This window comes from Elusimicrobiota bacterium, assembly GCA_026388155.1.
In the GTDB taxonomy this organism is placed as follows: domain Bacteria; phylum Elusimicrobiota; class Elusimicrobia; order Elusimicrobiales; family UBA9959; genus UBA9634.
The window spans coordinates 1-57,182 of sequence record JAPLKI010000016.1 but is presented as its reverse complement, the minus strand read 5'-3'; the positions used below and the strand labels follow the sequence as shown (position 1 = coordinate 57,182).

Here is a 57,182-nt window from a genome sequence, read left to right as displayed (position 1 = left end):
ACGATGTGGTCACAGACGGCGAAAGCCTGCTTCTGATATACCGCAACCAGCACACGGGCATAATAAAGGACAAGGGCTTTCCGGAGCTTGTCAGGCTGATGGAGAAGAAGCTCAATGCGAACTAACACGATTCTGCTGGCCGCGCTGTTCGCCGGCGCCCTGCCTGCGGGCGCGGCGCAGCTCTACACGCTGGACCAATGCGCGGACTATGCGGAGGCCAACAGCCACGAGGTGCTCGAGACCGCGTTAGGCGCCGCCGGCTACCGCGCCAACGCGGACGAGGCCAGGGCCGCGCGCAATCCCAAATTCAGTCTGCTCACCTATGCCGCGCCGGCCTACAAGGTTACCGGCAACGCGCTCACCTATGACAACGACTACGGCGTCTGGGGCCCCTATTATCACGCCAAACTTGAAGTACAGATGCCCCTTTACACCTGGGGCAAGATAGACAGCTACATCGGCGCGGCCGAGCACGGAGAGAAAGTGGCGTATAGCGAGGCCGCCCAAAAAAGGGACGAGGTGCTCTACGAAGTGAAGAAGTATTACAACGGCCTGCTGCTGGCGCGCAGGTTGAAGCGTACCGTAGAGGACGCCATGAAGACCCTCAACGAGGCCATAGAAAAGGCCGACAAGCTTTACCAGGAAGGCACCGGCGAAGTGAAGAAGAGCGACCTGGAAAACCTGAAGGTCTACCTGGCCGAAGCAGAGAAGAACCAGCATCTGGCGGATAAATCCGAGACGATGGCCCGCCTGGCGCTGATGCAGAAGATGGGCATGGCGGAAAGCCCCGATTTCGACATAGCCGATACGCAGCTCAAGCCGGACCCCGGCGAGCTGGCCCCGGCGGAGACCTATGTTCAGAAAGCTTTCGCCAACAGGCCGGAGTGGCGCATGGTCCACGACGGCATACAGGCGCGCCAGCTGCTGGTGGACGCCGAACGGGCCGACCGCTATCCCATGATCTTCCTTGCCGGCGAGGCCGTCTACGACAACTCCCCGGTGCGCAGGGACCAGAAGAACCCCTGGCTTTACGACCCCTATAACGGTTTCACCGGCGGCGTGGCCGTGGGCGCCAAGTTCGACTTCGCCCCGCGCACGCTCAGCGCGAAGACGATCGCGCTGCGGGCCGAGGTGGACAAACTGAAGGAAAAAGAAAAATTCGCGCGCGAAGGCATAGAATTGCAGGTGAAGAACGCCTGGCAGAACGCCAAAGAGGCGAAAGATAATATAGACAGCGCGAAACGCGGCCTCGACGCCGCGCAGCGCTGGGTGATGGCGGCCGGGCTGGTCTATGTCATAGGCACCGGCGAAGCCAAAGACGCTCTGGAGGCCCTGGCGGCCAAAGCCAAGTCGGAAAAAGACTATTATCAGGCCATTTACGATTACAATATGGCGCGGGCCGACCTCGCCAAGTCCTGCGGTGTGAAGAAAGTGGACTAATGATGCACGATTTAGTGAACAAGGCGCTTAAATTCCTGGCCCGGCGCTATCTTCTGGTCATAGCGGTCTACGCCGTGATAACGGCGGCCGCGGCCTATTTCTCCTCCAACCTCAGGTTCGAGTCCAGCTTCGAGGACCTGCTGCCCCGCTCTTTCGCCAGCGTGCAGGCGCTGGACGACATAACCAAAGAATTCGGCGGCACCGGCTACCTGGTGCTGGATGTGGAGTCCGACAACCTCGAGAAGTCCAAACAATTCTCCGCCGACCTGGTCCGCGAGATAGAAAAACTGCCGGAAGTAAAATACGTCAACTGGCGCCAGCCAAAACAGTACTTCGATGACCGCCGCCTGCTCTACATGGATCTGGACGATCTGCAGACGGTGCGGACCAGGATAGAGAAGAAGATAGACTTCGAAAAGCAGAAGGCCAACCCTCTTTTCATAGACCTGATGGACAGCGACTACAAGCTGGACCTGTCCGACATAGAGAAGAAATACGAGGGGGAAGACGTTTTCAGGGATTACTACGTCAGCAAGGACGGACGCGAGCTGGTGCTGCTGGTAAAGCCCAACGGCCTGGCCGCGAACCTGGCCTTCTCGCGCAAGCTGGTGGGCGAAGTACAGGGCCTTGTGGACAAAGTGAACCCCGCCGGATACCACCCGTCCATAAAGGTCTCCCTCACCGGCAGATACAAAAAACAGGTAGACCTTAATAACCAGCTTATACGCGACCTTACATACACCGGCATCGGCGCCACGCTGCTGGTTCTCGTGCTGCTGGTCCTCTATTTCAAGCAGAAAAGGCCGCTGCTGCTGATAGTCCTGCCGATGGCGTCGGGCCTGTTTATCACCTTTGGCGTGACCTACCTGGTGATCGGCTATGTCAACATCATAAGCGCTTTCCTCGTCTCCATACTCATGGGCATCTCCGCCGATTACGGCATAGTCCTTTACAGCCGCTATACCGAGGAGATGCTGAAAGGGCGGGCTTCGCGGGAAGCCGTCATCGAGGCGATAGGCAACACCTGGCAACCGATAGTTCTCAGCGGCCTCACCACAGGCCTGGTATTCCTCAGCCTGCTGCTGGCCCAGTTCAAGGGCTTCTCGCAGTTCGGCTTCATAGCGGGCATAGGCGTATTCCTGAACATGTTCGTGTTCTTCACGCTGTTCCCTGCGCTGATACTGCTGCTGGAGAAGCTAAAGCCCGCCCGCTACAGCGAGATAACCCGGCTGAAGGCTTCGCACATCAACAAGTATTTCTACATACCGGTGCTGATCTTCACCGTGTTCTTTACCGCCTATTCCGTCTACAGAATGAAGGATATGAAGTTCGAGTACAACTTCAGCAAGATACAGGGCTCCAACATCCCGTCGTTCATCCTGGACGAGCGCATAAACGGGATAATAGGCACCTCGCTTACCCCGGACCTTGTTATGGTCAACAGCCTGGCCGAGGCGCGGGCCGTCTCGAAAGTGCTGGAGCAGAAGGAAAAGAACCCGGACACCACGATAGACAGCCACGCGTCACTGCTTTCCTTCCTTCCGAAGGACCAGGACAAGAAGCTGAAAGTCCTCAGGGAGATACGCGCCCTGCTGGACGACACCGCGGTCAACGTCGTGAAAGGCGCGCAGAAGAAGAAGATAAAAGACGTAAAGAAGCTGCTGGAAGTGAAAGAGATACGTCAGGGCGAACTGCCCCCGGAGATACTGCGCATGTTCTGCGGCTCGAGCCCGGACCGCTCCGCCGTGTTCATATTCCCGAAGATAAACCTGAGCGATGCGGCGCTGGTGAAGAAGTCCTCCGACGAGATACGGGACCTGCGCATACCCGGCAGGACCGCGCATCCCTGCAGCGAGTCCATAATCTTCTCCGACATAATCAACATGGTGGTGCGTGACGGGCGTATTATACTGCCGCTGGCGTTCCTGCTTACGGCCATCCCGGTCATACTGGCTTACCGCAATGTAAGGAACGTCACGCTGGTGCTGCTGCCTCTCTCGCTCGGCTTTGTGTGGATATTCGGGATACTCGCCATATTCCACATAAAGTTCAATTTTTTCAACGTGCTGATGCTGCCGCTGATATTCGGCATGGGCGACGACTACGGCGAATACGTGCACAGCCGCTACGCGGAGGAAGGCCCCGGCTCCATACACTTCGTGATGTCGCATACTGGGCCGGCGGTCTTCATGTCCGCCACCACCACTTTCATCGGCTTCGGCTCCATGCTGTTCGCAAGCCACTACGGCCTGCGCAGCATAGCCGTAATGGCGGCCATAGGCATTTCCTGCGTCTTTTTCGCGGCCATGCTGCTTCAGACCTCGATGATAATTTTGCTGGAAAAATTGGATAAACATAAAAATGATAAGAGAAAAAACTGATCCGTTTATGGCCGGCGCCGCGCGGCCGCTGGTAGTCGTATTGAACAAGGCCGGAGTGCGTCCCAACCATATTACGCTGCTGGGAGGTCTCCTCTCGTGCGCCGGGGCCTGCTTTATCGCCGCTGGCAGACTGCGGACCGGAATGCTGGTGCTTATCTTCACCTGGCTGTTCGACGTACTGGATGGCTTACTGGCCAAATACGCGGGACAGGTGAGCAAGTTTGGCGGCTTCTTTGATTCCGTGGTGGACCGCTACACCGAGGGTATGGTTTTCGCCGCGCTGGTCTACCATTACGCCAAAACCGGAGATTCGCTGATGGCAGGCGTCACGGCCGCAGCCCTTATAGGCGCGGCGGCCGTTTCGTACGCGCGCGCCCGGGCGGAGAAGGAAATAGACTCCTGCGCGGTGGGTGTGGGCGACAGGCTGGTGCGTCTGGTGACGCTGGCCTTTTTCACGCTGATCGGAGATTCACGCATAGGAGTGATAATAGTGCTGCTGCTCGCGCACTACACCGTACTGCAGCGCGTGCTTTATACGCGTAAAACGCTCTCCGCCGGACAAAAATCTGACGCCGGCGTAAAATAATTTCGGACGAACAAGGAGAAAAGTAAAATGAAAAAAACAAAGATCGCGCCGGTCGGAGGAAAACTGGGGGTGCTGATACCCGGCGTATGCGGAGCTATCTCCACCACGCTGATAGGCGGCATAGAGGCGGTTAAATCCGGTCAGGGCCGGCCCATAGGCTCGCTTACACAGATGGGCAGAATACGCCTGGGCAAGCGCACCGAAAAGAAAAACCCGCTGATAAAGGATTTTGTCCCGCTCGCGGACCTGGACAGCCTGGTGTTCGGCGGCTGGGACATTTTCGACGAGAATCTTTACGAGTCGGCGCTGAAAGCCGAAGTGCTGGAGCGCCCGCAGATAGAAACTTTGAAAGACAAACTTTCGGCCATACGTCCGATGAAGGCCGCCTTCGACCGCAAATACGTCAAGAACCTGACCGGCCCCAACGTGAAGAAAGCAAATAACAAATTTGAACTGGCCCGGCAGCTTATGGACGATATAAAGGAGTTCAAGAAAAAGAACTCGCTGGACCGAGCGGTAATGATCTGGTGCGCCTCCACCGAAACCTACATCCCGCCGAACGATGTGCACTCAACGCCGGCCAAGTTCGAACGGGCAATGAAGGCCAACCATCCGGCCATCTCGCCTTCCACGCTTTACGCCTACGCGGCCATCAAATGCGGCGTCCCTTTCATAAACGGCGCGCCCAACCTCAGCTGCAACATACCGGCGCTGGTGGAACTGGCCCGCGCCAACAAAGTGCCGGTGGCCGGCAGCGACTACAAGACCGGACAGACGCTGATGAAAACCATAATAGCTCCCGGCCTGAAGGCGAGAGCCCTCGGCATAAACGGCTGGTTCTCCACCAATATCCTTGGCAACAGGGACGGCGAGGTGCTGGACGACCCGGAGTCTTTCAAAACGAAAGAGGTGAGCAAATTGTCGGTACTTGAGAGCATACTGACACCCGGCGTATATCCGGAGCTGTACAAGAACCTGTATCACAAGGTGACTATCAATTACTATCCGCCGCGCGGAGACAACAAGGAAGGCTGGGACAACATAGACATTTTCGGCTGGCTGGGCTACCCCATGCAGCTCAAGATAGACTTTCTCTGCCGCGACTCCATACTGGCCGCGCCGCTGGCTCTGGACCTAATACTGTTCATGGATCTGGCCAAACGCGCGGGCCTCGGCGGCATACAGGAGTGGCTGTCTTTCTACTTCAAGAGCCCGATGCACGCGAAGGAAGTATATCCGGAGAACGACCTGTTCGTGCAGTTGGAAAAGTTCGAGAACAACCTGCGCCACCTGATGGGCGAGACGCTTATAACCCACCTGGGAGTGGAATATTACAAATAAAAGCGACCGCACGGGTCGCAAAATTTCAGGAGATCCATCTCAGGGGCAGGAACAACATCAGGCCGCGCATGACCAGGTTGGCCGCTATCCCGGCGAGTACGTCATCGAGAACCACGCCGAAACCGCCGCCCACGGATTCATCCGCCTGGCGTATGGGCCAGGGCTTCAGGCCGTCGAAGGCCCTGAAAAGCGCGAAAGCGCAGACCAGCGTAAAGAACCCGCGCGGCAGCCAGGCGATAGCCGCCCAGTAGCCGATGGTCTCGTCTATTATAACCCTCTGGTCGTCCTCCACGCCGGAGTCCGCGCAGAACTTATGCGACACCAGCACGGCGAAGGCCGCGGCGGCCAGCAGGAAAACCGCGTAGGCGGTCCTGCCTTCCGGCAGCAGGGGGATTAACAGCAGGCCGAGCAGAGTGCCCAGCGTGCCGCCGCCGCTGCCCCGGGACCGGCCGGTTATTTTAGCCGGAAGGAAGCCGAGATAAAAGTCGGTGGCGAACAATTCAGCGAACTTTGACCAGATCTTCATGAGGGTTAAATTGTAACAGATATACCGGCTGTATAAAAGGCGATGAAGAAAAAACTCTGCATAATCGCGGGACTCGCGATAAGCGCGGTCCTGCTCTGGCTGGCCTGCAGGCGGGTGGATTTTTACTCGCTGGCTGTCATAATGCGCGGTGTCAGGCCGCTGCCGCTGATACTGGTCCTTTTTACCGTTCTTTCCGAGCTGATAATCCGGGGGGTTAAGTGGAGCCTTCTGCTTGCCCCGTCCGGTCCGGCGCGGCCCTGGGACGCCTTGCGTCTTGAAGCCGCGGGCCTTGCGCTCAATAATGTGCTGCCCCTGCGGCTGGGGGACATATCGCGCGGCGCTTTCGGCGCGGAGTTTTTTCGCACGAACATATTCACGGTTTTTTCCACAATACTCGCCGAGAAGGCGCTGGACCTGGCGGCGCTTTTCGTTCTGTCGGCCGCGGCGGCCGAAATAAGCGGCGTAATGGTAATTATCCCGGGGCACGGTCTTTTTTGGGCGCTGGCCATAGCGGTACTTGCGGCGGCCGCCGTGTTGTTTTCCACGAATACCGGTCATGGCCGGTTTTCCGCTTCCCTTAAAAGATTTCCCGGCCTTGAGAAAACGCTGAACAGCCTGACCCTCGGTCTGAAGGCCCTGAAATCGCCGGCCTCCGCGGCCGCCATATTTTCACTGGCCCTGCTGCAGTGGTTTATGAACGCGCTGAACTATTACTGGCTGGCGCGGGCTTTTGAGATAGAAAAAACGGTTACCGTTTCAAAAAGCGTCCTGCTTTCCTTTACCGGAGCGGCCGCGTCATCCGCACCCGGTATGCCCGGTTATTTCGGCAGCTTTGAACTGGCGGTCAGCGCGGTACTCGCGGCCTGGGGAATAAGCAAAGAAACGGCTTTAGCATATGCCGCAGCCTCACATATTTTGAGTTATCTGATAATAACGGCTGCAGGCTTATTTTTTCTTTACCAGATGGAACAGTCCCTTAGTGAGATATGGTTGAAATTTTCAGACAGCAAGTGAGCGGAACCGCAGTTCAGCCAATTTTATGCCGCGCAAAAAATTCAATTTCATACGGCGGCGATGGCTCCCTCTCCGGCTGTCGGCCATATGCCTGTGCGTATGCGCCCAAGCTTCCGTGAACGCGCCGGCGCCAGGGTCGCGGGAGATTTCAATAAATGTTTCCAAGTTAAAGGTGTTCAAGCGGAATTCCGGTCCCGTCAACTACTACAAGGTAATTAACAACCCGGATGGCGCTTACATCCACAGCGCCTACAAGTGGCCTTTAAAGACCGCCGTGCTCTACTACTCCATCCCGAAGAACCTGCGCGGAAAGGTGTCGAAGATACGCTGGAAGTGGCGGGCTGTGACGCTGCCCAACGGCGGCGACGAATGCGCCGCCGGCAGGACCGATTCGGCGGCAGTGGTATATCTGGTTTGGAGGCGGGGAGCATACTCGTACTCACTCAAGTACGTGTGGAGCGCGGCAGGCATCCCGGGGAAGGTGTGCGATTACAAGCACGGCATCTTTCACGCCCAGAAGACCATCATCGTAGAAAGCGGGCAGGGGACCGGGGATTGGCACACTATGGAGCTGGATCCGGCCTTCGAATTCCGTAAATATTTAGCGGGCGGAAACGCCAAGGCTGACGTTCCCGATATTGACGGTTTCGGGATCATGAGCGACGGCGATCAGACAAAAAGCCCGAGCGAAGCGGATTTCGGCGGGTTCAGTCTTACATACCGCTGAGCCGCCGTCTGTTTTACTTTTCGCCGGAAGAAGGCTTTGCGCCGCAAAATAGGCCTTTATTTTATCCGCACAATATCTTCCGTCATTGCAGCTGCGACAGATCGGCCACATCCTCAAAAAGCGAAACAAGGGATTTTATCAGGTTCAGGCGGTTATCGCGGATCTTCGGGTCCTCGGCCATTACCATAACTTTTTCAAAAAAACTGTCCAGGCTGCCTTTGATGGAGAGCAGTTCCATCAGGCTTTTCGAGTAATTCCGGTCAGCCAGATGCTCTTTAAGTCTGGCGGAAATGCCCGCGATATCCCGGTAAAGGATCTTTTCCTCTTCTTTTTCAAACGCTCCCTCGTCGGGAGAACCGGTAAGAGCGGTTTTGCTCTGCCGCAGAATGTTTTTTGCCCGCTTGAAAGCCATGGCTACGGCGGCAAAGTCGGAATTTGAGCGGAAGGCGTTTATATCTTTCAGGCGGGCGCGGCAATCGGGCAAATCCCCAGCCCTCATGAAAAATTCCCTTACGGCTTTAACTTCGTCGAACTTAAAATCCTCCTCCTCAAAAATGCTTTGGGCTCTCTGCCAGGTAAAATCAAGCAGTTTCGCCTTTAACGCGGCGGCGTCGAACGAAGCGGGCGGCATCGGTAAATATTCCAAAGCCCGTTCGAAAGCGGCGGCGAGGTTGATCTTAAAGCCTTTTTCAAGCGCGATCCGGGCTATGCCATGGGCGAGTCTCTTAAGGGCGTGCGGGTCTTCGCTGCCCGTGGGGATCATTTCAAGCGCGAAGTCGGCTGCAAGGGTGTCCAGCTTTCCGGCCATGGACACCAGCGCGCCCTCGGCCGACGACGGGAGGGGGGATTTGGCTGAAAGCGGCCAGTAAAATTCGCCCACGGCGCGGGAAGCGGTTTCGCTAAGACCCGAGTTTTTTGCGTAGTAATAGCCCATGGCGCCCTGCAGCTCGGTAAATTCCCTGACCACGTCGCTCACGAGATCGATGTAAACATAGCCCGAAGCTTTTATGGCCTCTTCCTTATTAACAGGGAAACCGCAATTATCGCAAAGCCATACGGCGAGTTTTTTAACCCGCTCCGTTTTGTCATGCATCGAGCCGAGTTTTTTCTGGAAAGTAACGCTTTTCAGTTTCTCATTGAAACTTTCCAGCGGCACGGCCAGGTCGCGCGAGAAGAAGAACACGGCGTCCCGGAACCGCGCCTCAAGCACATTTTTAAACCCGGCTTCAACATTGTGCTGCCCCTTTGACACACCGTCGCGTATACCGACAAAATGCGGCTCAAGCCCCGCCCTTTTGGGCCAGGAAGCGTGGCCTGCCGCCGCACCCGTATCTCCCGGACCGGCAGATTGCTCCAAAAGGGCGGGGCAAGCCCGCCCTTTTAAGCCCGAGACTGTAAAAAATTTAAGCTGTTTTTTCATCACCAGGTGCACCAGCTCAGCGGGCAGTTTCAGAAAATCCTGCGAGTATTCGCCCACCACGCACACAGGGTATTCGATCAGATAGAGATTCTCGTGAAGCAGTTCCTCGTCCACATCCACCTCAAGCTTCATCCTTTGAGAAACCCGCTCCAGCTCGGCGCGCAGCGTCTTAAGGCGCACCTCATCCTTAACTATAACATTGGCGTTTTCAAGCAGTTTGAAATATTTTTCGGCTGAGAGCACGCTAAGACGGCGCGACCCCTTTGCGCTTAAGCCCACGCTAAGGCGGCCCGACTTCACGCCGGCGATCTTAAAAGCCACTGGTCTGTCTCCGTAAAGAGCGAGCAGGCCGCGTATCGGACGGGCGAAACGAAAGCGTTCGGCTTCCCAAACCATGTTTTTCGGGAACTGAAGTTTGGAAATAATTTTCGGAAATATTCCGGAAAGCGCTTTCCCGGCGGAGCGGCCCGGAATTTTCTCCTCAAAAACCAGCACCTCGCCCTTGTTCGGCACGGTTTCAACGGCAAGCTTATCGGGGGTGGTGCCGCGCGAGCGCGCGAAACCGGCGGCCTGCGGGGTAAAATCGCCTTTTTCGTCTTTAAGCAGGCGGGCGGCCGGGCCGTAGGCCTTGTGTATTTTTTCCCCGGTCTGCGAGGGCACTCCCGTGATGTAAAGCGTCAGGCGCTTATAAGTGCCGAAGGCCTCAATGCCGTCGCAGGGCAGGCCGGCTTCGGCCATCAGCTCGGCAGCGTATTTTCTCATCTGTTCCTCTGCGGAAGTCACGAACCGGGCCGGAATATTTTCAATAAGGATTTCAAGCAGGGCGTCTCTTTTAGTCATTTCGTTCTCCAGAAAAATCTATTCGTAATCCGATCAGGCTACAGGTGACAGGTCTCCGGCTGTTCATTGTCTTTCATATAGGCCGCGGCGCAAACGCGCGCTATATCGCGCACCCTTTTAATAAGGCCCACCCGCTCGGACACCGAAATGGCGCCGCGCGCATCCAGCAGGTTGAAATTATGCGAACACTTCATTACAAGCTCGAAGGCCGGAAGATAGTAATTCATTTTCGCCAGGCGGAAAACTTCCTTTTCCCAGCGATCGAAGTCGGAACGGAGATTTTCCACGTCGGCCTCTTCAAAATTGTAGTGCGAGAACTGCTCCTCCTGCGCCTTGAACATTTGGCCGTAGGTAAGATGGTCGTTCCACTTAATGTCAAAGATATTTTTCTTTTTCTGCGAGAACATGGCCAGGCGCTCAAGGCCGTAGGTTATCTCGATACTTATGGGGCTAAGCTCGAAAGAAGCCACCTGCTGGAAATAAGTGAACTGAGTTATCTCCATGCCGTCCAGCCACACTTCCCACCCCACGCCCGAAGCGCCAAGCGTGGGGGATTCCCAATCGTCCTCTATCCAGCGGATGTCGTGTTCGCTGTGATCTATGCCGATGGCCTTCAGCGAGCTGAGGTACACCTGCTGAATATCTTTCGGGGGCGGTTTTACTACCACCTGATACTGATGGAACTTGCCGAGGCGGTTAGGGTTGTTGCCGTAACGCCCGTCGGCCGGGCGGCGGCTGGGTTCCACGTAGGCGACTTTTGTCGGTTTTGAGGTAAGCGAACCGAAAAAAGTGGCGGGGTTGAAAGTGCCGGCGCCTTTTTCGATATCATAGGGCTGGATCACGGCGCAGCCCTGGCGCGCCCAATATTGGTCGAATTTTAAAATTATATCCTGCAGGTTCATTAAGCCTCCGATTAAAAGATTACGGTGATAACAGAACGATTACAGGGATATTATTTCGAAGAAAATCGCTGTAATCTATTTTTAATCGCTGTAATCTCTTTACTGATTATACCTATTTTTAAATTTCCACGGTCTACAGGAATTGCGCGGTATTCAGCGTTACGCCCAATTGCTCGCCGAAAAATTTATTTATCAGCCCCTCAAGCATATCCCCGGCGTGCCGGTTTTCTTTCAGTTCCGCCAGCTCAAGCCAGGAACCGCAATGCACCGCCTCCCAAAAATGCGCATCAAGGCCGATAGAAGTTTCTTTAAAGCCATAGCCGGCAAGCTCCATGGCCCGCAAAATAAAGGCAAAACGCATCCAGCGGGAAGGGGGCCCGGAGTCCAGCGCCTTCAGGGCTGAAAGCAGCAGCTCGTATTTTTCCACGCTCGGCTGGGCCGCCGGCGTCAGTTTGTTAATGACCTCGCAAAAATGAAAAGCCATGAAGATCCTGTCCCGCCCGGAACGCAAGCCGGGGAAAACGGACAAGGTGGCGCCCCCGGTGCACACGGGGAAGTTTGAACCGCCGCGCAGGTAAAAACGATAATCGCCCCAGGTTACGGGTTCACTCAAAGCTTTAAGCTTGCCCGAGGTCCTGCGCACACTTTTAAAATTAACCTCAAGCTTGCCTCCCCCTTTTGTGAAAACCGTAACTATGCGGTCGCTCTCGCGCAACGGGCGGCTTCTCAGGACTATGCCGTAATCGCAAAAAATCATATATATATTTTACTAAACAATAGCCGCATCGCCGCCTTGTTTTGCAATTGCGCGCCTTAATTCATATAATTACAGCACTATGCTACCTACATACCGACCGAATGTTAGAAAAAGAAAAAAACACATCGGCTTCCGCGCCAAAATGAAAACCCCGGGCGGCAGAAAAACCCTGGCACGGCGCCGCCGGAAAGGCCGATGGAGCTTAATACCCGACGTTGATTAGTTGGAAAGGCTATTAGACTGGAGGAAGAGTGGGCTGAAGGCAAAGAGCGGACTGAAAAGTTATGCTTAAAAGTCTTCAACCTTCAGCCTAAACGACCTAAGCCGTTACTTACACAGTGAAAAAGTTAACTTTTTCAAGAGTTTCGCGACTGCGTCTCCGGAAGGCATTTGAATTTATTTTTGCCAAAGGCTCAAAAACAGCCACTAAAGATTTTGTAATGTGGCACACGATTGAAACTGGGCCTGAAACCGGGAAAAAAATAGGCGTTATAGCCTCGAAAAAAACCGGCGGCGCGGTAAGGCGAAACAGACTTAAAAGGCTTCTAAGGGAAGCCTTCAGGCTGTCGAAAGACGAGTTGAAAGATGGAGCGCGCGTTATAATCTATTTCAAGGCGGGCTGCGCTATAGATAGTTTGAATGAAGCCGCGGCCGCCCTTGACAGAATATTTTTGAAAGCGCGCCTGAAGAAATGAAAGCCGGCAAAACCTGCCTTAAAAACTTTACAGGTCAGACACTGCGGGGGCTTGAGTCCGCTTACCGGACGCTCAGGCCCTTTTTGGGCCCGAAGGCCTGCAGATTTTATCCCACCTGTTCTGAATACGGTTTTGAATCGCTTAAGAGACACGGCCCGCTTAAAGGGTCCGCGCTCGCTTTAAAAAGAATAGCCAGCTGCCATCCTTTCAATCCGGGCGGTTACGACCCGGTGCCCTGAAGTTTCCCTTGAAGCCTCCCTTGTTCCAAATTCAGGGAGGTGGAAATGCAGAAGAATCTTGTACTGGCCGTAGTCCTGTCGTCACTGGTTTATATTTTCTGGTATTCCTACATGGAAAAGAAGGCGCCTCCCCAGGGCGCCGCTTCCTCCGCAGTTTCCTCTCAAACTCAAACCGCCCAAAACACTTCAGCCTCCGCTTATAGTCCGCAGGCCGCCCTGCCGCAGGCCGCCGGTGAACTGCCGGCCGACTGGAAAAAAGACGCCCTTCAGGTTAAACTCGGCAAAGCGGAGTATTCCCTGCACCCCGCCGGCGCTTCAATAAAAAGCCTGGTTTACGAAGGTCCGGTCGCCCCCATAGAAATGGTGCTTTCGCCGGAAGGAGGATTATTCTCAAGCTTTGAAGGCCTTACCTTTTCCATAAAAAACAAATCAGCGCAAAACCCGGAATTTTCCGCAAGAACTCCGCAGGGCGTGACTATAGTGAAAAAGTTCATTTTAAACGGCCCCGATAAAATAAATTCGATCGAAATAACCGCCTCGAACTCCTCGTCAAAGCCCGCCGCGCTTGCGCCCTGGACGCTTTCAATAGGGCCGGGACTTGGCACGGCACCCAGCGAGCAAAAAGAAAATCCTAAATTGACAGCGGCCAAATATACCTTTCAGGAGCAGGGGAAAAAACACCCCACTGTGGGAAAGATCAAGGAAGACACGCAGGCGGATAACTGGGTGTGGGCCGGAGTGGACAACCGCTATTTCCTGACCGCGATCATCGGCGGCGATTTCGCCAAAGACCGCCTGCTCTACTCGCAGGTGGAAGTAAAGGGCAACAAGCTGCCGCGGCTCGCCATCCCCTTTGGCGAAACAAAACTCGCTCCCGGCGCGGCAAAAACCTGGAAGCTTGATTTTTACGCCGGGCCCAAAGACTACGCCCTGCTTAAAAAACTCGGGATGGGCCTTGACCGCGCGGTGGACTTCGGGTTCTTCGCGCCGCTCGCCAAGCTTGCCGACGCCTCGCTCGGCTATTTTTACCGCCTCACGGGCAACTACGGCGCGGCCATCATAATACTGAGCGTAATTATCCAGCTCATGCTGTCGCCGTTAAGCATAAAAAGCTTCAAATCCATGGCGCTGATGAAAAAAATACAGCCGGAAATGCAGGAGATACAGAAGCGCTACAAAGAAGATCCGAAACGCATGAACCAGGAAGTAATGGACCTTTACAAGCGCCACGGCACCAACCCCTTGAGCGGCTGCCTGCCGATGATCCTGCAGATACCGGTGTTTTTCGCGCTGTTCACGGCGCTCAGAAATTCCTGGAATCTGCACGGAGCGCCGTTTATTTTCTGGATCAAGGACCTGTCGGCCAAGGACCCGTATTATGTGCTGCCGCTCGTGATGGGCGCCGTAATGTTCCTGCAGCAGCACCTGAATCCGCAGACGGGCGACCCCGCCCAGGCCAAGATGATGAAATGGATGCCGGTTATTTTCACCTTTATGTTTCTCAGCTTCCCCTCCGGGCTCGTGATGTACTGGCTTATAAACAGCCTGTGGGGATTTGCCCAGAGTATGTATCTGCAGAAGAAGATGGCGTAATACCGGCAGTGATGCTTTAAAGTTAAGTGGAGGACTAAAAAACATGAGAGAGATAAAAACAGAAGCGAACAACATACAGGACGCCGTTGAAAAAGGCCTGTCTGAAATAGGAATGCGACGCGACCAGGTGGAAGTCGTGGTGGTCTCAGAGGGCACCCGCGGTTTCCTGGGCATCGGGGCTAAAAAAGCCTGCGTTATTTTAAGGGAGAAAAAATGGACCGGAGCCGGCGCCCATGACACCGACGACAGCCGGCCCCGCCCTTCTTACGGCGGCCGTGAACCCCGGCGCTATGGCGGCGGGCGGGGGGGAGGCGGCGGGCGTTCTGAACGCGGCGGAGAGCGGCGTCCGGACTACGCTAACAGAGGGAACCGCAATTCGGAGCGCCCTCAGGAGCCGGCAAGGGATGGGAACCGCAGCGCGGATTACGCTCAGCATTCGGGAAGGGGCGAAGCAGTCCGGCCGCCGGCGGCGAATCTGATATTCAAAGAAGATACGCTGCCGGAGTCGGTAACTTCGTTCAAAGCCCCCGAGGATCCGGTTGAACACGCCAAACTGGCGCTTTCGAGAACGCTGGAACTTCTTGGCATGCCCGCCACTATCGCGGAAGCTTCATACAACCAGGCCGAAGCGCTTGTTTCACTGCGCTTTGACTGCGCCCAGACGCAGTTCTTTACCGGAGAGAACGGCCGCGCCCTGCAGGCTCTGCAGTTCCTGATAAATTCCATGCTGAACAAAAACAGGCAGCAGCGCCTGGCGCTCAGGATAGACACCGGCGACTACTGGAAGAGCAAGGAGCTGGAAATAGCCAAAAGGGTGGAGCAAGCCGTAAATGACATAAAAGCAAGCTCACAGCCTTACCGGCTTGAACCTATGCCCGCGCCCATGCGCAAGCTGGTTCATAATCTTGTAAAAAGTTCCTATCCGGAAATGGAAACGATGTCCGAAGGCGAAGGCCAGTTCCGCAAGGTGATAATACGCCAGGCGGCGCCAAAGCAGGAAGTAAAATAGAGACAGCAGTCAGGCAAGACACAAGAGCACAGGAGCACAAGTCACAAGCAAGAGGCTAAACAAGAGCACAGGATAAAACACAAATTGATTGTGCCCCTGTAACTTATGCTCTTTCTCCCCGGCTTCTTACTTGTGTTCTTGTGCTCCTGTGCTCTGTCTTCTTTCCAGCCTCCGGCTTGTAACTTGTGCTCTTGTGACCTGTGCTCTTGCTTGATTGTATGCTTATACCCGACAACTCAAGGACCATAGTCGCGCCCTCCACCCCGCCGGGAACGGGCGCCATAGCGATAGTGCGCCTGTCGGGGCGCAAGGCATTCCCCATAGCCGCCTCGTTTTTAAAACCCGGGCGCGCGCTGGCAAAGCCGAAACCGCGCGTGGCCCACATGCTTTCCGTTATGGACGGAAAGAAAACGGTGGATAATGCGGTGGCGCTTTTTTACAAAGGCCCGAAAAGCTACACGGGCGAAGATACCGTTGAAATTTTCTGCCACGGCTCGCCCTACATAATACGCTCCATCCTTAACCTCGCGGTAAAAGCCGGCGCGAGCCCCGCCGGTCCGGGGGAATTTACCCTCAGGGCTTTTTTAAAAGGCAAACTGGACCTGGCGCAGGCCGAAGCGGTAAACGACCTTATAACTTCCCAGACCGAAAGCGCCCATCGCGCTGCCCTCGGTCAGATCGAAGGGAACCTTTCCAGGCAGGTGCTGGGGCTTAAATCTAGCCTGGTAAGCCTGTTAGCGCGTCTTGAGGCGCGCCTGGATGATTCTTACGGCGACATGCCTTCTTTTGACGGGCGGGAATTTCTCGCCAAAACCCGCGCCGCAGCCGCCGGAATACGAAGGCTTTCCGCCGGGTTTGAAAACGGCCGGCGGGTAAAAGAAGGCATAAACGTAGTGATCGCGGGTGCGCCTAATTCCGGAAAATCTTCGCTTCTGAACGCTCTAATCGGCTACCCGCGCGCGATAGTTTCTCCGGCGGCCGGCACCACGCGCGACACCCTTGAAGCCAGCCTTGATATCGACGGTTTTTCGGTAAATTTCACCGACACGGCCGGGCTTGCCGAAAACACCTCCGACGCCGTAGAACACCAGGGCATACACCGCGCGATGGCCGCCATGAGGACGGCCGATATAATACTGCTTGTAAAAGACGCATCCACGCCGCAGACACGAATGGACCGCAGGGCGCTTGAAACCGCGCTTGAAACCGCTGTTCCCGGCGCGAAGCTGATCAAAATTTTCAACAAATGCGACCTCCTGAGCGAGGGCAAAGCCGGAAAAAAAAACAAGAGAGAGAGAACAGAAAACGCAGGTTTGGCCATTTCCTGCAAGACCGGCATGGGACTCTCAAATGTGACACGCTCTATCATAAGCCGGGAAAAACGCTATTTTGCCGCGCGCACGCCGGCGCTTGTAACCTCGGCGCGGCATTTCGAGGCCCTCACCTCCGCCGCCTCTGAACTTGAAAAAATGTATAAACTGAAAGCAAAACGTTCTTTTCCGCTTGAGCTCGCGGCTGAACATTTACGGGCCGCGCTGAGCGCGCTTTCCTCGATACTCGGCGAAACTACGCCGGAGGAAATACTGTCCGACATTTTCAAAAACTTCTGCGTGGGAAAATAGCATGAGAGAAGCACTCCGCCTTTTTTCAAGTCTTCTGCGCCGACCCATAGAGGCCCTGTCCGCCCTTACCGCCGCGGATTCGGACCTGAAAGCGCCGCTTATTATATTTGTCTTTTATTCGGTTCTCCACGCGTTCGTTCTGCCGAAACTTCCGCCCGCTTTCGTGCCTGAAGCGCCGGCGCTCGCTTTCGGCGATCCCTGCTATTATTATCTCTCGGCCGCTCCGATCAACCTGTTTATCGGCGCTCTTCTGGCCGCGTTTTTACCCTGGGCGGCGGACTTTTTTTCAGCCGGCAGAATAGCCCTCCGCGTGGCAGCTTCCGCCGGAATTGTAATTATCACTTTTATAGCGGCGTCGGCGTCGGGAAAGATCGCCGCTGTCTCCTGGCTTTTGCCTCCTGCTTTTATAATTTTAGCGCTGCTGGCTTTTCGACAGCGAAAGAAAGAATGCCGCGGCCTTTTCGCGGTAATACTCGCCGCCGCCTCCGTTTCTCTCGCCATGATCCCCGCTGAAATACTTACCATCGCTTTAAATTCAAAACTGCTGTTTGAAATATTCTCCGCCATAGAAGCAGTCTGGATTTTATGGCTTTTAATAAAATCGCTGGGCCTCACGGGACATGCCAGCGTACCAAGAGCGTCCGCAGCGGTGCTTTTTGCCGTCATGTTCTGCGGAGCGCTGATATTTGCCCTTTCAAGGCTGCTGCCTGACTATCTTGCGGCTGTTTTGTTGATAGCTTAACGGCAGGGGTTAGAGGCGAGGGTTTTTGGTATAGGGTTTAGGGAAGGAATTCCTTATTTCCATCAACTATCCCCTCTACGCTACCCCCTATCCCCTGACTTTATAATATGGCTTATTTTGACTATCCGGATAAATTCGACATTATAGTGGTGGGCGGCGGGCACGCCGGCTGCGAGGCGGCGCTGGCCGCCGCGCGCCTTGGCGTTAAAACCCTTCTTCTAACGCAGGACCTCGACACCATAGCGCAAATGTCGTGCAACCCCTCAATAGGCGGAACAGGCAAAGGCCAGATAGTAAGGGAAATAGACGCCCTGGGCGGAGAGATGGCGAAAGCGGCCGACGCCTCGGCGCTCAGCTATCATATGCTTAACACTTCGCGGGGCCCCGCCGTGCATTCGCCCCGCGCGCAGTGCGATAAAAAACTTTATCAGTTCACCATGAAAAGCGTCCTTGAAAAACAGCCTGACCTCCGCCTTGTGCAGGACGAGGCGGCGGCCGTATGGACAAAAGGCTCAAAGCTTGAGGGCGTTATAACCATCCGCGGCACCCGCTACAAAGCCGCATGCGTGGTGCTCAGCGCAGGCACCTTCTTGAGAGGCGTCATCCATATAGGAATGCGCGATTTCAGGGGGGGGCGCTACAACCACCCGCCGAGCGACGAACTTTCAAAAAGCCTTAAAGCTCTGGGACTGAAACTGGGAAGGCTTAAAACCGGCACCCCCATGCGCCTCAACGGCAGAAGCATAGACTTTACAAAATGCGCGGAACAGAAGCCCGACTGTCCTTTTGAGCCTTTCTCGCATTTTACAGAGGCAACGGGCGCGGCCTTTTTACCGTGCTGGATAACCCGCACCAACTCCAAAACCTCCGCCATAATAAAGGCCAACCTTTCAAAATCCCCGCTTTACTCGGGAAAAATAAAATCACTGGGCCCGCGTTATTGCCCATCAATAGAGGATAAGGTGGTAAAATTTCCCCACCATCCGGAGCACCACCTTTTCCTTGAGCCGGAAGGCTTCAACACGCTTGAGTATTACGTGAACGGCCTGTCCTCAAGCCTGCCGGAAGAAACACAGCTGGAATTTTTGCGCACCATTCCCGGCCTTGAGAAGGCGGAGTTAATGCGGCCCGCGTACGCCATTGAATACGATTTTTCTTACCCGTCACAGCTTAAATATTCGCTTGAGAGCAAACTCCTGGACGGCCTGTTTCTGGCGGGCCAGCTGAACGGCACCACGGGCTACGAAGAGGCCGCCGCCCAGGGGCTTATGGCCGGCATAAACGCGGCGCTGAAAATCCAGGGGGGGGAACCTCTGATCCTGGGCCGAGACGAGGCTTATATCGGCGTGATGATTGATGACCTTATAGCCCAGGATTTGAACGAGCCTTACCGTATGTTTACTTCAAGGGCCGAGTACCGCCTTCTGTTAAGGAAAGACAACGCGGATCTGCGTCTGGCCCCTTACGGTTTTAAACTGGGGCTGCTTGAAGCGCGCCTGAAACCCGCCTTTGAACATTACCGTCTGGCCGTGAAGGCCAGCCTTGAAAATCCAGGCGCCCACGCGCCTGACGCGAAGCTGCATCCCTGGAGCGCGGCCAAAGCCGCCAAAACCGCGCAAATAGAACGGGAATACGCGCCTTACATAGAAAGGAACCGCAAAGAAGCTCAAAAGCTGAAAACTTTTGAGCATGTGTCCATACCCGAAACGCTGGACTTTAACGCCATAAAAGGGCTGCCTTTGGAGGCAAAACAGAAACTCAGCGGTTCGCGCCCGCTTACACTCGCCCAGGCTTCGCGAGTAAGCGGCGTTACGCCCGCGGACTTGCAGCTGCTCTGGGTAACCTTGGAAAAAGCGTCAAGAACGGGGAAGAAAAAAGATGGAAAAAGGAATTGAAGAACGGCTTGGGCTTTGGGGTCTGAAACTGGACGCGCAAACCGTGGAGAACCTTGAAACGCTGGCGCAAGTGGTAAAAGAAACAAACGCCGTAATTAACTTGATCTCAAAGAACGACGAGCCCCTGCTTTGGAGCCGCCATATATCAGACTCGCTTGCCGCCGCGCCGCTGATAAAAAAACTGCTTCCGCCGGGCGCGCTGCTCGCTGACGCGGGCTCGGGGCCCGGTTTCCCGGGGCTGCCGCTCGCGGCCGCGCTGCCCGCTTTCAATTTTGAACTTTGGGATTCCAACCGTAAAAGGGTGGAATTCGCCTTGCGGGCCGCCGGCGCCATGAAACTAAAAAACACGGCGGCCTTCTACCGCAGGATAGGGCAAAGCGGCGCTTTTGAGCTGGCCCGCTACGACGCGGTGCTGGAGCGGGCCATGGGAAAACTTGAAAATATACTGCCTCAATGCTTAAATATGCTTAAATCAGGCGGGGTGTTCTTCGCGTGGCAAAGCGGCCTTGAAGACGCCCGGAGCCCCGCCTCGCTGAAAGCGCTTGAGAAAGCGGGGGCCAGGCTTGAAACCCGGTTCGCATACACGCTGCCGGGTGAAACCCGCGAGCGGTTCATACTGGTTTTCAGGAAGGGATAGCGTACCCAGGACTTTAATAAAGGAATATATTATTATATAAAGGCGCGTAAGTAGCCAGAAGCCAGAATTCAGCAGTCAGAATGAGGATTAGCACTGAATACGTTTCACCATTCTGAATTCTGACTTCTGAATCCTGTCTACCAAGTATTTTAGGAGAACAACAATGCACATACTTAACTACTACTTCACACCTTTCGCGGTAATACTTATATCTTTTGCCATATTTTTTTCCGAGCCGGAGCGGAGCGTGACTTACGTCTCCTTCGGGCTGCTGGCGGCCGCTTTCGCGCTTAACTTCTGGATTTCCGCCAATACCTACCGGCTCATGCGCCTGACCCGCAGCATAAGGGGTATTATGGTCTGGATAAATCTACTTACCAGCGCGGCTCTTTTTTACCTGCTGTCTCCGTATTGGGCGCCGATGTGGCTGTTGTTTTTAACCGCTCCGGCGGCCGCCGCCATGTTCATGAAAAAATGGCAGGTATTTCTTACAGCGCTCGCCGCTGCCGCTCTGATGCTTGGGATCTATTATCTGCTCAGCGGCGGAGACATGGGACCGCAATTGCGCGCCATGGCCGTCACCCAGGCCGTTTTTATCGTATTTTTTTCCATGTTCACCGCGGCCATGGCGGAAATGGCGGTGAAAGTGAGAGATTCGCTCAGATAAAGACGCCATATGCCATAGGCCGGATGCCATATGCAAAAATTATCGCCATAGACCATACGCCTGATGCCATAGGCTTTTAAGGAACACCTGATGTCTGAAGAGAAGTGGAAGAAGCTTGAAGTGTGGCAGTTATCCAATAAGTTTGCTTTGGATGTATATCATGCCACAAAAGAATTCCCTAAAGAGGAATTATTTGGGCTTACTTCACAGCTTAGGCGCGCAGCTCTCTCTGTCCCCACAAATATCGTGGAAGGGCATTCAAGAAGCGGTGATAAAGAATTGGCAAGATTCCTCGATATAGCCTTAGGTTCTCTCGGCGAAGCCAAATATCTGCTTTTCTTTTCAAGGCAAATTGGATTTCTTTCGGAAAGTTCTTTTTCGGCTCTTGACGCATTAATTCAAGAACTCGGATCAAAACTCTATGCCTTTTTTAAAGTAGTAAAAGGTTAAGTTTTACGGTTTTTTGCCTATGGCGTATGGCTTCTGGCAGTGCTTCTTGCCTATGGCCTATGGCCTATGGCATAAGGCTTATGGCAACTTTACATGGACATTCTAGCTAAACTTCGCGTACTGTTCTGGGTCCTGGTCATAGGGCTTTGGGGGCTTTTCATGTACCAGTACATGAACAAAGACCTCTCCCTCGTGCCGCAGATGCACATTTCACAAAACCCCTTCACCGGCAGACAACCGGAAGAAAAGGTTGTAAAAAAACAAGCCCCGCCCGGCATTTATAATCCGCCGGCGACTTTCATCCCGCCGCGGACTTCCACGGCCGCGCCCCAGGGCAGCTTTGTCAAACCTCTCGGGGGAGCGGATATCAGGGAAATAGCTTCCACCAGCATGTTGCCGGAGCACTCTCCCGAAGAGAAAGCCGCCATGCGCCCCCAGGGCGCGCAAAAGGAAAATTATCCGGAAACGCCTAAAGGGTTTTCCATGGAAGAAACGCGCAACTTTGTGGTTTATGAGGAAGGCCAAAAGGTGTCCGACGAGCTCGCGGGCACGGTTGAGGATCTGCACGGAAATATCATGCTCGATCTGGTGGCTTTCTCTCCCTGGACAAGAGAAAATAAAGTTTTTATCTTCTACGCGCAAACCCCCGGCACCTACCACGACATGACGGGGCGCCCCGCCTGGTCGGGCGGGTCGGCTTCTTTGAGCGAAAGGAAAATCTATCTTTACAGAAGCAACGAGGCTTTCGGAATACTTTCGCACGAACTGACGCACATGTATTTCGACAGCTTCTTCACACCCTCAAACCCGAGCCCTCTCTGGCTGAGCGAAGGAATGGCCACCTATGTGCAGTCGGAGCGCGGCTACTCAACGCCTAACTGGCTCGCGCAAAATCTGCAATTGCTCCAAAAAGGCGCCGGCTTCAAACTTAAGGACCTGATGCGCATAGAAAACCTGCAGGGCGCCGACCCGGACAGCGTGCGTCTTTGGTACGCCCAATCCTACAGCGTGGTCCGCTTCCTGCTAAAAATAAAAGCGGGCGACGCTTTTTATGTTTTTTGCAAGGCAGTGAGAGACGGAAAACCCGTCGCACAGGCCCTTTACCAGGCCTACGGCATGCCCTACAATAAACTCTCCTCGCTTGAATACGCCTGGCGTTACGACCTGAAGACCGGCAAACTTGCCACGGCGAATCAATAACCGTTTTTCTCATTAAGTTGACTAAAGTCACACATGCCTTTTTTCCGCCGCCGCGCAATTCCATAAAAAGTCCTTATTATTCAATGCTTTTTTCATCAGGGTATTGACAAGCACATATCCATTCACATATACTCTAAGTCCGGTGGTGTGAAGTGGTGGATAGTATATCAGGGGTGGAGGGAAAAGGTTAATCATGGGCGCATTATACGGTGAATACTCATACATAATGGACGGCAAGAGCCGCATATTCATTCCCGCCCGCTTCCGCCAGGAATTGCAGAAAGAAGATAAAACACATTTCATGATCACAATAGGCTTTGATCGCTCGCTCTCGCTGTTCCTTCCGTCAAAGTGGGAAGAACTCATTTCGGACAATATGCAGATCTTCAAGTACGAGAATAAAGAAGAGGAAAGGGCTTTTAAAAGATATTTCTTCGGCAACGCCGCGGACGCTGTTTTGGACGAACAGGGCAGGATACTGCTGCCCCAGAATCTGAAAGTTTTCGCGAACTTAAAAAAGGACGTCCTCATACGGGGCGTCGGCAACAAGGCGGAAATATGGGATGCGCAAGCCTGGTCAGAATACAAAAAAGAAAAGGTAGACCCCTCGCTCGACAAATTCAGCAAGCTGTTCGACCTATGACGGAGAATTACACGCACCAGCCCGTCATGCCGGAAGAAGTCGCCCAGCTGCTTGTCACCGAGAAGGAAGGGGTCTATGTCGACGCAACGCTGGGCATGGCGGGCCATACCCTTAAGCTCCTGTCCGTATTGGGGCCGAACGCGCGCGTTATCGGAGTGGACTGGGACCCCGAGATGGCGGCCATAGCGGCCAAAAATGTCGCGAGCTTCGGCGACAGGGTTAAAATTTTACAGGGCAATTTCGCCAACATCGATGAAATGATGAAGCGAGAAAATATCACTAATATTTCCGGCGTCCTTTTCGACCTGGGCATCTCTTCGCTGCACTTCGACAAAGCCTCGCGCGGTTTCAGTTTACGCAACGACGGCCCGCTGGACATGCGCATAAATCCGGCAAATCCCCTTACCGCCTACGCCATATTAAGATATTGGCCCTACGAGCAGATAGAGCACATTATCCGCGTTTGCGGCGAGCGCCAGGCTGGCAAAATAGCCCGGGCCATCATAGCGAAAAGGGAAACCAAACCGCTTGACACCACGGGCGAGCTCAGGGACCTTATAGAGCGCCTGATGCCCTACCGCGGAGAGAAAATACATCCCGCCACCAAAACTTTTCTGGCGCTCCGGGTGGCGGTCAACTACGAATTTGACAACCTGACGCGCGGCATACAGAAAATAATACCTTTCCTGTCAAAAGGCGGCAGGATCGGGATTATAACTTTCCATTCGCTTGAGGACCGCATAGTGAAAGAGACCTTCAAGTTCATGGCAAAACAAGGCGACTGGAAACCCGTGACAAGAAAACCCGTTACGCCGTCTCTGGAAGAAGAGGCGGGCAACAAACGGGCCAGAAGCGCAAAGCTGAGAGTGATAGAGAAGAAATAAGCGTAATACAAGGAGGCTGTATGAACCCTGAGAACATCCTGAACGCCGGTTCTAAATTGAGAAGGCTTTTCACAGGCCGGACTTCAAGAGCCCGACTCAACGGGATTAAGGCTTCCCTGTGTCCTACCAAGATCTTCTACCTGTGGGAAAAGCACGGCATCAGGCGCATTGAGCTGTTCAGCATGGAATAACAGGCTTCGGACGCCAGGTTGCAGGCAGAGTTTGGTCTTGTGGCAATAAATTATTATTTTTTCTCTGCCACCTGCAACCTGTCGCCTGCAACCTGACATCTGTCTTAAATATGACGAAAAGGACAAGAAATCTGAAATTCGCGGTGCTTGCCGCGGCAAGCGCCGTATTTTTCCTGTTCGCGTGGGAAAATATACAGGCGGTCAAGCTGGGCTACACCATAGAACAGCTCCGCAAAGACAACCTGGACATTGAAAACGCGAATACCTACCTGAAAAAGGAAATTCAGATCTCCCTGTCGCCCGAAAAACTGGAAGCCGAGGCCGTTAAGCTCGGCATGATATACCCCGAACCCGCTTCTATTGTGCTGCTTGATCCGCAATCCGAAGGCAAAGCCCCGGCTTTGGGCTGGCTCTCGAAACTGCTTCGCCGCGACCGCTTATCCATGTGAGAATCAGCCGGCTCCGGGCGACCCGCCCCGCCCTTTTGGTTCATAAAACAGCAGGCAGTTAGCTGAAGGTGAGGCAAAAAAACTTTATCGCTCGGCCAAAAGAGCGGGACCCGCCTTCGCAAAGGAGAACATGGCAGAAATATCTTCTCTAAGAAAGGCGTTCGCTCGTATCCCGCTATCCGGTGAAACCGGCCTGGCCAGAATCTTCAATGACCGCCAAAACATTAAAAACAAGAATCAAGTTCTGCGCGTATATAGCCGTGCTGCCGGCTTTGCCCGTTTCAGCGCGGTTATTCTACCTGCAGACCATAAGTCATGAAAACCTGACAGCCGCCGCTTCCCGCGAATTTAACCGCACCGTCTCGGAAACGGGGCCCAGGGGCAGGATTTTCGACTCCTCAGGCTCCCTTCTCGCGCAGTCCATAGTAACCTGGGACTGCTTCCTGTTCAAGAACGAGCTGGAAAACCCCGCCCGCGCGCTTGAAGAGCTTTCGGCGGCGCTTGATATTAAACCCTCCCAGCTGCGCGACAAGTACCGCAGGGAGAAAAACTTCGTGGTTGTAAAAAGGGGGCTGGACAGAACGGCTTGCGAAAAAATAAAAGCCCTGGAACTTAAAGGTGTTACCCTTGAGATGACCCAGACCCGGTACTATCCTTCCGGCGAGCTGGCCAGGAATGTGCTGGGCATCGTGGGCGCCAACACCGGCCTTACCGGCGTTGAACTGCTTTATGACAAGGTCCTGAGCGGCCTGGTCAGCCGGCGCGGCGTGATAAAAGACGCCTCGGGCCGCGTAATTTACGAAAACAAGGAAGGGGGGGAAGAACACCCGCGGGATATTTACCTGACACTGGACAAAAACATCCAGTTCTTCACCCAGGAAGCGGTAAAAAAAGAGGTACTGAAGAACCGGGCCGATCTGGGCATGGGCCTGGTGCAGGACCCTAACACCGGCAAGATACTTGCCATGGCCACCTACCCGGAAAACCCGGTAAAACTGCCCCCGGTGGAATGGGTTTATGAACCCGGCTCCACTTTTAAAAGCATAACTCTCTCCGCCGCGCTTGAAAAGAACGTGGTTTCGGAGCGCGACACTTTTTTCTGCGAAAAAGGCGCCTGGCAATTCAATAAGCAGGTTATTATTCACGATCACGAACCCGAAGGCACCCTCACGCTTTCGGGCGTGATAGAGCGCTCTTCAAATATCGGCGCCGCGAAAATAGGCCTTAAACTGGGGATCGAGAATTATTACCTTTACGCCAAGGCCTTCGGCTTCGGCACCAAGCCGGGCCTTGGCTTTTACGGGGAATCGGCGGGCATATTGCGGGCGCAGGCGAAATACCGCCAGATCGACCTGGCTGTGGGCTCTTACGGGCATGGCCTCGCCGCCACGCCGCTGCAGGTTATAAGCGCCTATTCGGCGCTTGCGAACGGGGGCCGCCTGCTTGAGGCCCGCCTGGTGGACAAGATAACCGATTTTGACGGAAAGGAAATTTCGCGGGAAGAACCGTCCACCGTAAGGCGCGCGGTTTCCGAGGAGACGGCGCGCAGGGTAAAAGCCATATTGCTCGCCGTGGTGGATAAAGGCACGGGCGTGAACGCCGCCGTTGCCGGCTACCGCGTGGCCGGAAAGACCGGCACCTCAAAAAAAATAGACCCGAAAACCGGCAAATACCTTACCGGCAGCAATGTGGCCTCGTTCTGCGGCTTCTTCCCGGCGGATAAGCCGATGTACACCATACTCGTGGTCATGGATAACCCCAAAACCTCGCAATACGGCGGTGAAAGCGCCGCTCCGGCTTTCCAGGAGATCTCGAAAAAGATAATTACCATGAAAGGCATAAAACCGGACGTGCCTGAACAGTTCAAAAACACACTGAAAACTTCAGTAGGCCCGATTTCGGATTGAGCTCAATGCCAGTCACTTAAGCCGCCAGGGGCGCGATCTTATAATCTTCCTCCCCTTAGCAGACGGCGATAAGTGACTGACATTGGGTTTAAGTAGGAAAATATTCTATTATCTACTTAGAAGACAGAAGTCAGTATGCTAAGTTCTAAGCTCTAAATTCTGACATGCAACTCTCTGAAATTTTAAAAGGCGGGAACTTTTCTCTGGACGGCAAAGACCCGGCTGAAATAGGCTCCATCACTAACGATTCCCGCCAAGCCGTCAAGGGTGCGCTTTTTTTCGCCCTGCCCGGCGCGAAAACCGACGGGAACCTGTACATAAAACAGGCGCTTGAAAAAGGCGCCTCCGCCATTGTTTCGCAAAACGCGCCGGACCCGGCCCTGAAAGCCGCCTACCCGGCGGCCGCCTGGGTGCTCCCCGACGATATCGCAGCCTTGCTGTCCAGCGCCTCGGCCAACTTTTATTCCAACCCGTCGGCGGAGCTTAAAGTTATAGGGCTCACCGGCACCAAGGGAAAAACCACCACAGCCTACTTTCTTGAAAGCATCCTGACCGCGTATGGCGACAAACCCGGCGTGGCCGGAACCATAGATTACCGCGTGAACGGCCGCCTGCTCGCAAAAGCCTCGAACACCACCCCGTTCGCCCACACCCTGCAGGCCCTGCTTCGCGCCATGGTTGACGCGGGGGCAAAAAGCGCCGTACTGGAGGTTTCCTCCCACGCGCTGGCACTTAAGCGCGCCGACGATGTGCAGTTCGACTGCGCCGTATTCACGAACCTCCAAAGCGACCACATGGACTTTCATAAGACCCGCGAAGATTATTTCCTCGCCAAGGCCAGACTTTTCGAACTGCTGTCCGCTTCTCCCAAAAAAAGCAAAAGCGCGGTCATAAACGCGGACGATGAAACAGCCCCGCAGCTTATAACCATGCTGCCGCCCGATCTGAGCACCTTTACCTTCGCCATTGACGGGAAAGCGGACTTCATGGCCTCGGCGATAAAAATAATGGAGCAAAAAACGCTTTTCATCCTTGAAACGCCCGAGGGCAAAATGCCCGTCGCCCTTAACCTGCTGGGCCTGCACAATGTTTACAACGCTCTGGCCGCCATAACGGCGGCTTACGCCCTGGGCATCGGGCCTGAAACAGCTATTAAAGGCGCCGCGGCCCTTACCAGGGTGCCGGGGCGGCTTGAGCGCGTGGACCTGGGGCAGGATTTCACCGTGTTCGTGGACTACGCCCACACCGGCGCGGCCCTTGAAAGCGTGCTCACGAATTTAAAAAAAATGCCGCACCAGAAAATAATAACCGTTTTCGGCTGCGGCGGCGACCGTGACCGCACCAAACGCGCCCCCATGGGAATAGCTTCCTGCTCGTTAAGCGACCAGGTTATAGTGACCAGCGACAACCCCCGCACCGAGGATCCCGCGCAGATATTCGCGGATATTGAAAAGGGGCTCGCGGGCACGTTCTTCAACTATGAAGTGCTGCCCGAACGCCGGGAAGCCATCGCAAAGGCCGTAGCCGCCGCCTCAAAAGGCGATATAGTGCTTATAGCCGGCAAAGGCCACGAGGATTATCAGATACTGAAAGACAAAACCATCCATTTCAGCGACCGCGAAGAAGCCGAAGCGGCGATACAGCGGAAAATGCAAAGTGAAAAATAAAAACGATAGCGCTTGTTCCGCTCCCCGGTTTTCCAAAATTCCCAGCTAACCGACGTATCTCAGCAAAAAATCATAAAAGATCCACTTTGCCAACGCGACAATAGGCTGTCGCGTTGGTCTGCTATGCTATTTAAGGCAAAAATTATGCTTTATCTTTATCTGGATGAAAGCGGGGACCTTGGATTTGATTTTGTAAACAAAAAACCGAGCGCATTTTTTACCATATGCGTATTGGCGATTAAGGGCCGGGAGAATGACAGGGCTTTGGCGAATGCTGTCCGTGCGGTTATTAGGCGCAAGCTTTTTAAGAGTGCAAAGAACAATTCTCCTGAGCTTAAAGGAAGCACCGCTTCATTAGAAATAAAGAAATTCTTTTACAACAAAGTCAGGTATATAACTTTTAAATTATATTCTGTAACTCTGAATAAAAAAAGAATCTACCTGCACCTTACAAAAGATAAAGACCGTATTTACAATTATATAGCAAGATTAGCGCTGGAACATGTGAATTTTAGAGAGGCGGCGGTCAGAGTAATAATGACTGTTGATAAAAGCAAATCTCGCCAAGGCATATTTAATTTCAATAACTATATGGTCAGCCAGATCAAGGCATGTCTTGACCCGCTTGTTCCTTTAGATATTTTCCATAGGAATTCCATTGAAAGCCCCAGTTTACAAGCTGTGGATATGTTCGCATGGGGGATTTTTCGTAAATACGAAAAGGATGATCTTGAATGGTTAAATGTATTTAAGTCACGGATTTGTTCGGATAGGTTGTACTTGCCTTAAAAAAAGAAGAAGAGCGTGCCGAGCAGGGACAATATCCAGGCTATCTGCCACCATACGGAGGGGAACACCTGGACCACCTGCAGCGGGCTTACCGCTCTTCATTAATAGTATAACAGAGGACCAATACACTGTCAATAGAATTTTGTCAATGAAAAATGGGATTTGCGGGTTTTCTTTCAAACATTCCCAATTTGGAACGCACTGCGTTCCGAATTGAGTGCTGGATTCCCGTGCCAAAGCAGCAATTGCCAAGTTTAGAATTGGGAAATTTCTCTGCCCTACACTATTCGCTATTCGCTCTCTTACTATTTGCTACCTAAAGATGTAAAATTCCACTAGCGGGGTTTGAGGCGTGCCGAATCTTTCATTCTCTGAGCACAAAATTAGTCAAAATACGCTTTTCCAACACGACAGACCCTTGTCGCGTTGGTCTGCTATGCTATTATTATTATGAATTCTCAACCATCAAATACATCGACAATCATTTCTAGTAAGGGCATGGAGGCAAAGTTGTATAATTTTAACATGCAGATGGCTAATAATGCCAAACCTTTTTTGAAATGGGCTGGCGGAAAACGGCAACTTTTGGACCAGTTCAAAAAGCACTTTCCAAGAGAGCTTTGCGAGCAAGGCAAAATTAAACATTTCTACGAACCTTTTTTGGGTAGCGGGGCTGTTTTCTTCTGGGTGGCGCAGCATTGCACAATAGAAAAGGCTTATCTTAATGAATTAAATCCTGAAATCTATCTGTGCTACATCTCCATAAAGAAAAATGTGGAAGCAGTGATAAAAAGTCTTAAAGCCTACGAAAAAAAGTACAACTCTTGTGATGATAAAGGGAAAGAAGTTTTTTACTATAAAATTCGCAAAGTATATAATGCAACCCAGAAAGGCTTAAGCGAGAAGAGATGTATTTCCGAAGCAGATAATAAACGAGTTGCGATGACAATCTTTCTAAATCGAACTTGTTTTAATGGTTTATATCGGGTTAATTCCAAAGGCGAATTTAATGTCCCATTTGGCCGCTACCTCAATCCTAAAATATGCGACGCGGAAAACCTAAGAAACGTCTCAAAAATACTACAGAAAGTTAAAATCACAAACGAAGACTTCTCTGTAATCAAAAATAAAATTAAAAGCGATTCGTTTGTATATTTCGATCCTCCATACAAACCCATAAGTGAAACCGCAAGTTTTACTGCATATTCTTCAAATAGTTTTACTGATGAAGATCAGGAGCGCCTTGCTCTCTTGGTTAGAGATATAGACAAAAACACTCACGCGAAAATAATGCTTAGTAATTCTGCTCCTAAATCAGATTATTTTGAGGACCTTTATGCGGGGTTTAGAATAGAAAAAGTATCTGCAACACGACTTATAAATTGCGTGGCAGAAAAGCGTGGCAAAGTTAATGAAATCCTGATAATGAATTATAAAAAATAGCAGCAGAACTGTTTTTCAGGGGGCGGTTTAAATGAAACACTCAATAATATATGAAAAGATGCTGAAGTACTCATCTCCAGATGATGTGTTTAAGCATTTCATGACCACACTAAAGCCCTCTACTATAATCTGGACATACTTCGTTAACTGGGAGAAAGTTTTCGAGTCCGTGAAAGATATTGAGGTGGGGCTCAATGTTCTAAATTATCTTATAGGCAAGCAGGATTTCGATAAAGAATTCAGATTCCTATTAAAAAAGCACCCCGAAGTGGCACAGGTATTGCCTACCTTGGTAGTGCGCGACGGTGAAGGGACCAAGAACTTTAAAATTCTGGTGGACTACAAGAATAAAAAGCTTGTGTATGAAGACTATGATTTTTCCAAAAAGACACTAAATAATGACGACATAGAAAAGTATCTTAAATTTATAACTGAAACTGGCTTTAAAAACCTGATAGTTTCCCAGAAAATTAAAAACTTGGTTGATTACATGATTGGGGTCGAAGCTGGCCTGGACAGCAATGGCCGCAAAAATCGCGGCGGATCTATTATGGAGGATATCGTTGAGGTATTTATTAAGGATATCTGCGAACGCCATAGCTTCCAGTATTTAACGGAAGCGTCTGCACCGGAGATCAAAGCCAGATTTAATAAAGATGTTCCAGTCGATAAATCTTCCAGGCGGTATGATTTTGTTGTTTACAACGGCAAAGAAATTTTTATTATCGAGGTTAATTTCTATAGTGGTGGAGGTTCCAAACTGAAATCCACCGCAGGAGAATACCGCGATTTATTCAATGTGCTGAAAGATAAGCACAAGTTTATTTGGATTACGGATGGCTATGGATGGAAAAAGACGGACCGTCCGTTGCGCGAAACCTTTGAGCATAATGACTACCTGCTGAATTTGGACATGCTGGAAAAAGGCATCTTAGAGAATCTAATTCTAAATGAAAAATAAAAAGCACGTTAGAGTTAAGGGGGCTAAGATGAAAACGTATAAAGCGAAGCGTTTACTCTCTGCCACAAAAGAGCCTAAACTCCTGGATGGCTTTAGAGCTTTTACTCCGGTCTTTACGGATCCTGAAAACCGCGCCAGCCTGTTTAAGGCCAACTGCATAGATTTCCTAAATCATCTTGCTGATGCGGAGCCACAGGGTTGCGTGGATATGATATTCGCCGACCCGCCTTATTTCCTTTCCAACGGCGGCATTTCCTGCAAAAGCGGCAGAATGGTAAGCGTAAACAAAGGCGATTGGGACAAGAGCCAGGGCCCTAATCGAAACCATGAGTTTAATCGCCAATGGCTCAGCGCTTGCCAACGCGTACTTAAGCCCAACGGAACTATTTGGGTGAGTGGGACAGCTCATGTCATATATTCAATAGGCTTTGCCATGCAGCAGCTCGGCTATAAAATCTTAAACGATATAACCTGGGTAAAACCTAACCCGCCCCCGAATCTCTCATGCCGTTACTTCACGCATTCTGCAGAAACAGTAATTTGGGCCGCGAAAAACACAGACAGCCGCCATCTTTTCCATTACCAGAAAATGCGGGAGATGGCAGGGGGAAAGCAGATGAAAAGCGTTTGGAATCAGATATATCCGCCATACGCCCCAGAGAAAGAGTTTGGGAAACATCCCACTCAAAAACCACTTGAGTTACTCGAAAGGATACTTCTAGCGAACTCCAACTCTGGGGATCTTATTTTAGACCCGTTTATGGGCTCCGGCACCACGGGGGTGGCCGCCATACAGATGGGAAGACGGTTTGTGGGGGTTGAATTAGAACCCCAATACATCGACTTGGCAGTCAAGCGGATTACTCGCGCAATTCAAAACCCACCCTTGAAACAATTGCGGTTTTTCCAAAATTAACATTTTTTTATAGGAGGCGTTTGTATGATGTTTAGTGAAAACTTTATTGACAATAAGGTGTTTGTAAAAAAATCAAGGAAGGCCCGGAAAAATCAAGATTTACCTGAGTCAGCACGTCTAGAAAACCAACTTTGGTTATTCTTATATAACATCGGTTTTAGAAAGTTAAACTGTGATGGGGAATGTACTATATCATGGGGAAAAGATAATGAGCGGTTAAAACGTGTTGATGTTATTGCGGAAAATGATGAGGTATTAATTATGGGAGGAAGGTAGCGTCTACTTTTTATGGGTATGCGAAATAAAAATGCTTATATTTCAAGCAGTTTTCCAAAGGTAGCTGCTACCTTTTTACACAGGCTGGACGTAGACTTCGTAACAGTTTAGTCCTTACCTCAGGGCATGCGGGACGGTTCTTAATATCTTAATAGTGGACAGCGGGAAAAAGGTACCAGGTACCTTTAGTGCCTAAACGTTTAAGGTTAGCCGCTGAAATGACTAAATTGCGCGACCTGCTGAACCGCATTATCTGGGACCCTTCCGAAAAGAAGGAAAAAGATAAATACCTGATAACTTACAGGGACGGCAGGATCGAACGGGATATGCAATTGGACCAGATAACCAAGGTGGACGGTTTCGGCTTTACCACCTTCGACGATTCTTACATCCCGCTTCACAGGATAAGGGCCGTCAGGAAAGGCCCCGAGATCATCTGGCGTAAAAACCCATAAATATGAGAGAAAAAGCAGCAGAAGCCTTCCGTGCGTTGCAAGTGTGCGCGCCGACCTTCCGGCGCGGCTTAAGGCTGGTCTTTCTACTTATCGTTTCGCTGGCGGCGGCAGGCTGCGTTTCCTGGTCCAAACACGGGGTAATACCCGAACCCGGCAGAAAACTGCGCGTGGCTTTGCTGCCTGTAGAGCTGGGGGTGACGATAAAACACCTTAAATATATTCAGACCACGCCGTCCGGAGGGCAGCCCGCCGGCGGCGAGCCCGAATTGATAGAAAAAGAGATGCGCGGCGTAACGAACGCTCTCTCGGCGGCCATGGAAACAAGGCTGGGGGGGTCGCAATATCTGGAAGTCATACCGCAGAATGAGTTTTCTTTGTCATTAGAGAAAGCAGGCCTTTCCTTAAGCACTGCGCCCTTAAGCGCTCAGCAGATCAGGGCATTGTGCGCCGCTTCCAGGGCGGATGCACTGTTGAAAGTAAAACTTTCCGGCTACGGCGCCATCAAACATAAATGGCTGGTTTTGCTTGTCGGGTCGGGTATGGTGGAAGGCGTTACACAGGGAATAGTGGCTTATTCCCTGGTTCATAAACAATGGGTGGCGATCGTCATAGGGGCCGAGGAGATAGCCCAGGAACTTGTTACGTGGGGCGGCGGCGCATATATTTTCAATAAGATATTCAACCCCGTGATACTGGAAGCGGAACTGCACGGGGCTGTCGACGGGGAGAAGATCTGGAGCAAAACCATTTTTGTCACGCGCGACAAGGCCGCCATAAAAAAACTGCCCAAAGAGCAGCAGGATAAACGGGAGATCCGGTTACGTCTTACCACCGACAAGGCCATCGGCGAACTTGCTGGTGCGCTTGATAAGAAGATAAAGAAAAATACCAAATAGTGAAAAAAGGTAGCGTCTACCTTTTATGGTCAAAAGGCAGTAGGAGTCTTTAATGTCTGAAGATGCCAGAGCTGCACACCCTGTTTACCTCTGCGATATCCGCGCCGGTTGCGTGCAGATCCTCGCCTCTGTTTATCAGGTACATCACAGCTTCCGGGTCGGAAACGTGCTCAAGCCCCGCCGCGTGGCCCATCTCGTGCGCAAGAACACGCACCAGCTGCATACGGTCGGTAAAGTCGTAGATGCCTATAGTCTCCATTCCCCTTGAACTCTGGTAAAAGCCTTCTTCAAAACTGCCCATGGCCGAGCCCACGCGGTTGTATTGCGCGATGCTCAAATTAAGCTGCACAATAAGCTTATTAAGCGTTGTCGCAAGGGCATCCAGAAGGTCCATATGCGCGTTCAGGGTATTCTCACGCACTTTCACGCCCGCAAAGTCATGCAGCAGCGCCGCCTCCCAGGCTTCCAACAGCCTTAATCCCGCCGCCGAGCCGCCTCCCCTCTGGCTCCTGCGCCGCACTCTTACATTGTACGCGGCTTCGTTGCGCTTGTACACGGCCAATTGAGCTTTGTACTTTGCCTGCTCGGAAGCCACCTGCACGGAGAGCGCATCGTACCTCGCTTTCAGTGTGTCGTAGGTCGCCCGGCTCTGGCCGGTTCGTATGCCCGCCGCCTTAAGTTTATCTATCGCGGCCTGGCGGATATCGTAGATAAGATAGACCGTAACGTCGCCGCCGCTTTGCGTATATTCAAAAAGATCCCTGCGCGAGGGTTCTTCCCAGACCGCTTCGGCGTCTTTAAGATCCTCGGCAAATTCATTTACCGAGATGCCGAAACGTGGGTCGATGTCGCCTATCGAATACGTAATAGGGGCTGCGCAGGGCGCCGCCTTCCTCATGACCACGCGCATCATCCCGCGGACCCGCACTGTGCGCGTATATCCTATGTACACCGCGCCCGTCAGAACCGCGATGACAAATGTCCACTCGATTATCCTTCGCATCACTAAATTATACCTTTGTCAGGGGAACCGTGGTCAGCCCCCATTGGGATATTGGAAAGAGGAAAAAGGGGAAAAAGATGTCAGGCCGCTTTTTGTTTCAAAAATCGCCTTTCCCGCTGACAACAAGCCGGCCTGAAGATATGTGAGAGGCGGAAAAAGCCGTTCCTGTTTACTGCCAGCGCAGGGTAACGGAAAACCGGTGAGCGCCGCCGATATCGCCCATCGGGACAAAAGCGTAGTCAATGCTCCAGTTGCGCAGCAGATAGGCAAATCCGGCGGTAAACCCGCTCCCGACGTCGTTGCGCGTGTTGAAACCAAAGCGCAGCGCCAGCGGCCCCAATAGCCGCGTCTCCGCGCCCACCGCGACCGAAGCCGTTTGGCTTCGCTGTTTCATAACATCCAGCGCAATAACATTCTCACGCCCTATGATTTTAAATTCATAAGCCGCTCCGGCACGCAGGTTAAAGGGCAGGTCCTCGCGCATATTCACAAAACGCACTGCCGGGCCAAAATTCTGCGCCGCAAGGCCAAGGGTCAGCCCGCTAAACGCGTGCGCCGCATATAGCAGCCCTGCATCCAGGGCAAAACCCGTCGCGATAACGCCGTCTATAGTCTCGCGGATGCATTTTACGCCCGCGCCGGCCGACAACGCTTCTGTAAGCGCGCGTCCGTAACCCGCACCGAAAGCCAGGTCAGTCAGCGTTGTTTCACCGAGCCCCGCGCCCTCGGGGTCGCTTAAAGTGGTCTCGCGCACATTGCCGAAGCCGAGAAAGTTCAGGTTCGCGCTCCAGCCTTTGGGGCCGGCGTACGCGATGTAATCCTGCGTTATCTGCTGAATGTAGACATTGTGCATGAATGTGGCTTCACTGCGGTTAACCTTCGCCAGGCCGGCGGGATTATAAAGCAGCGCGTTCGAATCCGCGGCCAGCGCCGTATAGGCTCCGCCCAGCGCCGCGGGCCGGGAGTTGGCGTCAAGGAATAAAAAATCGAACGGCTCGGCGCCCGCCGAACCGGCGGCACAGGGCCGGGCCGGCGCCAGGCTAAAGATAATAAAAAATACAATTCCAGCGTTTTTCATCTGATTATCAGCAGTTTCTTAACCACGCTCTCCAGGCCGGGGCTGCTCACTACCGTTATATACCCGCCCGAAGCCGCATTCTGCCCGGCGTTGTTGCGCGCGTCCCACCGCAGCTTGCCGGCGGTGTTCTGTGAACTGAAGCTCTTCACAAGCCGGCCGCTCACCGTATAAATTTTAATGGTCGCGTTATCGGGCAGATTGTCGAAAATAATGCCGGAGGACGGGTCCCCGGCCGAATAGGGCCTGCCCTGGTCCGGGTTGGCCCCGGTGGGCCGGTACGGGACGGGATATACCCGCAACGTGGACAAGCCGCCTACAGCACCAACGCCGAAGGACGTAAATATGGACAAATGGCTGATATTGCCCGTAACCACCTTGTTCGCCGTATCCACGGTTGAGCCCGACACGGCCTCCCATTGCCCGCTCGTCTCGTTAAGCGCGTAAAGCCGCAGCGTGTCCGCGCGCACCGTCGGCAAAGTGCCGTCCACAAAGCCTGTGTTGTTCGCGTCAGGGTAAGGGATTCTCACCGTGACCGGCAGCTCCAGCGTATTATTGGAACGGATGCCGTCCACCACAATGAGGAATTCGGTCAGGGAACTGTCCGACCCACGCATTCCCGAAGGCGCGACAGCCGCGGAGATCAAGGCTGTGGTGTTGCTCATCAGGGGACGCTGCAGCGGAGACTCGGAAAGCATCCAGCCTGTGGCGGCGCCCAAAAGCGAGGCAGGGATATCAAGCTGTGTCTTGCCGTTCATTCCCGTCAGAGTCCGGCTGGCCGTTCCTATGATGTAGGACCCAAGCCCGGGGGTGAACACGGTCACGGTGCCTGAGAGGGCCTGCCCGCCCTGGTTGGATATCTGAAGATAGCGGGAATACGCCGTGGACGAAGAAAGGCCGGTTTCCAGGTAATAAGTGGCGGAGGCCGGCAGCGAAGCCAGCAGGCCGCCGGTAGAGGTGAAAAGATGAAAATCAGCCGCAAGACCGCCGGAAGGCGGCCAGCCCCAGCGTATCGCGCCGCTTGAGACGGCGAACGCGCTCAGCTTTGGCGGGGCGGGCGCAATTGTGTCTATGGCGAACGCGAGCTCGGGGTCGTCTCCGTTCACGAAAGCGATGGCCGTTTCCCTGGTGAGGGGGACGTGGATAGCGGGGGCCACGCCGCCCGCTCCGTTACGGCTGTCCAGCTGGATGGTATGGCTTTCGTCCAGGGACCTGCCGTAAGGGAATCCGAACTGAACGCCACCGGGAAGCAATGCCGCGTCGCCCACCATGCCGAATGAACCGTTGGTGCCGTAGAACCCGATCACTTTTCCGTGCGGCGCCCGGGCTATTCCCATAGCCACGCCCTCGCCCGAACTGATGGTCCCCGGGTTCACCAGAGCCCTGACGGGGCCGCCGTAGTGCGGCGTCTGCGGCGTGATAGAGATAGAACCGCCCTGCATGATCACGTTATTGGTTTCGATGCCTATCTCGAACTCCCCGGTCAGCGCGTCGTAGTATTCCTGGTATTCATAGAAGGAAGGAACCTCGTAAAAATATCCGGAGTAGAGGGCGGCCGCCGCATCGCTGCCGCCGTGATTACCACGCAGGTCGACGATAAGGCCTGGAACATCCGCGTCCACAAAGGCCTGGATGGCGTGTTTGAAATCATCGTAGACGCTCTGGGTGAACCCCTCCATCGTCAGCCTGATATAGCCGTGTCCGCTGGGAAGTATCCTGGTGGAGATCTGTACCGAAATATCCGCGCCGGCGGCGAAATTCGCCCGCGCCAGGGTGGCGAAGCTGTCGCTTTCGGCGATAAGGGTGACGGTCTGTGTTGAGGCCTCTCCGTCGTTGCGGAAGGCAACGGTGGCCTGGGTACCCAGCGGAGCGCGGACAAGGTTGTTGAATTGTTCTATGCGTACATTATCATCGGTCGCGAGGGGGCTGTTGCCTCCCCTCCAGGCCAGATCAAGCTGGGAGAGCGCGGTCAAGACAGGCACCCCGTTCCACTGGATGATTTCCGCGCCAGGCAGTATCCCGGCCCCGGCCGCAGGGCCGCCGGGCAAGATCAGGTTTGCGATCACATGCCCGTCGTCAAGCCCCGCAACGGCAAGCCCGAATCCGCCGCCGATGCGGTTGTTGATAACGGCGTTTATGGCGGCGCCTTTTACGCTGACGTGTCCGTCGGGGATAGAAAAGCCATAGTGTCGAAGAGCGGTCAGATACGCCGTGGTGTCGCCCGCCAGCTCGGCCGCCGTTATCTGCGGGAGATACAACGCTCTGAGCGCCGCCCAGTCCATGGCCTTCCATTGCGTGAACGCGTATTCGCTGGAAATCTTGATGTGGAAAGATTCGAAGGCCTGCGTCCAGGTCATATTGCTGAAGTCTTCAGTCTGCGGGAGGGGAATGGTCCCGCTGGCGTTCCCGCGGGCGGCAAGCGCCGCAAGCGCAAGGGCGCAGATGAGCGCCGCAGCCCGTCGCAAGCGGAAGCAACCGCGTTCCGGAGCGGCGCCGTGTCTTTTTTTGGAAAAAACAGAAGGGAACATAAGTTTTACTTTAGTACCATTGGCTGTCGCCAAATTTTTGCGATAAGACTGCCTTTATAATACTAAAAATCGGGGGTTTTTATAGAAAAGGCAGGAGCCTTTTTTATGATCCAGCCGAACATCAATAGCTCATTTCCTGCGCTTGTGGTAGAATAGTATAGGAAAAGGTACCAGGTACCTTTTGAGCAGAAACAGGAGATACTCAATGGCAAACTTAAACAAGGTCATGCTTATCGGTCGCCTGACCCGCGACCCGGAAATCAAGGAATTCAGCAACGGCGGGAAAGTGGCCAACATCGGCTTCGCCGTGAACAACCGCCGCAAAAACCAGCAAAGCGGGCAGTGGGAAGAGGTCCCCGTATGGGTGGATTTAAAAGCGTTCAATCGCGATTCCGGCCGGAAGCTGGCCGACCTGATCGAAAAATACCTGCACAAGGGCCAGCAGGCCTATGTTGAAGGGCACCTCGTCCTTGAAGAGTGGGCCGGGAAGGAAGACGGCAAGAAACAATCCAAGATGGTGGTCTATGTGGACGAAATTGAGTTCCTGGGAAAGCGTGACGACGAGACTGCGGGCGATTCGGAGTCAAAAAAGCCCGCGGCCGCCAAGGCGTCAAGAGCCGGCGGGACAGTAAGGAACAAAAGTATGCAGGATTCCCCGCTTTGCGGGTCGCAAATCAAGCGCATTGCGCGCAGAATTTGCGAGGGCGTATGCCGCGCGAAGCGCACCTGAGCTCCGCGAAGGGAAAAATTCAACTGAATTTTTCAGGCTAAGTCAAAAGGTGTCGGGCTGCTTTTTTGTTTACATTTCCAGGAAGGTCCGGGGAAATGTAAGATGAATTATTGGGGCCACGCTAATTAACTATAATCGGAGCCAGTCTATGAAAAACGATAAAAGCGGAAAAGATTACGATCCTGAAGTGGAACTCGCGAAAGGCGCCAACCTAAGCGCGGCATCTTACGACAAGACCCAGAAAATTACGGTCACCGTCGGAAAAGTCACGGTGGGCGGCAAGCCCGGTATTGCCGAGATCTCAGGTTTAGCCACCGGCCAGCATGACGCGGGCATTGACGGCACCATAAATTTGTGGCTGTCCATATTCCGCTACATGCGGCCCGACGGAACAACCGACCACGTGGCCGGCTGGAATATTCCTTTGGCCCTGAAAGCCGGGCAAACGCCTATTGAGACGGCTACAGCCTTCGCTGATTATATAAATGCCGGCACCAGGCCCTATAACGCCAAAGCCGCGGAAAACAAAACCACAGCGACAGTAACGATTATATTCACTGTGATAAAATCGGGGGCATAGCATTCATATCTGCCGCTTGAACTAATATTATGACCGTGCTAAAAAACATGAAACGACAATTTCTGTTCCTGCTGTTTACCGACGAGCAATGCCGGCTGAATCACGCGTTTATGTACGCTATAGACCTGCATAAAAGCGGCTATGAGGTGAAAATAATAATTGAAGGCGCGGCCACGCAATGCTTCAATCGTTTGGCGGAAGGGGGAAAATTTACCGAACTCTTCAATGAAGCGCGGGACACCGGGCTTATAGCCGGGGCCTGCAAAACCGCCTCCGGCGGCTGCTCCACCGGCGACGCAAGCCGGAATGTGGCGGATATCGCGGCGGAGAATAAAATTAAAATGCTTTCGGCCCTGTCCGGCCACGCGGCGATAGAACCATTTATAAGCGAAGGCTATGAAGTGCTGGTGTTTTAAATAAGCGAATAGCAAGAAAGCGAATAGTGAATAGCAGATTTTTTCCAGTTGCCGCTATTCGCTATCTTACTATGCGCTATTCGCTTCTTGATATTACTATGGAATATATTAAAAAATATTTCGGTTTTGCGGAGCACGACACAAGCTTTAAAGCCGAATTCGGCGCGGGGCTGGCCACTTTCCTGACCATGTCCTACATTATCTTCGTGCAGCCCGCCGTGCTTGGCGCGGCCGGCATGGACAAGGGCGCCGTTTTCACCGCCACCTGCCTGGCCTCTGCGCTGGCCTGTTTTATAATGGGCCTTTACGCGAATTATCCCATAGCCCAGGCTCCGCTGATGGGGGAAAACTTCTTTTTCACCTACGCCGTAGTGCTCGGCATGGGCTACAGCTGGGAAAAGGCCCTTGGCCTGGTGTTCATTTCGGGCCTGGCTTTCCTGGCGCTGACGCTTACAAAATTGCGCGAGCGCCTGGTGGACGCCGTGCCCGAGAACCTGAAATACGCCATCGCCTCCGGCATAGGGCTGTTCGTGGCGCTAATCGGCTTTAAAGAGGCGGGGCTTGTTATAGCTTCGCCGTCCACACTGGTCAAGCTGGGTTCCGTCACTTCGGCGCCGGCAATTTGCGCCATGGCCGGGCTTATTGTGATGGCGGCTCTGTTCGCCCGCAAGGTTAAGGGGGCGGTGCTTATCGGCATTCTGGTTTCGGGCGCGGCCGCCTGGGCCGCGGGCCTGACAAGTTTCGGCGGTGTGGTAAGCGCGCCGCCAAGCCTGGCGCCTACTTTTTTTAAGCTGGACCTCGCCGGCCTTATGACGCCCGACGCCTTGGCCGTGGTGCTTATTTTCCTTTTCATGTCCTTGTTCGACACGCTGGGCACCCTGCTTGGCGTGGGCGTGCAGGCGGGCCTGCTTAAAAACGGGAAGCTTGAGCGTATCTCCAGGGCGCTGGTGTCGGACGCCGTGGCCACCACCGCGGGCGCGCTTATGGGCACCTCCACCGTTTCCAGCTACATAGAAAGCGCCACCGGCGTGGCCCAGGGCGGCCGTACCGGGCTTACCGCTATAACCGTGGGCGCGCTGTTCCTGTTAAGCCTGTTCTTCTCGCCGCTGGTTGGCTCTATAAACGCAGCCCTGCCGCTTGCGGACGGCACTTTTATCCACCCGGTTACGGCCCCGGCTCTCATTTTGGTGGGCGCTCTGATGATGGGTTCGGTCTGCCGCATAGACTGGCGCGACATGAGCGCCGGCATACCAGCCTTTATTACCATGGCGCTTATTCCCTTTACTTTTAACATAGCCGACGGCATAGCTTTCGGCTTTATCTCTTTCGTGGTCATAAAAACCTTATCGGGGAAGCGCAAGGACGTGCCGCCGCTGCTGTGGGTGATTTCCGCCCTGCTGGCCATGCGATACGCATTTTTAAAGTAGGTAAATTGTGAAAATATTATTGGCCGTTCTGCTGGCGGCCGCTATGCCGGGGATGGCGCGGGCGGAAAACAAACCCGCGTTTAAGTGGGTTCCCAATAACGAGTTCTACTTTATCCTGCCTTTGCCGCAGAATATATATCTGCCGGGGAACAAAGAAACCGCGCAGGTGCGTCCCTGGGGGCTGGGCCTGATGTCTTTGGGCAATGGTGAGGAGTTCTCTAAAACCGGCGGCCTGCAGCTGCAGCATGTAAACCTGAACGGCAGCAGTCTGGGCGCGGATAATTCGTTCTATATTTTTGACTTCCTGGCGGGGCTGGGCTACATGTCGCCGAAAATTCAAACCAAGCCCCTTCGCTTTACCGCTTCAGCACTGGGCGATATCGGGCTTGCGGCGGGCGACTTTTTTATGGCGCCGGTGGTTTCCGCCGGTTTGTTTTACCAGACAGACAACGGTTCTGACGCGCCCAGCGGAATAAACTTCACTTTTTTTTACCGGTTTACGGAAATAAGCCTCAGCGATATGGGCGGCGGCACTAGCGGAAAACTGCGCCCGGCCCTGGGTTTTAAAATTGGCTATATATTCAAAGGCTTCTGGACCCAGAAAGAGCCAAAGGGGTAAGGAGTTCCGGCAAACCGGAAGAACCGTATATATTTTGAATAAGCGATTTGTTAGAATTAACCGGGAATGCGGCGGTGGTTTTATAAAGGAGTAGACATGGAAAAATTAAAAGCGGCGGAATCGGTTATTGTTCAGCAGAAAAAAGAATGGGGGGAAATTTTAACCGGCTTTGAAACAAAGAACAAATATGCCGTTTTAGACTCTTCAAATCAGCAGCTGTATTGGGCCGCCGAAGAGAGCTCGGTTTTAGTCAGATTGTTCCTTAAGGTGCTAAGGCCTTTGACCATGCACATTTTATCCATGGAAGGCCGGCCCGTCATAAAATCCGTAAAACCGTTCAGATTCTTCTTCCATGAGGCGACAATTTTCAATTCCGAAGGCAGACCCCTGGGAAAGATCAAGCGCAGGTTCTCAATATTGACAAAAAAATTCACGGTTGAAGAGCCCCAGGGAGCCGTGATGTATAGCATCTGCGCGCCTGTCCTGCACCCCTGGACTTTCAAAATCTCAAAAAACGATATTGAGACAGGTGAAATAGTGAAAAAATGGAGCGGCCTGGGCAAAGAAGTTTTCACCGACGCCGATAATTTCAGCGTCAAGTTCCCGCAGGGCGCGAACGAGGAGCAAAAAGCCGTGCTTCTTGGGGCCTTGTTCCTTATAGATATGGTGTACTTCGAAAGGTGAAACGCCCCTGGCAAGAATTTGGGATCTAAAAAATGGACCTTAAAACTGACATTGAAACTCTTACAGGCGCGCTTGGCGGGAAACTGCTGAAAGGCGACCCGCGCGCGGTCTTTGACCGTTTTGAAACAGACTCGCGGAAAGTGAAGAAGGGGGATTTTTTCCTGCCGCTCAAGGGGCTTAACTACGACGCGCATACTTTCCTGCCCGCCACCCTGGCAGCCGGAGCCGGCGGCTGGATAGCGGAAGCGGCAAAACTGCCCGCCCAAAAGCCGGCAACCGTTATAGCCGTGGACAACACCCTGCTGGCCCTCCAGCGTCTGGCCGCCTGGCACAGGCAGCGCTTTAATATTCCGCTTACCGCGATAACAGGTTCCAACGGCAAGAGCACTACCAAGGAAATGCTTCTTTCAATTTTCCGGCAGGCCGGCAAAACCTGTTCGAACGCCGGCAATTGTAACAACCAGTTCGGCCTGCCCTTATCCCTGCTTGAACTGGACCAAAGCCACAAATTCGGTGTTTTTGAACTCGGCGCTTCGCGCAAGGGCGATATTCTTGAGATCGGAACCCTCGCCCGGCCCACCTGCGGCATTATAACGAATATCGGCCCGTCGCACCTGGAATATTTCGGCAGCATGGAAACCGTGTTTGAAACAAAAATCGAGCTGGCCGCCTGCCTTGCCGCCGGGGGAAAACTGGTTTACAATTCGGACGACGCTTACCTGTCCCGCCTTGAAAAATCCAAAGTCAACGGCCTTACCTTCGGCTGCGGTAAAGAGGCCGATGTCCGCGTGTCTCCGGGAAAAACCCTGGAGCTTACACATGAGGGAAAGTCCTTTAGAATAACGCTCCCGGCTCCGGCCAGCCACAATTTTTATAACGCGGCGGCGGCCGCGGGCGCCGCTTTAGCCTGCGGGCTCTCGTGGGATATGATAAAGGCAGGGCTTGAAACCTATACCCCGCCGCCCATGCGCATGCAGGTTTTACATTTTAAAGCAGCCACTATAATTCTGGACGCCTATAACGCCAACCCCCAATCCATGGCGGCGGCGCTGAAAGAACTTGCGGATTACCCGGCCCCGCGTTGGCTGATGCTTGGGGACATGAAAGAACTGGGAGCGCATTCCGCCGCCTATCACGCCGAGCTGGGGAAAGCGCTCACTGCCGCTGCGGCGGAAAAAATATTCCTGGCCGGGCCTGAAATGAAAGCGGCGGCCAACGCTTTTTACGCGGCGGGGGGAAAAGGCCTTATCTACGCGCCTGAAATGGCGGCCTGGCTCGCCGAGGCAAGGGAATTGATAGCAGGCAAAAGCGGAACTTTCCTTATAAAAGCCTCCCGCTCCATGAAATTTGAAAAAATAATAGAGGGAATGGAAAGGGGAAGTTGAAAGTGATCAGTAACCGGTAATCGGTAATCAGTGAACCGGTAAATCAGCGAACTCAGATGTTGCCTTACCGCCATTGATTGTCAATTACCCCATTCCCGCCGTTACTCCAAGCAAACCCTCCCTAAAAATAATAAAATATACCAGTGAATTTTAATTAAGATAGTTCGCCAGCACATTCAAGGTGCTAGTGCAACAAGGCTAGTCAGGATACCATTGTGTCGTGGGAATAATTGGAGGGGGTGACGGCGGGTTTGCCCGCTGCGCCCCAGTAGCGGGGAGGAGGCTCCACCCCTCAATACGGGGTGGAGGGGGACCACGGGAGGGTCCCCCCACGGGTCTGGGGCGAAGGGCAATCCGCCGGCAGGACCCCCGAACTTGCAGCCACGACACACATAAATTCCACCGCTTGTTGCACTAACGATTTGAACTTGTGGCCTGCTTTTAAGGAGTAAACATGCTTTATTACGCGTATCACCTGAAAAGTTTATTCAGCCCTTTAAATGTTATGCAGTACATAACTTTCAGGGCGGCCGGAGCCGTTATCACCTCATTCGTGTTAAGCCTTCTTTTAGGGCCCTGGCTGATAGCGAAGCTCCGTTCCTATAAAATAGGCCAGGTTCAGCGCACCGACGGCCCGAAGTCCCACCTTTCAAAGCAGGGCACCACCACCATGGGCGGCCTGCTGATATTTTTTACGCTGGTGCTCGGCACCCTGCTCTGGGCAAGGCTGGACAACCGCTTCATACTGCTTTTGCTTTTTACCACGGTAGTGCTGGCCTTCACGGGCTGGATGGACGACTACACGAAACTGGTCAAGAAGAATCCGGCCGGCGCTTCTTCAAAATTTAAATTTTCGCTGCAGATATTTACCGCCATAGTCGTGGTGGGTTACCTGGCCGTCAGCCCGCCGAACACGGCCTATTCCACCATGCTCCTTATCCCCTACACCAAGGAAGTTTACCTCAACCTCTCGGTTTTGTATTTCGCGCTCGCCATGATAGTTATAATCGGCTCTTCAAACGCCGTAAACCTGACCGACGGCCTGGACGGGCTTGCCGCCGGCTCTATAATGTTTACCGCGCTGACTTTCGCCGTTATCGCCTATTCGGCCGGCAATATCAAGCTGGCGTCCTATTTTAAAATAATCCCCGTGGAGGGAGCGGGGGAAATAGTCGTATTTTTAGGCTCCATGATGGGCTCCTGTCTGGGTTTTCTCTGGTTCAACTCCTATCCCGCCGAGGTTTTTATGGGCGACACCAGTTCTCTTTTTCTCGGCGGGGCCATAGGCGTGGCCGCCCTCTGCGTTAAAGCCGAGCTGCTGCTGCCGGTGGCCGGCGGCATTTTTCTCATTGAGACCATGTCCGTAATACTGCAGATGGGTTCCTTTAAACTGCGGAATAAAAAACGCCTTTTTTTAATGGCTCCCATACACCACCATTTTGAGCTGAAAGGCATAGCCGAATCAAAGGTCACAATGCGTTTCTGGATAGTGGGCGTAATGCTGATGCTGCTCGCGCTGTCGTCGCTGAAGATAAGGTGAAAAAGAAGTAGATAGTGGATAGTGTAGAGTGTAGAGCGTCTAAGGAATTTCCTTATAATCTCTACACTATCTACTCTCCACTCTACACTGTCTTTTAAATTAACATAATGTTCCATCCTGAAAAATTCAAAAATAAACGAGCGCTGATCATCGGCGCGGGAAAATCGGGCGCCGCCTGCGCCGGCTTGCTTGCCGCCAGGGGATTTTCCGTACTGCTGAGCGAGGCGAAAAAAGCGGCCGAAGTGCGGGATAAGATCAAAGGCCTCCCCGCTAAAGTAAAAGTGGAAACCGGCGGCCACAGCCGCGAAGTTTTCGCCTGCGGATTCGCCGTAAAAAGCCCCGGCATGCCCCGCTCCAATCCGCTGATCGTTTCACTTGAAAAAAAGGGAATTCCGGTTTTCAGCGAAGTGGAAATAGCGCTGGCTTTCTCAAAAACAAAAAATTTTCTGGCCGTCACCGGCACCAACGGAAAAACCACCACCACCGTGCTTCTGGGAGAGATAATGAAACGCCACCTCGCCGGGACGGGCGCAAGGGCTTTGGTCTGCGGCAATGTGGGAATTCCGGCCTCGGCCCTGTCGCAAAAAGCGCGCGCCGCTGATTTTATAGTGATGGAACTTTCAAGCTACCAGCTTGAAGACTCCTCCCGCCTTAAACCCGCGGTCTCCTGCGTGCTGAATATCACCCCCGACCACCTTGACCATCACGGCGGCATGGCCGGCTATATAAAGGCGAAAGAAAAAGTTTTCAAATTCCAGGGGAAAGATGATTTTTGCGTTTTAAATTACGAAGACCCGCGCTGCCGTGCGCTAGAGCGCCTTTGTAAGGCGAAAACGCTTTATTTTTCTTCGGCCCGCCGCGGGGGAGACCTTAACGCTTACAGCGGATCCGGCGGCAGCCTTGTTTTTAAAACGGGGGGGGAAACCTGCCGCTTAGCTGCGCCCGCCCTGCCGGGCGCTCATAACCTTGAAAACGCCATGTGTGCGGGGCTTATGGCGCTTGCCGCCGGGGTAAAGCCTGAAACGCTGAAAAAAGTTTTTTCAAATTTTAAGGGCGTGGAGCACCGCATAGAAACAGCGCGCGCGCTTGAAGGAGTTACATACATAAACGATTCCAAAGCCACCAATGTGGACTCAACACTGGTGGCGCTGAAGGCTTTGGGCGGCGCGAAAAACATCCACCTGATACTTGGCGGGCTGGATAAGGGCAGCCCGTATTCGCCCTTAAAACCGCTGCTGCGGAAATATGTGAAAGAGATACTTACCATAGGCTCGGCCGCCGCTAAAATCGAGAAAGAACTTTCCGGCGCCTGCCCTCTTACGCCGTCAAAAGATCTTAAAACCGCGATCAAGACCGCCCGAGCGAACGCCGCCGCTGGCGACCTGGTGCTTTTATCGCCCGCCTGCGCCTCGTTCGACCAGTTCAGCGATTACGAGGCCCGCGGCCGTAAATTTAAGGAGTTAGTAAAAAAACTTAAATGAGAATCTCCACCAGCTATTCGCTATTCGCTATTCGCTATTCGCTGCCTTTTTAATATGGACTACGCTTCAAAAAGGGAAAGACTGGATTATAATGTGATAACTAATCACAGCCTTAAATACATGGACTATTCCCTTCTCTTCATAGTTTTCTGTCTGCTGGTTTTCGGGCTGGTTTCGCTTTACTCGGCCAGCGCCATCTACGCGTCCAACAAAGGGCTGAATTCTTTTTATTTCGTCAAGCGCCAGGGGTTATATATGTTAGGCGGCCTTATTCTTACCGGGGTAATAATCCGCCTTGACCTTGAGAAAATACGGCATTTCATAAAGCCGGCCGTACTCGCCACCATTGCGCTGCTTGTGATCACCCTGTTCATGCGGCCGGTGGCGCATGTGCGGCGCTGGATACCGCTCGGGATAATGAAACTGCAGATGAGCGAATTCGCCAAGATAGCGCTGATACTTTATCTGGCCGATTATTTTGACAAAAACAACAGCCAGCTCCAGGCCTCATGGAAAGCTATGGTCAAACCTTATGCGATAACCGGGATCGTCTGCGCGCTGATAGCGCTTGAGCCCGACCTTGGCACACCCGCGCTGATCTTCCTGGTGGCCTTAATGCTGTTTTTCGCGGCCGGCGCTAAATTGAAACACATATTCCTGCCGCTTACGGGCGTGCTGCCGGTTTTTATATTTGAGCTTTTCAGGCATCCTTACCGCATAGCGCGGCTTAAAACCTTCCTCTCGCCCTGGCAGGACGCCTCGGGCACCGGCTACCAGCTGGTGCAGTCATTGCTCGCCGTGGGCTCCGGCGGCTGGCTCGGCAAGGGACTCGGGGCGTCAAAACTAAAACTCATGTATCTGCCGGAACCGCACACCGATTTCATTTTTCCCGTGATCGCGGAGGAACTGGGGCTCGCGGGCGGGCTTCTTATAGTGGCATTGTTCACCGCTTTCCTGATAAAAGGCGTGCGCGTGGCAAGAAACGCGCCGAGCCTTTATACAACGCTTGCGGCGCTCGGGCTCTCGCTTACCGTTACGCTTCAGGCTTTCTTCAATCTTTCAATGGCCATAGGGATAATCCCTACCAAGGGCATCCCGCTGCCGTTTTTTTCATACGGTGGTTCCTCAATACTCGCAAGCCTTATGGCTGTCGGACTGATTCTCAACATTTCAGCCCACAGGAGCCCGGTGAGATGGTAAGTCAGGAGTTAAGAGTTATGAGTTAGAAGTTAGAAGTCAGTATTCAGAAGCAGAACATTAGGAATTCTGACTAATGGATTCTGTCTACTTGCCAGGGAGAAATATACAGTGCAAAAATCTAAAAGAATCATTATCGCCTCGGGGGCCACGGGCGGGCACTTTTACCCGGGATTTGCCGTGGGCAGGGAACTTAAAGCATCGGGCTGGGAGCCGCTTTTTCTGGTAAAAAAAGACGACATGGCCCGAAAAACGCTGGATGAGGCATATCTCCCTTACGCCGAAATTGACACACGCGCCCTGCCAAGGACGCTTAACCCCCTGTCCCACATAGCTTTCGCATGTAAACTCGGCGGTTCGCTTAACGCCTGCCTTAAAATTATTTCCGATTTTGAGCCGGCGGTCGTGTTCGGCACCGGCAGTTATGTCTCTTTTCCGGCGCTCCTCGCGGCGCGCATAAAGGGGGTGCCGGCCCTGCTGCACGAGTCTAACGCCAAATTCGGGCTTGGAAATTATCTCTGCGCCCGTTTCGCGGGCCTGGTGGCGCTGGGTCTGCCTATGCGGACCAATTCTTTCGCGGCCAAGTCGCGGCTTACAGGCACCCCCATAAGACCCTTTTTCTCCGAGCCAAAGCCCAAAGACGAAGCCAGGGAGCTTTTGGGCCTTGAAAAAGACCTGACCTCTTTCCTTGTTTTCGGCGGCAGCCAGGGCGCCCGGAGATTAAACTTGGCCGTAGTCCATGCGGTAAAAAAACTTTCCGGCCTGGGGCTTAAATTCCAGCTTGTCCATGTTGCCGGCAGGCGGGATTTTGAAAGCATAAAGACAGCCTACGGCAAAACCCTGGAAGCGAAATGGCTGAAACTTATCGCCTACGAGGAAAGAATGGACAACCTTTACTCCGCCGCCGACTTCGTGGTGGCGCGCTCAGGCGCCGGCACGGTGGCCGAGCTGCTCAGCCTCGCGAAACCGGCGGTGCTGGTGCCTTTACCCTCGTCGGCCTCCGGCCACCAGGAAGAGAACGCAAAAGTTCTTTCAGAGAAAGGCGCGGCCATATTGCTTAAAGAAGGCCCCGCCTTTGAGGCGGAACTCGCCGTCTGCCTTAAAGAACTGATAAAAGAGCATGAAAAACTCAGCGAGATGCAAAACAATTTCAAGCGGGTCCAGGCGCCGCCGCCGCTGAAAGCTGTTGAAAAATTAAAGGCGCTTATAGAAGAAATTGAAAAAAGCCATAGGCAAAAAGACGCCATAAGCTCTAAGCCATAGGCAGAAAGGCTGCCATAAGCTTTACGCCATATGCCATACGCTTTTAAGGAGTTCCCTATATAGCTTATGGCCTATGGCTTATGGCGGGCGTATTGCGCTTACGGCATATGGCGCGGCTGGAACAGCCGCAGGGCTTATGGCCTAAGGCATACGGCATATGGCAGAAAGCTTACGGAGGAAATATGGAAATTGAAAAAGGTTCAAAGTGGGTAAAGTTCGAAGTGATGGAAAATTTTATGCGCGATGTTTTCAAGGGGCTGGGCGTGCCGGCCGCCGAAGCCGCCGTCTGCGCCAATGTCCTGATAACGGCGGATAAACTGGGCATTGATTCCCACGGGGTTTCGCGCCTTAAGCCGATCTATTACGACCGCATAAAGCAGGGCATCCAGCTTGCGAAAACCAGGTTTGAAATAGTTAAAGAAACGCCCACCACCGCGGTAATAGACGGCCACAACGGCATGGGCCACTATATCTCCGTGCGCGCGATGAATATGGCCATTAAGAAAGCCAGGAAATACGGCCTGGGCATGACGGCGGTGCGGAACTCAACGCATTACGGCATAGCGGGCTACCACGCCCTTCTGGCTGCAAAAGCCGGCATGATAGGCATAACCGGCACCAACGCGCGGCCCTCGGTCGCGCCCACCTTCGGCGTGGAAAACATGCTGGGCACAAATCCCCTTACCTTCGCGATACCTACCGACGAGAAATTTCCTTTCCTTCTTGACTGCGCCACTTCAATAACTCAGCGCGGGAAGATAGAGGTTTACGCGAAACTCGGCAAAAAAATGCCCAAAGGCTGGGTTATAGACTCAAAGGGAAATTCAAAGACCGACTCCGTTGCCGTACTTAAGGACCTGGTTGCGGGCACGGCCGCGCTGGTGCCTGTGGGGGGAATAGGCGAAGAACTGGCCGGTTACAAAGGCTACGGTTATTGCGCCGTGGTTGAGATACTTTCGGCCGCGCTGCAGCAGGGCGCTTACATGAAGATGCTGCTCGGCGTGAAAGATGGTAAAAAAGTGCCCTACCCGCTGGGACATTTTTTCCTGGCCATTAACATAGAGGCGTTCACCCCCCTGCGCTCGTTCAAAAAGATAGCGGGGAACATTCTGCGCGAACTGCGTGCCTCGAAAAAAATGCCTGGCGCCAAACGCATATACACCGCCGGGGAAAAAGAGCATCTTACCTGGCTTTACCGCAAAAACAAAGGCGTTCCGCTGAACCGCGAAACCCAGAAAGAAATGCTCGCCATGCGCGCGGAGCTCGGACTTAAGAAATATAAGTTCAATTTTTAAAAATAAATTGTCATTGAAAGTGTAGAGTGCAGAGTAGATAGTGTAGAGGCTATAAAAAAATTCCTTCGACACTCTACACACTACACTATCTACTCTACACTAGTAGTGAAAATCCCATGCTTGAGGAATATAAATCCAAGTTTATAATATATTCGGGCATTTTTATGGCCTTTCTGGGCTATGGCGGCAATGCCCTGGGACTGGAGCCGTTCCACAACATGTTCTTTGTTTTTGCCTGGTGGTCGTATATCCTCATCATTGACGCCATCATCTACAATATCAAAGGGGACTCCCTGATAGTTTCAAGGACGGATGAATTTTTCGCGCTTCTGCCCTGGTCGGTTTTCATCTGGCTGGTGTTTGAAATGCTGAACCTGCGCCTTGGCAACTGGCGCTACAACGGGCTGCCCTGGACGCTTAAAATCCGCTGGATAGGTTACCTGCTCTCGTTCGCCACGGTATTGCCGGGCCTTTTTGAAACCACGGAACTGCTGGAAACCCTGGGGCTTTTCAGGAACGCCGGAACGCGGCCTCTGGCCTTCAGTCCGAAGCTCTCCGGAAAGTTTTATTATGCCGGCGCGGCCATGCTTGCGCTGCCGCTTATATTCCCTAAATATTTTTTTGCCCTCGTCTGGGCGGCTTTTATTTTCCTGTGTGAACCGTTAAATCACAGGCTTGGCCTTAAATCGCTGCTGGGCGATCTGCAAAAAGGGCGGCCGGTTAAGCTTTATAATCTGCTGGTTTCCGGAGTTATCTGCGGCTTCCTCTGGGAATTCTGGAATTACAAAGCCGGGGCAAAATGGCTTTACAACGTGCCCTTTGGCGGGCCCTGGAAGCTTTTTGAAATGCCTTTGCCGGGTTATCTCGGTTTTCCTGTTTTCGCGGTGGAATGCTACGCCATGTATAACCTTATAACCTGGCTGCGCCGCGGCAAAACCTGGGAGGAAGACTGCCAGAACCCGCATGAAACCGTAAAACCGCCCGCCTGGCTGCTTTTGTCTCTTCCCTTTGTGTTGCCGGTATTCTTTTACTACGCGCTGCGCGCCATAGACGCGCACAGCATCCAATTCTTCTACGGCTGGCTGTAAGCTCACGCAAGTCGCTTTGGGTTTAGCGCCGCAAGGTAGCACAGTCGGGGCTTGTCCCGCACTTTGGCTCGTTTACCCGAATTCTTCAGTTGAAGAATTCGGGTTAAATCTGTGGTCAGGGGGGAAGGCGAACGAGAAGCGCCAGCGCGGGCCCGGCCGGGCGGGGCTTCGCGCTCAGCAGGTTAAGCTGGTCTTAAATCCACAATCACCCGGCACTTTAAAACGCCGGCAATCTTTTTAAGCATACCAAAGGTAAGATTTTGCTCTCCGCTCTCAATACGCGAAATTGCGCCCTGTCCCGTTCCAATTGCTTTAGCCAATTGAACCTGGGTCATATGCTGATGTTCTCGTCGCTCTACGATCTTTTCCGCAATAACCGCTTCCAGGTAATACCGCTCAAAACCCTCTTTAAATCCAGGCGCCTTCATTTCCTCATGGAGCCTGTCGCGGAAAGTCCTTTTCTTATTTATCATTTTCATAATATTCCTCTCAGATTTAAACTTTGTTTCGTTTGGTCCATTCAATCATTGCTTGTTCCGCGCTTGTAATTTCGCCTCCTGGGACAGCCCGCGTCTTTTTTAAAAATCCGTGGGTGATAACAATAATCTTGTTCCAGAAGAAATATAAAAACCTGTGTTCAAAAGTATGGAATCCACAACGAAGTTCCCGGATCTTCCCCCGCAAAATATCAGCATGTGGACGTTTCAAATTTGGCCCTTCTTCCTCAAGTCTGGCCATGATTGCCATAGCTTTTTGCCGGTGTTTCTCCGGCATTGTATCAAGGTAATCATCCACCGGCGATCGTTCAGCGCCCGCTTTTTTATAAAACTCAATTTCGTAATTTATCTGATTGCCCATTATTCCTTCTTTACCTACAAATCATGATAAATATCATATTTATAGTATATCACATATATGGTATATCGTCAAGGGCCGGGTTATCTTGGTTTTCCCGTTTTCGCGGTGGAATGCTACGCCATGTATAACCTTATAACCTGGCTGCGCCGCGGCAAAACCTGGGAGGAAGACTGCCAGACCCCGCTTGAAACCGTAAAACCGCCCGCCTGGCTGCTTTTGTCGCTTCCCCTTGTCCTGCCTGTGTTCTTTTACTATGCGCTGCGTGCCATAGACGCGCACAGCGTCCAATTCTTCTACGGCTGGCTGTAAACCCGCAAACTAAAAAGGTAACGCCAGACTTATGTTTTGGGTTTAGAGCCGCAAGGTAGCCCAGTCGGGGTCCTGACGAGGGATTTACCACGCGGGGGCCGGGTGCTCCAGCGCGTCGCCCCTTATCCTCGCCCTCCGCTGACTGCAAGCCCAAGTCGGGCTCCGGAAACCCCCGCGCGGCAAACCCCTCGTCACCCCTCCAAAAATCCGCCGCACATTACGTTCCCTAATTTCTTAACTCAGTGCTTCTTTAAATTTAGGGCAATCTGGTGACATAATACTTAAGTACAATCTGCTGCCAAGACGCACTTGTCAGCATAAAAACACCGGAACAGATATAGGTATTATGTCACCGGATTTCCGCCGATCTCCTTCCACTACAGCATAGTCTCGGGGTAATTTTCAGTGAAAGGAGTATTATGTCACCGGATTACATGGGGTAGTTATCTGCCTCCTCTCATAATTAAAGCTGCAAATGTTTTCTTAATCCAATTTGTAACTGTAGGATTTTTAATAGTCCGTGCACCCCAGCTTCTCATTATTGGGGACTGGCCGAGATAACGCGCCACTATTCGTAAACCCCTCCCCGGTAAACTTATCCAAAACATAGAGAACTCCTTACTGAACAGTATTAGAACAGATTTTTATAACCTCATTCCTAATCCTGAATTAACCACCGGCATTGACACCCAGACCTGCAAGCTTATTGTGCTGAACTCCAATCATTTTCTATAGTAAGCAGATTTTTTTGTTCCACGTCCATCATGAATGTGAATTTCCTCAAACCCCAATTTTTTTGCAGCTTTTTTAAAATATCTTCCAATTTGTTGTGAAGCAGGTCTCATTTTTTTAAATAATTCAAAAAAAACATTTTTATAAAAATCAGAGCCAACGCATCTGTAAGTTGGACCGCCAATCCAGTCCATTCCTAAAACATCTAAGGCACAAAAGGCAGATTCCTCCGACTTACCTTTATGGTCATTGCTTTTTAGGTAGTTGGAGATATCAATGATTAATAAACTTTCAGTGATACTTAGAACAGCGTTTTTGTCTAAAGATATTTCATATTTACCAAGTGATTTAGTTTGCTTAAGTTCTATCTTCATAATAAACCTCTTTTTTTGCACACATATATTGAACGTATACTTAATATAATAGCATTACGTATAAATAATGTCAATATTGATGTTTACTGTATAATATATTGCATTTTGATACGTATAATTATACGTATATATCAGATAATAACAGTAAATATAATCAAATCATTTTTTTCTTAAACCATTTAAAAAGTAATCTGATCTGGTCGAGTAGGGCTTCATGACCCGTTCCCTCCTTACAAACCCAATTTCCTTGCCGGCTCTCACCCTCCGATTACTTTACAATCCACATAGCCAGTCGGCGCTCTGCATCGCAGTCCCCTGGATTCTGATATAATTCCACTAAGCAGCAGAGCGGCTTCGCTCAACGTGTTTAACGGTTTTGTCCAATTTTTTGATAAACTTACTTGGATTTATGATTGATGTCAATTAGGGGAATAGAGGAAAACAATGAAAAGAATTTTATTATCATTACTGTTAGTTTCTTCATTTGCGGCAACCAGTTATGCGCGCGACCAGATTGAAAAAGCTTCCGGTAAAATAACCGACGATATTATTGAAAGCACAAAGACCTGGGGGGCAAGCATTGCAGTAATGCCGTTTCGCAATCCCGACGACGAGGTAAGCAAGCTTGGGAGACTTATCTCGGATGCGGTCAACGATAACATGGTCAAAAGCGGAAAGTTTACGGTATTGGACCGCGGTTTCGTGTCGAAACTCCTGGGTGAAATTAAGTTTAATGTGACCGGCTTCACCGACCAGACGGCTGCCCTCCAAGTGGGCAAATTCGGTGGAGCCGGGTTTGTGCTGGTAGGAACTATTGAACCTTATGGGGAAAAGAAATTGATTATTCACGCGCGGCTCATCCAAACCGAAACCTCGGCGATCGCGGGAAGCGCGAAGGCGGAAGTTAAATTTGATGAGGACATGAAAAAACTTTACGAACAAAAAACCTCTGTTGATTCGATTATTTCCGCGATGCTTCCCGAAGGGAAAGTCACTGAGGACGCGGTGTTCTTAAATCAAAACGGAAAAAACGGCTGCAGGTGGGTGGAATCACATTCTGTCACCCCCGTTATTACCGGCGAGCCAGCTACACGCGCCATGGCTGTTTCACTCGCCAGGCAAAAGGCTGTCGCACTTGTTTCGGGTTTCCGGCAGCCTGTTAAAATTGATTTTAAGGATTCTGCGATACAAAATCATCTTGAGAGCATTTTGAGGCTGACAAAAAGTCCGGTGATAGAAGAGGAAAAGATCACCAAAGAAGGGGTTTCAGGCAAAAACTACAAAATGGTCCTTCAGGCCTGCCTTAAACCGACCAGAGCAAACAAAGACAAAGAATTTAAAGTCGAGCTTTTGCTGAACCAGAACAGTTTTATTGAAGGACAGGAAGCCCGCACTCTTGTGGTTTCAAACCGCGACGCCTGGCTGTACATATACAGCGCTGATTTCGACGGCAATCTCAGCCGTGTTTTTCCCTTTTCGGAAAATTTATCCAATAAGATTGAAGCCGGCAAAGCATTTATTTTCCCGGACGAAAATCATCACCAGGCGGGTATTTCACTAATCGCCCAGTTACTAAAGGGAACCGACAGCTCCGTGGAAACTTTATTGGTGGTAGCTATTAAACGGGATGTGGGGGAATTGATCAATGATATAAAGACAAGTTCCGGGCTGTTTGACGCTCTCGATACGTCCGGCGACGAATGGGCAAATGATATCCGGGTTTACACCATTCACAAATAATAGTTACCATCCCGGCTGGCGGCTAATCTGTGGCAGGCATCAAAGGGCGCTCCCAAGTGCCGGGGGTTTAGTGAGTTAGTTCATTTCGGGAGAATAAAATGAAAAATGTAAAGAGTTTCGTTCTTTTGTTTGCCGTGATCTTGGCAGCGGTTGGGTGCTGTCTGGCAGTTTCCGTAGGCAATGAGGCCGGCGGCGCGACTGACACCGGGAAAAATAGTGGCGTAGTCAGATTTCGCTGGGCCGCCGGTAAATCGCCAGTGCTCAACGGCCTTGTGCGCACTTTTGAGGACGAGGGCGAGATGAGCGGCCCCATGGGGGTCGCTTTCTCGCCGGATGGCAAATACGCGCTGTCGGGATGCAACACCCTCAAGCTCTGGGACATAGCCACAGGCAAACTGCTGCGCACTTTTGCGAGAAGTGGTGGGGCTGGGAACAGCGTCGCTTTCTCTCCGGACGGCAAATACGCGCTGTCGGGAAGTTATCATGACAAGACCCTCACGCTCTGGGACATAGCCACGGGCAAACTGCTGCACACTTTCGAGGGGCATGGGCACAGTGTGACCAGCGTCGCTTTCTCTCCGGACGGCCAATACGCGCTGTCGGGAAGTTATGACAAGACCCTCAAGCTCTGGGACATAGCCACGGGCCAACTTGTGCGCACTTTCGAGGGGCATGGGAACAGTGTGACCAGCGTCGCT

At 52.6% G+C, this 57,182-nt stretch carries 58 protein-coding genes (1 of these 58 running past the window's edge); 48 read left to right on the top strand and 10 right to left on the bottom strand.

Features of this window, described 5'->3' with window-relative positions; all coding sequences use genetic code 11:
• The 5 genes in view from NTX59_06475 to NTX59_06455 are tightly spaced (at most 27 nt apart) and all read left to right on the top strand, a layout consistent with a single transcriptional unit that may run on beyond the window.
• Positions 1-125, top strand: the final stretch of a protein-coding gene (locus NTX59_06475; protein ID MCX5785316.1) for an ABC transporter substrate-binding protein. It extends 589 nt beyond the left edge of the window; 125 of the gene's 714 nt are visible here — the last part of the coding sequence; the start codon falls outside the window, past its left edge; the stop codon is at positions 123-125.
• A complete protein-coding gene (locus tag NTX59_06470) occupies positions 115-1,440 on the top strand; it encodes a TolC family protein (GenBank protein ID MCX5785315.1) in 1,326 nt (441 codons plus the stop codon). Before NTX59_06475 ends, NTX59_06470 begins: the two co-directional genes overlap by 11 nt.
• Positions 1,440-3,821, top strand: coding sequence for an MMPL family transporter (locus NTX59_06465; GenBank protein MCX5785314.1), 2,382 nt, complete (start codon positions 1,440-1,442; stop codon positions 3,819-3,821). Before NTX59_06470 ends, NTX59_06465 begins: the two co-directional genes overlap by 1 nt.
• The gene (locus NTX59_06460; GenBank protein MCX5785313.1) at positions 3,802-4,407 is read left to right on the top strand and encodes a CDP-alcohol phosphatidyltransferase family protein; all 606 of its coding nucleotides are present in this window, start codon (positions 3,802-3,804) and stop codon (positions 4,405-4,407) included. The genes NTX59_06465 and NTX59_06460 overlap by 20 nt, the downstream gene beginning before the upstream one ends.
• 27 nt (positions 4,408-4,434) lie before the next feature.
• Complete coding sequence (locus NTX59_06455) at positions 4,435-5,748, top strand: inositol-3-phosphate synthase (GenBank protein ID MCX5785312.1); 1,314 nt, start codon at positions 4,435-4,437, stop codon at positions 5,746-5,748.
• 25 nt (positions 5,749-5,773) lie between these two features.
• On the opposite strand, the gene NTX59_06450 is transcribed toward NTX59_06455, so the two are convergent.
• On the bottom strand, positions 5,774-6,274 hold the full coding sequence (locus NTX59_06450) for a phosphatidylglycerophosphatase A (protein MCX5785311.1): 501 nt from the start codon (positions 6,272-6,274) through the stop codon (positions 5,774-5,776).
• Between the two features lie 42 nt (positions 6,275-6,316).
• Between NTX59_06450 and NTX59_06445 the strand changes: the two genes are divergently transcribed.
• Positions 6,317-7,288 (top strand): lysylphosphatidylglycerol synthase transmembrane domain-containing protein, encoded by a 972-nt coding sequence (locus NTX59_06445; GenBank protein MCX5785310.1) that lies wholly within the window; start codon positions 6,317-6,319, stop codon positions 7,286-7,288.
• A 25-nt stretch (positions 7,289-7,313) separates the two neighbouring features.
• Positions 7,314-8,015: a DUF3047 domain-containing protein gene (locus tag NTX59_06440; GenBank protein MCX5785309.1), complete on the top strand. Its 702-nt coding sequence runs from the start codon at positions 7,314-7,316 to the stop codon at positions 8,013-8,015.
• A gap of 82 nt (positions 8,016-8,097) precedes the next feature.
• Here the strand turns inward: NTX59_06440 and glyS are convergent, their stop codons facing one another.
• The 3 genes from glyS to recO all read right to left on the bottom strand — a co-directional run bounded on the left by glyS (position 8,098) and on the right by recO (position 11,934).
• Positions 8,098-10,275 carry a glycine--tRNA ligase subunit beta gene (gene glyS / locus NTX59_06435; protein MCX5785308.1) on the bottom strand — a complete coding sequence of 726 codons (2,178 nt, stop codon included), beginning with the start codon at positions 10,273-10,275 and terminating at the stop codon, positions 8,098-8,100.
• 38 nt (positions 10,276-10,313) lie between these two features.
• Entirely contained in the window at positions 10,314-11,177 is an 864-nt protein-coding gene (locus tag NTX59_06430) for a glycine--tRNA ligase subunit alpha (protein MCX5785307.1), read from the bottom strand.
• Between the two features lie 133 nt (positions 11,178-11,310).
• On the bottom strand, positions 11,311-11,934 hold the full coding sequence (gene recO, locus NTX59_06425; protein ID MCX5785306.1) for a DNA repair protein RecO: 624 nt from the start codon (positions 11,932-11,934) through the stop codon (positions 11,311-11,313).
• Between the two features lie 79 nt (positions 11,935-12,013).
• Between recO and rpmH the strand changes: the two genes are divergently transcribed.
• The 25 genes from rpmH (at position 12,014) to NTX59_06300 (ending at position 34,160) form a co-directional block, all read left to right on the top strand.
• A complete protein-coding gene (rpmH, locus tag NTX59_06420) occupies positions 12,014-12,157 on the top strand; it encodes a 50S ribosomal protein L34 (protein ID MCX5785305.1) in 144 nt (47 codons plus the stop codon).
• Between the two features lie 115 nt (positions 12,158-12,272).
• On the top strand, positions 12,273-12,629 hold the full coding sequence (gene rnpA, locus NTX59_06415; GenBank protein ID MCX5785304.1) for a ribonuclease P protein component: 357 nt from the start codon (positions 12,273-12,275) through the stop codon (positions 12,627-12,629).
• Positions 12,626-12,868, top strand: coding sequence for a membrane protein insertion efficiency factor YidD (gene yidD, locus NTX59_06410; GenBank protein MCX5785303.1), 243 nt, complete (start codon positions 12,626-12,628; stop codon positions 12,866-12,868). Before rnpA ends, yidD begins: the two co-directional genes overlap by 4 nt.
• Before the next feature lie 45 nt (positions 12,869-12,913).
• Positions 12,914-14,461 carry a membrane protein insertase YidC gene (yidC, locus tag NTX59_06405; GenBank protein ID MCX5785302.1) on the top strand — a complete coding sequence of 516 codons (1,548 nt, stop codon included), beginning with the start codon at positions 12,914-12,916 and terminating at the stop codon, positions 14,459-14,461.
• Between the two features lie 43 nt (positions 14,462-14,504).
• Positions 14,505-15,470: a Jag N-terminal domain-containing protein gene (locus tag NTX59_06400; protein ID MCX5785301.1), complete on the top strand. Its 966-nt coding sequence runs from the start codon at positions 14,505-14,507 to the stop codon at positions 15,468-15,470.
• Positions 15,471-15,688: 218 nt separating this feature from the next.
• Positions 15,689-17,092, top strand: a complete 1,404-nt coding sequence (gene mnmE, locus NTX59_06395) for a tRNA uridine-5-carboxymethylaminomethyl(34) synthesis GTPase MnmE (protein MCX5785300.1) — start codon at positions 15,689-15,691, stop codon at positions 17,090-17,092.
• A gap of 1 nt (position 17,093) precedes the next feature.
• Positions 17,094-17,834: a hypothetical protein gene (locus NTX59_06390; protein ID MCX5785299.1), complete on the top strand. Its 741-nt coding sequence runs from the start codon at positions 17,094-17,096 to the stop codon at positions 17,832-17,834.
• Between the two features lie 107 nt (positions 17,835-17,941).
• Entirely contained in the window at positions 17,942-19,729 is a 1,788-nt protein-coding gene (mnmG, locus tag NTX59_06385) for a tRNA uridine-5-carboxymethylaminomethyl(34) synthesis enzyme MnmG (GenBank protein ID MCX5785298.1), read from the top strand.
• Positions 19,713-20,366: a 16S rRNA (guanine(527)-N(7))-methyltransferase RsmG gene (locus NTX59_06380; GenBank protein ID MCX5785297.1), complete on the top strand. Its 654-nt coding sequence runs from the start codon at positions 19,713-19,715 to the stop codon at positions 20,364-20,366. The genes mnmG and NTX59_06380 overlap by 17 nt, the downstream gene beginning before the upstream one ends.
• A 163-nt stretch (positions 20,367-20,529) precedes the next feature.
• Complete coding sequence (locus NTX59_06375) at positions 20,530-21,033, top strand: hypothetical protein (protein ID MCX5785296.1); 504 nt, start codon at positions 20,530-20,532, stop codon at positions 21,031-21,033.
• 90 nt (positions 21,034-21,123) lie between these two features.
• Complete coding sequence (locus tag NTX59_06370) at positions 21,124-21,483, top strand: four helix bundle protein (protein ID MCX5785295.1); 360 nt, start codon at positions 21,124-21,126, stop codon at positions 21,481-21,483.
• Between the two features lie 93 nt (positions 21,484-21,576).
• Entirely contained in the window at positions 21,577-22,683 is a 1,107-nt protein-coding gene (locus tag NTX59_06365; GenBank protein MCX5785294.1) for a hypothetical protein, read from the top strand.
• 193 nt (positions 22,684-22,876) lie between these two features.
• Positions 22,877-23,326 (top strand): division/cell wall cluster transcriptional repressor MraZ, encoded by a 450-nt coding sequence (mraZ, locus tag NTX59_06360; GenBank protein ID MCX5785293.1) that lies wholly within the window; start codon positions 22,877-22,879, stop codon positions 23,324-23,326.
• Positions 23,323-24,210 (top strand): 16S rRNA (cytosine(1402)-N(4))-methyltransferase RsmH, encoded by an 888-nt coding sequence (gene rsmH / locus NTX59_06355; protein MCX5785292.1) that lies wholly within the window; start codon positions 23,323-23,325, stop codon positions 24,208-24,210. Before mraZ ends, rsmH begins: the two co-directional genes overlap by 4 nt.
• Positions 24,211-24,230: 20 nt before the next feature.
• Positions 24,231-24,401, top strand: coding sequence for a hypothetical protein (locus tag NTX59_06350; protein MCX5785291.1), 171 nt, complete (start codon positions 24,231-24,233; stop codon positions 24,399-24,401).
• A 110-nt stretch (positions 24,402-24,511) separates the two neighbouring features.
• The gene (locus tag NTX59_06345) at positions 24,512-24,850 is read left to right on the top strand and encodes a hypothetical protein (GenBank protein ID MCX5785290.1); all 339 of its coding nucleotides are present in this window, start codon (positions 24,512-24,514) and stop codon (positions 24,848-24,850) included.
• A 209-nt stretch (positions 24,851-25,059) separates the two neighbouring features.
• Entirely contained in the window at positions 25,060-26,757 is a 1,698-nt protein-coding gene (locus NTX59_06340) for a penicillin-binding protein 2 (GenBank protein ID MCX5785289.1), read from the top strand.
• 164 nt (positions 26,758-26,921) lie between these two features.
• Positions 26,922-28,424, top strand: coding sequence for a UDP-N-acetylmuramoyl-L-alanyl-D-glutamate--2,6-diaminopimelate ligase (locus tag NTX59_06335; GenBank protein ID MCX5785288.1), 1,503 nt, complete (start codon positions 26,922-26,924; stop codon positions 28,422-28,424).
• A 144-nt stretch (positions 28,425-28,568) separates the two neighbouring features.
• Positions 28,569-29,213 (top strand): DUF3800 domain-containing protein, encoded by a 645-nt coding sequence (locus NTX59_06330; GenBank protein MCX5785287.1) that lies wholly within the window; start codon positions 28,569-28,571, stop codon positions 29,211-29,213.
• A 450-nt stretch (positions 29,214-29,663) separates the two neighbouring features.
• Positions 29,664-30,656 (top strand): DNA adenine methylase, encoded by a 993-nt coding sequence (locus NTX59_06325; GenBank protein ID MCX5785286.1) that lies wholly within the window; start codon positions 29,664-29,666, stop codon positions 30,654-30,656.
• A 31-nt stretch (positions 30,657-30,687) separates the two neighbouring features.
• Positions 30,688-31,617: a type II restriction endonuclease gene (locus tag NTX59_06320; GenBank protein MCX5785285.1), complete on the top strand. Its 930-nt coding sequence runs from the start codon at positions 30,688-30,690 to the stop codon at positions 31,615-31,617.
• Between the two features lie 28 nt (positions 31,618-31,645).
• On the top strand, positions 31,646-32,533 hold the full coding sequence (locus tag NTX59_06315) for a site-specific DNA-methyltransferase (protein ID MCX5785284.1): 888 nt from the start codon (positions 31,646-31,648) through the stop codon (positions 32,531-32,533).
• Between the two features lie 24 nt (positions 32,534-32,557).
• Positions 32,558-32,809, top strand: a complete 252-nt coding sequence (locus NTX59_06310; protein ID MCX5785283.1) for a hypothetical protein — start codon at positions 32,558-32,560, stop codon at positions 32,807-32,809.
• Positions 32,810-33,027: 218 nt separating this feature from the next.
• A complete protein-coding gene (locus tag NTX59_06305) occupies positions 33,028-33,264 on the top strand; it encodes a DUF504 domain-containing protein (protein ID MCX5785282.1) in 237 nt (78 codons plus the stop codon).
• A gap of 2 nt (positions 33,265-33,266) precedes the next feature.
• Positions 33,267-34,160: a hypothetical protein gene (locus NTX59_06300; GenBank protein MCX5785281.1), complete on the top strand. Its 894-nt coding sequence runs from the start codon at positions 33,267-33,269 to the stop codon at positions 34,158-34,160.
• 49 nt (positions 34,161-34,209) lie between these two features.
• Here NTX59_06300 and NTX59_06295 read toward each other — a convergent pair whose 3' ends face one another.
• From NTX59_06295 to NTX59_06285, 3 genes are all read right to left on the bottom strand, one after another.
• Positions 34,210-35,163, bottom strand: coding sequence for a matrixin family metalloprotease (locus tag NTX59_06295; GenBank protein ID MCX5785280.1), 954 nt, complete (start codon positions 35,161-35,163; stop codon positions 34,210-34,212).
• Positions 35,164-35,332: 169 nt separating this feature from the next.
• Positions 35,333-36,241, bottom strand: a complete 909-nt coding sequence (locus NTX59_06290; GenBank protein ID MCX5785279.1) for a PorV/PorQ family protein — start codon at positions 36,239-36,241, stop codon at positions 35,333-35,335.
• Positions 36,238-38,766, bottom strand: coding sequence for a S41 family peptidase (locus tag NTX59_06285; protein MCX5785278.1), 2,529 nt, complete (start codon positions 38,764-38,766; stop codon positions 36,238-36,240). The genes NTX59_06290 and NTX59_06285 overlap by 4 nt, the downstream gene beginning before the upstream one ends.
• Before the next feature lie 205 nt (positions 38,767-38,971).
• On the opposite strand from NTX59_06285, the gene NTX59_06280 reads away from it, so the two are divergent.
• The 13 genes from NTX59_06280 to NTX59_06220 all read left to right on the top strand — a co-directional run bounded on the left by NTX59_06280 (position 38,972) and on the right by NTX59_06220 (position 52,471).
• Positions 38,972-39,496: a single-stranded DNA-binding protein gene (locus tag NTX59_06280; protein MCX5785277.1), complete on the top strand. Its 525-nt coding sequence runs from the start codon at positions 38,972-38,974 to the stop codon at positions 39,494-39,496.
• Between the two features lie 148 nt (positions 39,497-39,644).
• Positions 39,645-40,076, top strand: coding sequence for a hypothetical protein (locus tag NTX59_06275; protein MCX5785276.1), 432 nt, complete (start codon positions 39,645-39,647; stop codon positions 40,074-40,076).
• Positions 40,077-40,123: 47 nt separating this feature from the next.
• The gene (locus NTX59_06270) at positions 40,124-40,492 is read left to right on the top strand and encodes a hypothetical protein (GenBank protein MCX5785275.1); all 369 of its coding nucleotides are present in this window, start codon (positions 40,124-40,126) and stop codon (positions 40,490-40,492) included.
• 98 nt (positions 40,493-40,590) lie between these two features.
• The gene (locus NTX59_06265) at positions 40,591-41,919 is read left to right on the top strand and encodes an NCS2 family permease (protein MCX5785274.1); all 1,329 of its coding nucleotides are present in this window, start codon (positions 40,591-40,593) and stop codon (positions 41,917-41,919) included.
• A gap of 7 nt (positions 41,920-41,926) precedes the next feature.
• The gene (locus tag NTX59_06260; protein MCX5785273.1) at positions 41,927-42,538 is read left to right on the top strand and encodes a hypothetical protein; all 612 of its coding nucleotides are present in this window, start codon (positions 41,927-41,929) and stop codon (positions 42,536-42,538) included.
• A gap of 96 nt (positions 42,539-42,634) precedes the next feature.
• Positions 42,635-43,222, top strand: coding sequence for a phospholipid scramblase-related protein (locus NTX59_06255; GenBank protein MCX5785272.1), 588 nt, complete (start codon positions 42,635-42,637; stop codon positions 43,220-43,222).
• Between the two features lie 32 nt (positions 43,223-43,254).
• Positions 43,255-44,607: a UDP-N-acetylmuramoyl-tripeptide--D-alanyl-D-alanine ligase gene (locus tag NTX59_06250; GenBank protein MCX5785271.1), complete on the top strand. Its 1,353-nt coding sequence runs from the start codon at positions 43,255-43,257 to the stop codon at positions 44,605-44,607.
• Positions 44,608-45,061: 454 nt separating this feature from the next.
• Complete coding sequence (mraY, locus tag NTX59_06245; protein MCX5785270.1) at positions 45,062-46,147, top strand: phospho-N-acetylmuramoyl-pentapeptide-transferase; 1,086 nt, start codon at positions 45,062-45,064, stop codon at positions 46,145-46,147.
• Between the two features lie 107 nt (positions 46,148-46,254).
• Positions 46,255-47,628, top strand: coding sequence for a UDP-N-acetylmuramoyl-L-alanine--D-glutamate ligase (murD, locus tag NTX59_06240; GenBank protein MCX5785269.1), 1,374 nt, complete (start codon positions 46,255-46,257; stop codon positions 47,626-47,628).
• 54 nt (positions 47,629-47,682) lie between these two features.
• Entirely contained in the window at positions 47,683-48,828 is a 1,146-nt protein-coding gene (gene ftsW / locus NTX59_06235; GenBank protein MCX5785268.1) for a putative lipid II flippase FtsW, read from the top strand.
• Between the two features lie 108 nt (positions 48,829-48,936).
• On the top strand, positions 48,937-50,088 hold the full coding sequence (locus NTX59_06230; protein ID MCX5785267.1) for a UDP-N-acetylglucosamine--N-acetylmuramyl-(pentapeptide) pyrophosphoryl-undecaprenol N-acetylglucosamine transferase: 1,152 nt from the start codon (positions 48,937-48,939) through the stop codon (positions 50,086-50,088).
• 182 nt (positions 50,089-50,270) lie between these two features.
• Positions 50,271-51,383, top strand: a complete 1,113-nt coding sequence (locus NTX59_06225) for an Ldh family oxidoreductase (GenBank protein MCX5785266.1) — start codon at positions 50,271-50,273, stop codon at positions 51,381-51,383.
• 116 nt (positions 51,384-51,499) lie between these two features.
• Positions 51,500-52,471 carry a hypothetical protein gene (locus tag NTX59_06220; GenBank protein ID MCX5785265.1) on the top strand — a complete coding sequence of 324 codons (972 nt, stop codon included), beginning with the start codon at positions 51,500-51,502 and terminating at the stop codon, positions 52,469-52,471.
• Between the two features lie 182 nt (positions 52,472-52,653).
• On the opposite strand, the gene NTX59_06215 is transcribed toward NTX59_06220, so the two are convergent.
• A complete protein-coding gene (locus NTX59_06215; protein MCX5785264.1) occupies positions 52,654-52,950 on the bottom strand; it encodes a helix-turn-helix transcriptional regulator in 297 nt (98 codons plus the stop codon).
• A 16-nt stretch (positions 52,951-52,966) separates the two neighbouring features.
• Positions 52,967-53,329 carry a type II toxin-antitoxin system RelE/ParE family toxin gene (locus NTX59_06210; protein ID MCX5785263.1) on the bottom strand — a complete coding sequence of 121 codons (363 nt, stop codon included), beginning with the start codon at positions 53,327-53,329 and terminating at the stop codon, positions 52,967-52,969.
• A gap of 57 nt (positions 53,330-53,386) precedes the next feature.
• Here NTX59_06210 and NTX59_06205 point away from each other — a divergent pair, with 57 nt between their 5' ends.
• A complete protein-coding gene (locus NTX59_06205; GenBank protein ID MCX5785262.1) occupies positions 53,387-53,638 on the top strand; it encodes a hypothetical protein in 252 nt (83 codons plus the stop codon).
• Positions 53,639-54,360: 722 nt separating this feature from the next.
• Here the strand turns inward: NTX59_06205 and NTX59_06200 are convergent.
• Positions 54,361-54,744: a hypothetical protein gene (locus tag NTX59_06200; protein MCX5785261.1), complete on the bottom strand. Its 384-nt coding sequence runs from the start codon at positions 54,742-54,744 to the stop codon at positions 54,361-54,363.
• A gap of 444 nt (positions 54,745-55,188) precedes the next feature.
• On the opposite strand from NTX59_06200, the gene NTX59_06195 reads away from it, so the two are divergent.
• On the top strand, positions 55,189-56,484 hold the full coding sequence (locus tag NTX59_06195) for a DUF4384 domain-containing protein (protein MCX5785260.1): 1,296 nt from the start codon (positions 55,189-55,191) through the stop codon (positions 56,482-56,484).
• A gap of 98 nt (positions 56,485-56,582) precedes the next feature.
• A partial coding sequence (locus NTX59_06190; protein MCX5785259.1) for a WD40 repeat domain-containing protein occupies positions 56,583-57,182 on the top strand: 600 nt, incomplete at its 3' end.

Bases quoted from the DNA above. Each gene is read 5' to 3' on its own strand.
- NTX59_06470 (MCX5785315.1), top strand. From the start codon at position 115: ATGCGAACTAACACGATTCTGCTGGCCGCGCTGTTCGCCGGCGCCCTG.
- NTX59_06465 (MCX5785314.1), top strand. From the start codon at position 1,440: ATGATGCACGATTTAGTGAACAAGGCGCTTAAATTCCTGGCCCGGCGC.
- NTX59_06460 (MCX5785313.1), top strand. From the start codon at position 3,802: ATGATAAGAGAAAAAACTGATCCGTTTATGGCCGGCGCCGCGCGGCCG.
- NTX59_06455 (MCX5785312.1), top strand. From the start codon at position 4,435: ATGAAAAAAACAAAGATCGCGCCGGTCGGAGGAAAACTGGGGGTGCTG.
- NTX59_06450 (MCX5785311.1), bottom strand. From the start codon at position 6,274: ATGAAGATCTGGTCAAAGTTCGCTGAATTGTTCGCCACCGACTTTTAT.
- NTX59_06445 (MCX5785310.1), top strand. From the start codon at position 6,317: ATGAAGAAAAAACTCTGCATAATCGCGGGACTCGCGATAAGCGCGGTC.
- NTX59_06440 (MCX5785309.1), top strand. From the start codon at position 7,314: ATGCCGCGCAAAAAATTCAATTTCATACGGCGGCGATGGCTCCCTCTC.
- glyS (MCX5785308.1), bottom strand. From the start codon at position 10,275: ATGACTAAAAGAGACGCCCTGCTTGAAATCCTTATTGAAAATATTCCG.
- NTX59_06430 (MCX5785307.1), bottom strand. From the start codon at position 11,177: ATGAACCTGCAGGATATAATTTTAAAATTCGACCAATATTGGGCGCGC.
- recO (MCX5785306.1), bottom strand. From the start codon at position 11,934: ATGATTTTTTGCGATTACGGCATAGTCCTGAGAAGCCGCCCGTTGCGC.
- rpmH (MCX5785305.1), top strand. From the start codon at position 12,014: ATGCTACCTACATACCGACCGAATGTTAGAAAAAGAAAAAAACACATC.
- yidD (MCX5785303.1), top strand. From the start codon at position 12,626: ATGAAAGCCGGCAAAACCTGCCTTAAAAACTTTACAGGTCAGACACTG.
- yidC (MCX5785302.1), top strand. From the start codon at position 12,914: ATGCAGAAGAATCTTGTACTGGCCGTAGTCCTGTCGTCACTGGTTTAT.
- NTX59_06400 (MCX5785301.1), top strand. From the start codon at position 14,505: ATGAGAGAGATAAAAACAGAAGCGAACAACATACAGGACGCCGTTGAA.
- mnmE (MCX5785300.1), top strand. From the start codon at position 15,689: ATGCTTATACCCGACAACTCAAGGACCATAGTCGCGCCCTCCACCCCG.
- NTX59_06390 (MCX5785299.1), top strand. From the start codon at position 17,094: ATGAGAGAAGCACTCCGCCTTTTTTCAAGTCTTCTGCGCCGACCCATA.
- mnmG (MCX5785298.1), top strand. From the start codon at position 17,942: ATGGCTTATTTTGACTATCCGGATAAATTCGACATTATAGTGGTGGGC.
- NTX59_06380 (MCX5785297.1), top strand. From the start codon at position 19,713: ATGGAAAAAGGAATTGAAGAACGGCTTGGGCTTTGGGGTCTGAAACTG.
- NTX59_06375 (MCX5785296.1), top strand. From the start codon at position 20,530: ATGCACATACTTAACTACTACTTCACACCTTTCGCGGTAATACTTATA.
- NTX59_06370 (MCX5785295.1), top strand. From the start codon at position 21,124: ATGTCTGAAGAGAAGTGGAAGAAGCTTGAAGTGTGGCAGTTATCCAAT.
- NTX59_06365 (MCX5785294.1), top strand. From the start codon at position 21,577: ATGGACATTCTAGCTAAACTTCGCGTACTGTTCTGGGTCCTGGTCATA.
- mraZ (MCX5785293.1), top strand. From the start codon at position 22,877: ATGGGCGCATTATACGGTGAATACTCATACATAATGGACGGCAAGAGC.
- rsmH (MCX5785292.1), top strand. From the start codon at position 23,323: ATGACGGAGAATTACACGCACCAGCCCGTCATGCCGGAAGAAGTCGCC.
- NTX59_06350 (MCX5785291.1), top strand. From the start codon at position 24,231: ATGAACCCTGAGAACATCCTGAACGCCGGTTCTAAATTGAGAAGGCTT.
- NTX59_06345 (MCX5785290.1), top strand. From the start codon at position 24,512: ATGACGAAAAGGACAAGAAATCTGAAATTCGCGGTGCTTGCCGCGGCA.
- NTX59_06340 (MCX5785289.1), top strand. From the start codon at position 25,060: ATGACCGCCAAAACATTAAAAACAAGAATCAAGTTCTGCGCGTATATA.
- NTX59_06335 (MCX5785288.1), top strand. From the start codon at position 26,922: ATGCAACTCTCTGAAATTTTAAAAGGCGGGAACTTTTCTCTGGACGGC.
- NTX59_06330 (MCX5785287.1), top strand. From the start codon at position 28,569: ATGCTTTATCTTTATCTGGATGAAAGCGGGGACCTTGGATTTGATTTT.
- NTX59_06325 (MCX5785286.1), top strand. From the start codon at position 29,664: ATGAATTCTCAACCATCAAATACATCGACAATCATTTCTAGTAAGGGC.
- NTX59_06320 (MCX5785285.1), top strand. From the start codon at position 30,688: ATGAAACACTCAATAATATATGAAAAGATGCTGAAGTACTCATCTCCA.
- NTX59_06315 (MCX5785284.1), top strand. From the start codon at position 31,646: ATGAAAACGTATAAAGCGAAGCGTTTACTCTCTGCCACAAAAGAGCCT.
- NTX59_06310 (MCX5785283.1), top strand. From the start codon at position 32,558: ATGATGTTTAGTGAAAACTTTATTGACAATAAGGTGTTTGTAAAAAAA.
- NTX59_06305 (MCX5785282.1), top strand. From the start codon at position 33,028: ATGACTAAATTGCGCGACCTGCTGAACCGCATTATCTGGGACCCTTCC.
- NTX59_06300 (MCX5785281.1), top strand. From the start codon at position 33,267: ATGAGAGAAAAAGCAGCAGAAGCCTTCCGTGCGTTGCAAGTGTGCGCG.
- NTX59_06295 (MCX5785280.1), bottom strand. From the start codon at position 35,163: ATGCGAAGGATAATCGAGTGGACATTTGTCATCGCGGTTCTGACGGGC.
- NTX59_06290 (MCX5785279.1), bottom strand. From the start codon at position 36,241: ATGAAAAACGCTGGAATTGTATTTTTTATTATCTTTAGCCTGGCGCCG.
- NTX59_06285 (MCX5785278.1), bottom strand. From the start codon at position 38,766: ATGTTCCCTTCTGTTTTTTCCAAAAAAAGACACGGCGCCGCTCCGGAA.
- NTX59_06280 (MCX5785277.1), top strand. From the start codon at position 38,972: ATGGCAAACTTAAACAAGGTCATGCTTATCGGTCGCCTGACCCGCGAC.
- NTX59_06275 (MCX5785276.1), top strand. From the start codon at position 39,645: ATGAAAAACGATAAAAGCGGAAAAGATTACGATCCTGAAGTGGAACTC.
- NTX59_06270 (MCX5785275.1), top strand. From the start codon at position 40,124: ATGAAACGACAATTTCTGTTCCTGCTGTTTACCGACGAGCAATGCCGG.
- NTX59_06265 (MCX5785274.1), top strand. From the start codon at position 40,591: ATGGAATATATTAAAAAATATTTCGGTTTTGCGGAGCACGACACAAGC.
- NTX59_06255 (MCX5785272.1), top strand. From the start codon at position 42,635: ATGGAAAAATTAAAAGCGGCGGAATCGGTTATTGTTCAGCAGAAAAAA.
- NTX59_06250 (MCX5785271.1), top strand. From the start codon at position 43,255: ATGGACCTTAAAACTGACATTGAAACTCTTACAGGCGCGCTTGGCGGG.
- mraY (MCX5785270.1), top strand. From the start codon at position 45,062: ATGCTTTATTACGCGTATCACCTGAAAAGTTTATTCAGCCCTTTAAAT.
- murD (MCX5785269.1), top strand. From the start codon at position 46,255: ATGTTCCATCCTGAAAAATTCAAAAATAAACGAGCGCTGATCATCGGC.
- ftsW (MCX5785268.1), top strand. From the start codon at position 47,683: ATGGACTACGCTTCAAAAAGGGAAAGACTGGATTATAATGTGATAACT.
- NTX59_06225 (MCX5785266.1), top strand. From the start codon at position 50,271: ATGGAAATTGAAAAAGGTTCAAAGTGGGTAAAGTTCGAAGTGATGGAA.
- NTX59_06220 (MCX5785265.1), top strand. From the start codon at position 51,500: ATGCTTGAGGAATATAAATCCAAGTTTATAATATATTCGGGCATTTTT.
- NTX59_06215 (MCX5785264.1), bottom strand. From the start codon at position 52,950: ATGAAAATGATAAATAAGAAAAGGACTTTCCGCGACAGGCTCCATGAG.
- NTX59_06210 (MCX5785263.1), bottom strand. From the start codon at position 53,329: ATGGGCAATCAGATAAATTACGAAATTGAGTTTTATAAAAAAGCGGGC.
- NTX59_06205 (MCX5785262.1), top strand. From the start codon at position 53,387: ATGGTATATCGTCAAGGGCCGGGTTATCTTGGTTTTCCCGTTTTCGCG.
- NTX59_06200 (MCX5785261.1), bottom strand. From the start codon at position 54,744: ATGAAGATAGAACTTAAGCAAACTAAATCACTTGGTAAATATGAAATA.
- NTX59_06195 (MCX5785260.1), top strand. From the start codon at position 55,189: ATGAAAAGAATTTTATTATCATTACTGTTAGTTTCTTCATTTGCGGCA.